Here is a 57,671-nt window from a genome sequence, read left to right on the forward strand (position 1 = left end):
ACCACAACCTACGGTAGTTAATTTAACGACGGACTATTCTGTTTTCCTAGAACCTCGCTCCTTTTCCCTTGCAACTTGTCGCTTACCTCGCACTAACCCCTTTATGCTCAGCTTGCGCGAGTTGTATATATTTACGCTCAACTAGTTGTGATAGCGGCACGAGTTCAAAACCTTGTTGTTCAAGTTCGGGTAGCATGCGCTGTAAAAATTCAATGGTTTCAGGGTAAGGGTGGGCAATCGCGATGGCGAAGTTATAACGTTCGGCTTTATATTTTAATTCGTTGAGGCGAAATTGCAGCTGTTGTTCATTAACTATGTTATCTAAAAACACATGGCGGCCAACATTTTCAACGCCATATAAGTTGGCAACATTTTGCGCTTGGCTTAAGCCAGTCGTGCGGCTATCTAAAAAGTACAGGTTGCGCTTTTTCAGCACTTCCATAGTCCATTTCATGGGCAGGCTTTCTTGAGTAAGTGATGAGCCCATATGATTATTTACACCTTTCACCTGAGGTAAGGTTGCAAGCGCATTGCCGAGAGTGATTTGTAATTGTTCTTTGCTCATATCGCTGGTAAGTGCGCCGGGGCCAAGTGCTTTACTGTTATCCAGTGCTTGCATGGGAATATGTAGCAGTAATTCTTTATTTGATTTACTGGCTAAGCGCGCAAAAACTTGCGAATACGGGGTATGAGGCAAAATAGAGAACGATATTTTACCTGGTAAATTTAGGATTTCGAGGTCGCGTTGATGGTTGCCAATATCATCAATTACAATCGCTATTTGCTTATTTGCGGCAAGCGTTGGCAAGCTAAAAAACAGCCAGAACAACCAAGTTAATTTTTTCACGTTTCTAATTTTTATTATCTTTTTTATAGTGAGCTAAAAGCTTTATTTCATAGTTAATAGCTGCTGTGCTTTTAATAACAGTGGATCAGCTGAGTCTGTGTGTGACCATAGCTGATCGTCATTTCCTTGTTCGTTTTTTATTATAACTACTTTATCAATTTGCGAAAGGGTTGATTGATTAATCGCCACGTCGGGGGTGACTCCAATCCCCTCAATAGATTGACCCGATGGGGTAAAGTATTTTGCAGTGGTTAGTTTTAGGGCTGTATTACCATTGCCTAATGGGATCAAAGATTGCACCGATCCTTTGCCAAATGATTGACTGCCAATTAGTGTGGCACGGTGATTGTCTTTAAGTGCAGCGGCTAAAATCTCTGCTGCTGAGGCTGAGTTTTCATTAATAAGTACGACGATTGGCGCACCATTTAAAATGTCACCTTTTTTGGCGCGAAAGTGCTGGTTTGCATCATAAAAGCGACCTTTGGTGGTGACTATGGTGCCACTTTGTAAAAATAGATCTGATACCGCTACAGCACTTTGTAATGTGCCGCCAGGGTTATCGCGTAAATCGAGCACTAAACCTGTAAGTGGATTACCGTAATGGCTTTGCAGTGCTGTTATCTGCCGCGCAACATCGTGCAAGGTGTGATTGCTGAAGCTATTTATTGCCAAATAGCCAATACCAAACTCTGATAACGAACTGCTGACACTCTCTAGGTTAATCTCTGATCTAGTTAGGGTAAAATAAATGGGTTGTGGTGAATTACTTCGTTTAATCGTTAAGGTCACCGTTGCGGTATCACTATCTTTAATCATTTGCGCAACTTGATTAATGTCTTTATATGCGATTGTTTGCTGATTAACGGCAAGTAGCACATCATTCATTTGTACTCCGGCAATGGCTGCGGGAGAATCTTTAATCGTGTTTACAATAACAATTCTTTGTTGTTGCTGTTTTACTTCAATCCCAAGGCCTGTATAGCGGCCGTTAGTGCTGCTAAATAGCGCTTCTAACTCGTGTTCATCAAGGTACTTAGAGTATGGGTCTAGCTGTGCAAGCAGGGCTTCAAATTGTTGGCTGCTTTCAAAGCTTTGTTGCAAAGCTAAGTCTTCAACATAATAGGCGTGGATATTAAAGAGGATTTCGTTTTTTTGTTGGCTTTTTAAATCGCCCACCGAGGTCACTGCAAAGCTATTAAAACTCAGGCACAAAAAAACACTAACGAATAATAAATAGCTTATTAGAATGCGGTTAAAAGCAGAGTATTGTAACCGCTGTATATGTAATTGTGTATTTAGCATCAGCTGCTCCCAGTGGGGTGCAGCTGTTTAATCAATTAAATGCGTCTGCACCATGTTACAGGATTTACTGCGCGTCCTTTGTGGCGTATTTCAAAGTATAGACCAGAATTTGCTTGTCCGCCGCTTTGTCCAACTAAAGCGATTATATCGCCTTGGCGAACCATATCGCCGACGTCTTTTAACAGGGTTTGGGTATGACCGTATAAGCTCATAAAGCCGTCACCATGATCAAGTACAATCACCCAGCCATAGCCTTTTAACCAATCAGCAAATACAACTTGGCCATTGTGGACGCTATGCACATTATTGCCTTCATTAGCGCCGATTAATACGCCTTTCCAGTCAATGCCGCCGTGTTTTCGCTGTCCGAAGCTGTGTTCTATTTTACCTTTTGTTGGCCAATCTAACTTTCCTTTACTGCTTGCTAAGCCGAGTAGTTCAACCTTTTTACTCTTCTCTTTTTCCAGCTCTTGTAAGGTTGTGACTAAGGTTTTTTCATTCTCTTTTAGGTAATCAATAGAGTTTTTAGTTGAGCTAAGTTTGGTTTTTAGCTCACTAATATTTGCTTTACGTTGCTGCTGTGCAGCTATTAGTGCTTGCTGGCGATTGGCTTGCTCTTTATGTAGAGCAACTAAATGAAGTTTGGTTTTTTCAAGTTCGGCTTGTACACCCGCTATTTCAATCTGGAGTGCTTTTAACTCATCAATTTGCTCAATACGCGCTTTGTTGAGGTAATTATAATAACTTAATGTGCGTTCAACCTGCGCGGTATTTTCTTGATTTAATAGCATTTTAGAGTAGTCATGTCCGCCAGACATATAGGCACTTTTAATTTGTGCGGCAAGGGCATGTTGTTGCTCTAGGCGTTTTTCCTCAAGTGCTTCAGCTTGCTGCTGTTGCTGCTTTTGTTGTTTTTCAGTATCGCGAATTGATTGCTCGGCAATATTCAGTGCCTTGGCATTTTTTGCGATCTCAAGTTCGTGCTGTTGCAGGTTCTTTTGCGATTTTTCGATGTCTTTACGCTGGGCGGCAAGTTCAGCTTGGCTTTGCTTTAATGCTGTTTGGATTTCGCTGAGATCTTTTTTAGTACGGTCTTCATTAGCGACAGCCGAAGCTGTCATCAATGAAGACATAATTAATGTACTAACAACGAATTGTTTAACACATCTACGCATGGTTTATTTCAATGTCATGATTGGTGTGCCAGTCATCTCGCTCGGTTGTTCCATGCCCATTAAGTGCAACATGGTTGGCGCAACATCACTGAGCGCTTTGCCTTCGCTTGGAGTTGCATCACGACCAACATAAATGAAATGAACCGGTTCACTAGTGTGTGCGGTATGCGCTTGGCCAGTTTTAAGATTAGCCATTTGTTCAGCATTACCGTGATCAGCTGTAATTAATGCTTCACCACCAAACTCTTCAAGGGCAGCAACAACACGACCAATACAATGATCAACCGCTTCACAGGCTTTTACTGCGGCTTCAAATACACCTGAGTGACCGACCATATCGCCATTTGGATAGTTACAAATAATTGCATCGTATTTACCGCTTTTAATCGCCTCGACGAGTTTATCAGTGAGCATTTCTGAATTCATTTCAGGTTGTAAATCGTAAGTCGCAACTTGTGGTGATGGGATCAACTCACGGGTTTCACCTTCAAATTCATCTTCACGTCCGCCACTGAAGAAAAACGTAACATGTGCATATTTTTCAGTTTCAGAAATACGTAGCTGTGTTTTATGGTGTTTTTCAAACCATTCACCCAATACATTAGTCAAAGGGACTGTGGCAAAGGCAGCTGGTGCGTCGATGTCTGCTGCATATTCGGTCAACATAACAAAGCCGCTTAGTGCGGGTGCTTTTTTCTTGGCGAAACCGTCAAAGTCTTTATCAACAAATGCGCGGGTCATTTCACGAGCACGGTCGGCTCTAAAGTTTAAGAAAATAACCGTATCACCGTCATTAATTTGTACTGCGTCTTGGCCTTGTGCTGCAATGGTAGTTGCAGCAACAAACTCATCGTTTTCATCACGTTCGTAAGCCGCAGCTAATGCATCAACACCATTTTCGTAGCTATGTTGTGCGATCCCACTGACCATTAGGTCGTAGGCTTGTTCTACTCGGTTCCAACGATTATCGCGGTCCATTGCGTAGTAGCGGCCAATGATCGATGCTAAGCGACCACAGTTTAATTTGCTAAACAGCGCTTCAATACGTTCAATTGACGCTTTTGCGCTGCGTGGTGGAGTATCTCGGCCATCTAAAAATGCATGAAAGTACACTTCTTTAGCGCCGCGCGCTGCAGCTAATTCAATTGCAGCTACAATATGATCTTCATGGCTATGCACACCGCCTGGGCTTAATAAACCCATTAAATGCACCGCTTTATCAGCATTCACTGCTTTATCAATGTTTTCAACTAACGTTGGATTATGTGCAAACTCACCGTCGTTTATCGCTTTAGTGATACGGGTGAAATCTTGATAAACCACACGGCCAGCACCTAAGTTGACATGGCCTACTTCTGAGTTGCCCATTTGCCCACCAGGAAGGCCAACATCTAAACCAGATGCAGAAATTAAGGTATGCGGGCGAGTTGCCCAAAGTTCATCTAAAACAGGGGTGTTAGCCGCTAAAATTGCATTACTTTGGGTATCTTCACGGTATCCCCAACCATCTAAGATCATGAGTACGAGAGGTTTTTTATGCTGTGTCATTTTGATTCCTGAAAATTAGCTCCTGTTTCAGCTAAGCATACCGTGTTTTGTAGTTATGATCAGCAATCAAAGCTGCATATTAAAATATTTCACTCTCTGGTAATTTCTAATCAAGCACGTATACTTGCGTGGCGAGGGCATTGCCCTTACGTTTAACCCCAGTGCTACAGGCGCGGGACAATTTTCATAGTGGAAGACGCATGGATCAATATATTGAATTTGTCGGTAATCATCCGATATTAAGTTTAGCTTGGGTTGCTTTAGTTGCACTCATCGTGGGCGGCTGGTTTAAAAGTAAGTTTTCAGCAATTCGTCAAATAAATCCGCAACAATTAACGTTATTAATTAACCGTGAAGACGGTGTCGTTGTAGATATACGCACACAAAAAGAATTTAATAATGGTCGTATTGCTGGCGCTGAGCATATTAGCCCTGAAAAAGCGAAACAATCTGACTTCTCAAGCCTTGAAAAGTCTAAGAGTAAACCCATTATATTGGTATGTACCACAGGCATGACAGCCTCAGGTATCGCAACTGCTATGCATAAAGCTGGTTTTGAATCAGTTTATGTTTTATCTGGTGGTATGGGTGCATGGCAAAGTGCTGGTCTACCAACGACAACAGGTCGCTAATTTAGTTAGGCCGATAGAGGAATTGTTATGAGTAATGTTGTTCTTTACACCAAAGCGTATTGCCCTTTTTGCCAACGAGCATTGGCATTGCTAACCAGTAAAGGTGTGCAATTTACAAATATAGACATTGGTGTGCAACCTGAATTACGCGATGAAATGATTGCCAAAGCAGGTGGCGCGAGCACAGTACCGCAAATTTTTATTAATGATGAGCATATCGGCGGTTGTGACGACATGATGGCGATTGAAGCCCAAGGTAAACTTGACGCTAAGTTGAACGCTTAAGCATTTATTATAAAAACGATTAAAAGTTAGGAATTATCATGAACGAAGAAAATCAGAACGTAGCAGCACAAGAAGAAACTGGCGCACAATTTACGATTCAACGTATTTACACAAAAGACGTGTCTTTTGAAACGCCTAATTCACCTGCTATTTTCCAAAAAGAATGGACACCAGAAGTTAAGCTTGACCTTGATACACGTTCAAACAAATTAGACGAAGGCGTGTTTGAAGTCGTATTGGCATTGACTGTTACTGCTTCTATCGGTGAAGAAACGGCTTTTTTATGTGAAATTCAACAAGCTGGTATCTTCACTATCGCTGAAGTTGAAGAAGTACAACTTGCGCATATGCTTGGCGCATTCTGCCCGAACGTATTGTTCCCGTACGCACGTGAAGCGGTATCTAACTTAGTTAACCGTGGTACATTCCCACAGCTTAACCTTGCACCTGTGAACTTTGATGCGTTATTCGCTCAATATATGCAGCAACGTGCAGCGCAAGCTGAACAGGCAACTGCAGACGCATAATTGATGAATACAGCCAATTCAGCTGTTACTGTTTTAGGGGCGGGGTCTTATGGCACCGCCCTTGCTATTTGTTTAGCCCGAAACGGTCACCAAGTGACACTTTGGGGTCGTAATAGCGATGACGTTGCCACGCTTGCAGCTGAGCGGAAAAATCAACGTTACCTACCTGATGTCACTTTTCCTGACACTTTACACCTTGAAGCCGACTTACACACCGCAGTAACTGCAAGCCAAGTGATCTTGGTTGTTGTACCAAGTCATGCATTTGGCGATACGCTACAGCAAATTAAGCCTTCATTACTTGAAGGGGCACAAGTTGCATGGGCAACCAAAGGGCTTGAACCAGATACAGGCCGACTTTTGCAAGAAGTTGCCCAGCAAGAATTAGGTGATGCTGTGCCACTTGCGGTTGTATCAGGCCCTACATTTGCTAAAGAAATGGCAATGGGTTTACCTACGGCTATTTCAGTGTCGTCAACATCAACTGGCTTTGCAAAACAATTAGCTGAGCTATTGCATTGTGGTCGCTCATTTAGGGTCTATAACAATAATGATTTTATTGGTATTCAGCTCGGTGGCGCGGTTAAAAATGTGATTGCGATTGGTGCGGGCATGTCGGATGGTTTTGGTTTTGGTGCTAATGCGCGGACAGCTTTGATCACCCGAGGTTTGGCTGAACTATGCCGGTTAGGCTGTGCGCTGGGTGCTAAGTCAGAAACCTTTATGGGCATGGCAGGGTTGGGAGATTTGATCCTAACGTGCACCGATAATCAGTCTCGTAACCGTCGTTTTGGTTTAGCGCTTGGCAAAGGTGAAGGTGTTGAGCAAGCGATTGAATCAATTGGTCAAGTGGTCGAAGGTTACCGCAACACCAAAGAGGTTTATTTACTGGCGCAACGCACCGGCATTGAAATGCCAATCACTGAGCAAATCTATCAGGTACTTTATGAAAATAAAGACGTGAAAGAAGCTGCGATGGCGTTGTTAGGTCGCGAGCAAAAATCTGAGTAACAGTGCCTTGTAGCTGTCAGTGTTTATGAATTTGTATAAACACTGGCAGCTAACGGAGTAACTAAAGCGGAATTTAATCATTACTCGAGCTAGATTGTTTTTTCTGGTTATTTTTTTCAATAAAAGCAGCTACTTTATCAGCATGAAGCGGGCGGCTATAGTAATAACCTTGCATGGTATTACATCCCATTACATGCAGCATATAAGCCTGCTCCTTCGTTTCAACGCCTTCTGCAACGACATCTATTTTTAAGTATTTTGCCAGACGAATAATGGTCGCGGTGATATTACGGTCCTGTTCACTATCAATAATATCTTTAATAAAAGAGCGATCTATTTTTAATGTATCTATTGGAAAACGCTTTAAATAACCAAGTGATGAATGCCCAGTGCCAAAGTCATCCAGTGCAATGGTAAAGCCAAGTGCTTTTAAGCGATTCATTTGCTGCTGGGCAAATTCAGGGTTATCCATCATGGCACTTTCGGTGATTTCTAACTCAACACAGCGTGCTGGCACATCATAGTTTGTTAAACACTCGGTGAGAGTTTCGACTAAACTACTTTGCTGAAAGTGCAAGGCCGAAATGTTAATCGCCACTTTACCAAAACTTACTCCTTCATTACGCCATAATTCGAGCTGTTTAAATAACAGCTTCATTAGTAATAACGTCAGCGGAATAATCGCGCCATTTTGCTCCGCCAGCGGTATAAATTCATCCGGGCTAATAATACTGCCATCAGCTTGCGGCCAGCGTACTAATGCCTCAAAACCATGAATTTGATCTTTATCTGCATTATATTTTACTTGGTAAAATAATTCGAAGTCTTGGTTTTCGATTGCCCTGAATAATGCACTTTCTTTGCTGAGTTCATTAGAGTCTATGGTGTGTTTAGACTTATCAAAAAACTGATAATTATTGTGGCCCATCTTTTTAGCGTGGTTAAGCGCACTATTAGCACTGCGCATCAGTGCCTCGCTGTTATAACCGTTTTCTGGGTATCCGGCGATGCCACAGCAGGCAGAAATAAAGCTCTCAACACTATCAAGCATAAATGGTGTTTGGAATTGTTTGAGGATATTACCGGCCAGTTTTTTAGCGAAAAAAACGGTCTTACCTGAATATAAATAGGGCGGTACGAGTATAGCAAATTCATCACCTCCTAAGCGGGCCAAGGTATAACCAGAATCAAGATTACGAGTGAGTCTGCCTGCAACTTCTTTTAATAGTTCATCACCGATTGCGTGACCAAGGGATTCGTTAATTTTATTAAAATTGTCTAAATCTATAAAAATAATTAATAATTTAGGGAAGTTGTTATTGCAGCTGGCAATTGCCATATTAACAGATTCAATAAAAATAGTGCGATTGGATAGCCCTGTGACAGAATCTCGCGTGGTTAATTTTAGCATCGCACGTTCATTATTCTTACGTGCAGTTACATCTGAAAATAAGCCAATATAATGCGCGCTACTAGTACGTAGGTTAGGGGTTTCTACTTTGGTTATCGATAAATCTAAGGCATAGGGCTGCCCATCTTTACGCAAATTCCAAATTTCGCCAGACCAATAACCATCAACTTCTAGGTCATTATAAATGAGGCTTTCTAATTTTTTATCGCGACCGTTTACAGTAAATGCTTTTGGCTTTTTACCCGCAACATCAGCAAGCCTAAAACCACAGATTGTTGTAAATGCTTGATTTATTTTTGTTATTTGGAAGTGCTCATTGGCGATCCAAATGGCATCTTTTGATTGTATCATTAGCGCATTGACTAAATTATGCTTAGCACTATTTTTTAATCTATAAACGATTAACAGCAGTAAAATAGCAAAAACAGCCACTAAAACGAGGTAATTGATCCAGTTAGGGAAGGTAAAAACCGTTTGTTTAATCATTAACACTAACGGTTCGGTATTTACTTGATTAAGATTTTTAACTTCAAGGTAAATATTCTGTTTATTACTTGTCAGTGACAGCATGGTTTGAGTCGTCGGCAGTGCTAGCCAATCGCCATTGGGATCGAGTCGGTAATTGAGCCGCATAGGTAAGAGGCTATTACTGCTAAACCAAACAGAGATGCCTTTTAGCGGTTGGCTGGTATTTACTGCGTTGGTTGCTAAATGGTAATAGTCTTGGTCTTGCTCTTGATAGTGTAAAGTCAGATGACTGATTAAAAAAGAGCTGTTTTGAGGTGGTACTTGTGTTGAATGCACTTCTAATAAAGTATTACCCGTTGGCGCAAACAACATTATTTTATCACGGTAGCTAACGCTAAAGAGTGATTTTGGAAGTTGCTCATAACTAATAGAATCATCAATATAAGCGGCAATACTATGAGTGGCATTTTCAACCCATAGGTTAGTGCTGGGTTTGTAGAGTTTTATCGCTTGAGAATCAACTATCCACAAAGCATTTTGTGGTGCTTCGTAAATGGCTGTGGTGTTAAATGTACTTACTTTATCAAAATTTATCTCAAGTGTTATTTGCTGAGAATTTTCAGGTGCTTGCCATTGGCTCTGCCATAAGCCGTTACTTGTCGCAAGCCAAAGCCTTGCAGAGTTACGTTGATAATACATAGCGTTGATCTTCCCGAGGGCTTCAGTTTCAAGCTCAAGGGCGGTGAGCTGTTGTTTAGCAATATAAAATAATTGCTCACCATTACTTGCTAAATATTGCTCGTCATTAAGGGATGTTAAAGCATTAATGTTACTAATTGGTAGTGTTTGGCTTTGTTGCTGCGTCGCAAAATCATATTTTATTAATTGTTTTTTGGTTGCTACCCACAGTGTTGTTGGGGCAGTTGAATGCAGCGCAGCAACTTGATCCTTTATTAATAAATCAAAAGTGAGGTTGCGGGCACTGTATAAATATAAACCAGTGTCGGTTGCAACAGCCCATTTGTCTTCGCGCAGATAAGCGATGGTAATAATTTTTTTATGTTGTGTAAAATTACCTAACTGCTCCAACATGTCAAAGTATTGCTGCATACGCGGAGCTGGATTATCGGTGATAGGGGTTGTGATAATTTGCATTTCAGGAAGCTTTAGCCAGCTTTTAGTGGCAGTTTGCAGCCACAGTTGTTGGTTGTTTTGTTTAATTGATACAAAGCGTGTTGGATCACTATAAAACAAAGGATTTGTGTTTTTGGTCGTTAAATGATGTTTATAAGCGCGATTTTTATGTAAATAATAGAGCTGATCATCAAAGTAATTTAGTTGTTGAACATGCGCATGCTGGAGTTTTATTTCTTGCATAGAGTGCGCGTTGTTAAACAGGTAATGTTGGTCGTTATTGGTGTTGATAAGGATCGCTGCTGAGGTTTGACTAGGACTCAACTGCGCGATAGGCGCGGGGACGATGAGCTGAGCTGTAATCGCATTACTTGCTAAATCAAAGTGACTAACTAAATTACTACCTGAATGTAGCCATAGGCTGTTGTTAAATCCCAATGCGAGTTCGACGATCTGCTCTGAAAAGGCGAATGGGGAATGGAGTTTTTCGTCTTTTATAGTGTGGATCTGACCTTGGTACAGAAAGTAAAAGCCGAGCTCGGTGGTTAATATCGGCTGTTTTAGCGGTGTTGCTGTTAGTTGAATTAACTGGTTGTTAATTAAGTTGATTAAACTCAGCCCTTGCTCAGTGTTAATTAATAACCAGGATTTATAAGTCGCTACTTGTAAAATGACTTGATTCGCGAATGATGAAAAAGGCGGTGCTTGGCCACTAAAAAGATGCACCGAGTCGTAGTTAAACAGCCCTTTATTGGTTGCGAGCCAAAACGCATTACTCGGGTCTTGAGTAAAGTCATTAATGGTGGGTAGTGAAAGCTCATTAGCATTTAATTCAGCTACATTCGCGTTTACATTTACAATAGATAACATGCTAACAAAACAGCATATCTTTAGGGCGGAACGCATTACAATCCATTGAATAAGTTTAAAAAGAACGTATTTAGAATAGTGTAGGAATTGATAAAATGCGAATCGATGAAAGTTAAATTTATCGCATTGCGCACAATTGAATTTGTAAAGCAACTAGCGGCTAAAGCGCCTAATAATTATAGACGCATTTTTTGTGTGCTTTACTGCGCGTTAGGAAAGCCTAACTGACGCCATGATTCATAAACAAAAACAGCCACAGCGTTAGATAAGTTCATGCTTCTACTGTTCGCTTGCATAGGAATACGCACGCGCTGTTCATTAGGTAGTGATTGAATTAAATCATCTGGTAAGCCACGTGTTTCAGGGCCAAACACTAAACAATCACCCGCTTCATAACTTGCTTGATGGTGAAATTGACTGCCTTTGGTGGTACATGCATATACTTTTTTTGGTTGGCATTTTTCTAAGTAAGCTGCAAATGAAGCATGGCGTTGCACATGGCTAAATTCATGGTAATCAAGGCCAGCTCTTTTTACGCGCTTATCGTCCCACTCAAAGCCCAAGGGTTCGATTAAATGCAAAGCATAGCCCGTATTTGCACACAGGCGAATAATATTCCCTGTGTTAGGTGGTATTTCAGGTTGGTATAAAACGATATCAAGCATAACGAGCCTTATTGGTGATCTACATTTTGACGTTCGAGAGTATACACGAAACAGATAAAAAAAATGATATACTCATTTTAAGCAAACACTTTAAGCATAGGCAAAAACGTGCATCAGCGCAGTTATGAGTTTTGGGTAAAAACAGCAAGTGTAGTCACTATGATTATGGTGAGCTTGATGATTGGGGCTAAATGTTGGGCATGGCTTGCGTCTGGCTCTGCGTCTATGCTTGGCTCACTTACTGACTCTTTGATGGATATTACCGCTTCAGCAATGAGTTTTATGGTGCTCTTTTATGCACTGCGCCCAGCTGATGACGACCATCGCTTTGGCCATGGTAAAGCCGAAGCCTTGGCGGGTTTAGGGCAAGCGGCATTTATTGCCGGCTCTGGCTGTTTACTGGCGTTTCATGGTATAGAGCGATTATTTAATCCGGTGGTGTTAAATCATTCAATGCTCGGGGTATGGGTTAGTCTATTTGCGATTGCCTGTACTTTGGTGGTGGTTTACGTACAAACTAAAGTGATAAGGCATACCGAATCTATCGCGATCAAAGCAGACTCAGTACATTACAAAGGTGACTTAATTTTAAATGCCGCAGTATTGATTGCGATATTACTGGCACAAAGTGGCATGCTTTACGCCGATCCTATTTTTGCCATTGGCGTTGCGGGTTACTTACTTTATAACAGTTGGGATATTGCTAGACAAAGCGCTGATCACTTAATGGATAAAGAGCTACCAGAGGAAGAAAAAGCCAGCATTATAGCAATCGCTAACAGCCATAACGATGTATTTGGCGTGCATGATGTACGCACTCGACAAGGTGGTAAAATTAAGTTTATTCAAATGCATTTAGAGCTTGAAGATCAATTGCCTTTGATCCGAGCTCACTATGTAGCGGATGAAGTGGTGGCGATGATCCAACAAGAATTTAATTGTGAAATGGATATTTTGATCCACCAAGATCCCATGTCACTGAGTCAAACAAATGCTCAACTCAGTGAATCACAAAACTGATAAAAACGGCTAAGTACAGCTTGGCGAATAGGGTCTTGTTCAAACAACAACTCGTGCTTAGCATTCGCAAATGTTTGTAAAATAGCATTACTTTGACGGTGAACTAAGGCTAGTTGGGCTTGGTTATCAACCACAGTATCGTGCTCTGCACTGGCTACAAAAAGTGGTATCGATAACTGTTGTTGCTCAAGAGTTGTCATAAAGGCAAAAGCTTCATTCAACCAGCCGTAAGTCACCCCCCCTAATTGTAGCGCGCTATTCGTTTGGTAGGTTTGTCTAAATAAATCATAGCGAATTTCGCTGCTGGTAAGGTCGTTCTGTGTAAAAGCAATAGGCAGGTAATCTGCTTGGCCAAACGCATAGTGTTTCTTAAAGCCAAATAAGCAGGCAGCACGGGCGGCAAATTTAGCCAGTGATTTGGGAGTGCTTTTGGTGAAAATATCAAACATGGGCGAAGACAAAAATACCCCACTGTAGTTATGTTCAAACCGGGTTAGGAAATCAAAGGCAATCGCGCCGCCCATTGAATGCCCTAGGATGATCTTTTTGCCTTGGTAGAGTTTACTGACAATTAAACGGTCAAACAGGGCTAAATCATCAGCATAATCACTAAATTTATTAACAAAACCTTTATGAGGATTGGCTAAAGCGCGATAAGAACGGCCTTGGCCTTGATGATCAATAATAAACACCGCATAGTTATTTTTGTATAACTCCCAGATTAGTTCTTGATATTTATCTAATCCTTCAATGCGTCCAGAGCAAATAACAATAGCGGCCTTGGCATGCTCAGGTATCACATAGCCATAATATAAATCGCCATTATCGGTAGTCAGCTGCGCTTTGTGCAACTGCTGCTGAAAGAACTGTGTGATCTCAGGCTGTTGGGTAAGTAGGTTTTGTTCTGTGCTGTAAAACATAATGGCCATGATTATTGTTGTTTACCCAGTGGTAAGGCGATACGCACACATAACCCACTTGGTTGTTTATTATGCAGCGTTAAACTGCCAGAATGGGCGACAATGGCATTTTTAGCAATCGCTAAGCCAAGTCCTGTACCGCCGCTAGTTCTGTCTCGTGCATCAGATTGGCGGAAAAAAGGCTCACATAGCTTGGCTAAATTTTGCGGCTCGACACCCGGTCCATCATCGCTGATCTCTATATAAATAGCATCACTTAAACTCAATGTTAGGGTAATTGTTTGCTCCGCATACTTTATTGCGTTGCGTAAAACATTCTCTAGCGCACTGGCAATGAGACTTTCGTCACAATAAATATCAACATTGAGTTGACCATTTATAATTAATTGTTTATTGGTCTGTTTAGCTTCAAATTGCGCATCATTCAAAACATGATCAATAATGATCTGTAAAGATTGTTGATGCAGCGATAGCGCCTGACTTTTCGCCTCTAAGCGCGATACTTGCAGTACATCAGCGATCATTTTATCGAGCTGATTTGCTTCTTTTTCAATGCGTAATAAATAGGTTTGGTTTTCTTCTGGGGTCTGCATTTGCGCAAGACCCGTAGCCATTTTAAGGCGAGTTAAGGGGGAACGCAACTCGTGAGATATATCAGCCAATAAGCGCTTTTGTGCAGAAATCAGTTGCTCTAACTGAGTTGCCATACTATTAAAATCGCGGCCAAGTACGCCCAGTTCATCTTGCCTATTTGGATCAATTTCAGCGCGTGCGGTTAAATCGCCGTCAGAGAGCTTAATTGCAGCTTGCTTTAAGTGATTAATAGGAGCAATTAGGTTACGACTAAATATAAAACTTAAAGTTAATGAAGCCAGTAAAGCAATGATCACTTTTAGCCAAACCGGCATCAGCTTTAACCGTATAAAAAAAGGTGGTTGATGATTCTCATCAATCTCGTATAGGTAAAATTTCCCCTCGGGAAGATTTATTTTTATCGGTCCGAATGCTTGATAATACTCGGTAAAAATAATTTGTGGTGGCATATTTTTAGTGAAATTAAGTAAACTTAAATCAATTTCACTTGATGGTACTCTGCTACTGAGCGAGTGATCTGGCTGATCTGAATTCAAATATAGTAACTTTTGTTTTGCAAGCCGAGGGTGAGTTAAAATTTCGGCAATCGATTTATTATGTTTTAATACCATACGTTCGATGCCTTTCGCCGTGTATTGCAAGTTTTTCTGCATGGGCCCATGTAATTTTTCATAACTGACTTGGTTAGTCGCAATGTTACTTAAAAACACCAAAGCAGTAATGGTGCCTATAATTGTGAGCCAAAACCAAGCAAAAATTTTAAAAAACAAAAAATGCTGAGGGTGCTTTAGCCAGGAAAATAGAGTTTTATTACTCACCTTGGATAAAGACATAGCCCGTTCCTCGCATGGTTTTTATTCTTTCTGCATTGTTGAACTCGGCAATTTTTTTACGAATATTACTCACATGCATATCAATTGAGCGATCAAAAGAGGCTAGGCGCCTACCGAGCACTTCTTCACTTATTTGTTCTTTACTGACCACTTCACCTGCATGTTTGACCAGTAAAGCAAGTACTTCATATTCAGTACCAGTCAGGCTTAGTGGGTGTTCATCTACATACGCTTCGCGGGCAGCTAAATTTATAACAATATTATTAACGGTTAACTTATTGCTGCTGGTATTTGCTAGGCTAGTAATATGTTCTATACGACGAGTAATCGCTTTAACCCGTGCGAGTAATTCACGATGATTAAATGGTTTAGGAATGTAATCATCAGCGCCTAGTTCAAGACCAAAAATACGGTCAAAGTCTTCACCTTTGGCGGTTAGCATAATTACCGGCGTTAACTTTTTTTGTCTAAGCTGTTTTAATACTTCAAAGCCATCTAGTTTCGGTAACATAACATCGAGTAAAATGAGTGCATAATCATGTTCAAAAGCTTGCTTTAAACCTTGCTCGCCATCGTGTACACATTCAATTTGAAACCCTTGCGCAGTTAAATACTCTGAGAGTAACTCACATAAACCGGTATCATCATCAATCATTAATAGCTTCATTATTTGCTCACCTTAACTACGCTGGAATAACTTCATTTTACGCCTTAACGCACTTAAAAGTGAACCTTTACACAACCTTTACATTGCTTTGCGTTGCTTTGCACTTGGTTAGTTATAGTGAATATAACAACTGAACAGACACTAAGTTACAAGCAACTCAAAGGTAATGATTATGACTATTTCAAGTAAAGTTTCTAAACTAGTATTAATTTGTGGATTAGCGACAGCAACATTAGGCACTGGCGCCGTAATAGCAAAAGAGGGCATGGATCATAAACCAGGCCATTCTCAACAGCATAAACAAGCGCGCTTTTTACTCTCTGAGCGTGGCATTAAAAAGCTTGATTTAACTGAGCAACAACAAACTCAGTTAAAAAGCATTTTTGATGCGCAAAAAGCACAGTTTAAAGCGCTACGTGGCAACGATAAACAGGTCATGAAGCAAGAGCGTGCTGCACATAAAGCACAAATGCAAGCATTGTTAGATATGCCAACTTTTGATGAAGCCGCAGCAAAAGAGTTATTAGCGCAGCGCCAAACCAAAGGCGAGCAATTTGGCTTAATTAACCTAAAAGCGCAGCATCAAGTATGGCAAGTATTAAATGCTGAACAACGTGAAAAGTACCAAGAAATTAAAAAACATATGCGTAAAAAAGGCCACAAAAAAGGTGACAAAAAACGCAGCCGTGACGAACAAACGGCAGGCTAAGTAATTATCAAAATTATTAAAGCAAAAAATGAAGTGCGGGAGAGATCCTGCGCTTTTCTTTTTTAACGACCCATGTAGCAGCGATTTTATATCGCGACAGGGTTTGCTCCGCAGCTGAGTTTTATCCAACGTTTAAATTATATATTTGCGCGGGGTAAACCCGCGCCTACGAAATATCACCCATCTCGTAGCAGCGATTTTATATCGCGACAGGGTTTGCTCCGCAGCTGAGTTTTATCCAACGTCTAAATTATATATTTGCGCGGGGTAAACCCGCGCCTACGAAATATCACCCACCTCGTAGCAGCGATTTTATATCGCGACAGAGTTTGCTCAGCAGCTGAGTTTTATCCAACGTCTAAATTATATATTTGCGCGGGATAAACCCGCGCCTACGAAATATCACCCACCTCGTAGCAGCGATTTTATATCGCGACAGAGTTTGCTCAGCAGCTGAGTTTTATCCAACGTCTAAATTATATATTTGCGCGGGGTAAACCCGCGCCTACGAAATATCACCCACCTCGTAGCCGCGATTTTATATCGCGACAGGGTTTGCTCCGCAGCTGAGTTTTATCCAACGTCTAAATTATATATTTGCGCGGGGTAAACCCGGGCCTACGAAATATCACCCACCTCGTAGCAGCGATTTTATATCGCGTCATAGTGTCGATAGATAGCAAGGTTGCTTGATAAGTGTACGTTATTTGCGTATATTTAATGGCATGAAATCTATCTTTATAGAATCGGTTATTTTTGAAAAATACCGACAACAGTATTTAAGTGATGAAGAGTATCGGCTTTTTCAAGCTGACCTAATGCGCAGTCCTAAACAAGGTGATGTAATTCAGGGAACTGGCGGTTTACGTAAAATACGAGTTGCAGGTAAAGGGCGAGGAAAACGTGGTGGTTCAAGGGTTATCTATTACCATTTAGATGAATTTCAGCGTTTTTACCTACTGACCATTTACAGTAAAAATGAAATGACAGATTTAACAGCAGATCAAAAGAAACAGTTAAAAGACTTTATGGAGGCGTGGCACAATGAGCAATCGTGATTTATTTTCAGAGCTAAGTACAGCGCTTGTAGATGCTAAAGCACATTCGCAAGGTAAGCTAACCTTACGCACGCATGCTGTGAGTGACGCAAGTGATCTCGCTATTTCACCCGATGAAATAATCAATATTCGCGAAGCATTTAATATGTCACGCGGGGTATTTGCAAACCTATTACATACCTCAGCAAGAACCCTTGAAAACTGGGAGCAAGGCCGCAGCGCACCTAATGGTCAAGCAATTACTTTACTAAAACTAGTGCAGCGTTATCCTGAGACTTTAAATCATATAGCTGAGTTGTAGAGTTAGTTTTCCTAGCCCCTATAACCTAGCTCCTATGTTAGCTCTTTTATCGCATTACTGATCCCATCTAAGCTTAGCGGGTACATGCGGTTGTTCATGAGCTGCTTGATAAAATCAATTGATTGATAGTAACGCCAGTGTTCAACCGGTTGTGGGTTGAGCCAGGCTACTTTATCAAAGTGATTGGTAATGCGGGCCAACCATGCGCTGCCGGGCTCTTCGTTGTAGTGTTCAACTGAGCCGCCGGCATAGGTAATTTCATACGGCCCCATGGTGGCATCGCCAACAAAGATCACTTTATAGTCACTGGTGAACTTGTTGATCAGCGTCATGGTGTCGATGACGTTGGAATGGCGGCGTTGGTTGTCTTGCCAAACATGTTCGTATAAGCAGTTATGAAAGTAGTAAAATTCTAAGTGTTTAAACTCGCTATGCGCGGCGCTAAATAATTCTTCACAGGTGTGAATGTAATCATCCATTGAGCCGCCAATATCAAACAGCATCAATACTTTTACCGCGTTGTGGCGCTCTGGGGCCATTTTTACATCCAGCATGCCGCCTTGTTTGGCGGTAGCACGAATGGTCTCGTTTAAGTCGAGGGTGTCACTGGCGCCAGTGCGAGCAAACTTGCGCAGTTTTTTAAGGGCGAGCTTAATAGTACGTGAGCCAATTTCACGGTCAGAGTCCAGATTACGATATTCGCGTTTATCCCATACTTTTACTACTTGGCGATTGCGGTTGCCGTCTTGACCAATGCGCACGCCTTCTGGATTGTAGCCATACGCGCCAAATGGCGATGTACCACCTGTGCCTACCCATTTATTGCCGCCAGCGTGGCGTTTTTGTTGTTCTTCTAGGCGCTCTTTGAGGGTTTTCATTAGCTCATCAAGGCCGCCCATGGCTTTAAGCTGGGCTTTTTCTTCATCGCTTAGGTGTTTTTCAAACTCTTTGCGCAGCCAATCTTCAGGTAAGTTGTGCTGCTGTTTTAAGCTCTCGAGTAAGTCGAGATCGGCAATGCCGCTAAAGTAATCAGCAAAGGCTTTATCAAAACGGTCAAAGTGGGTTTCGTCTTTAACCATAATGGTACGGGCTAAATAGTAAAAACCGTCAACATCGGCAAATACCGCGCCTTTTTTTAGCGCGTTGATCAAATCAAGCAGCTCGCGCAAACTAACAGGTAAACGGTATTCACGCAGTTTGAAAAAAAACGCAACCAACATCTTAACGGCGACTCATAAAGGCAAGTTTTTCAATTAAGCTGATATCTTGCTCATTTTTAAGTAGCGCGCCAAACATGGGCATTAAACCGCCTTTTTGAGTTTTGTCATGCAGAGTTTTTGCATCGATGTCTTCAGCCATTAAAAGTTTAAGCCAATCGAGTAGCTCACTGGTAGATGGTTTTTTCTTAATGCCGTTGACCTCACGTAGGCCAAAAAACACTTCGAGTGCTTGGCGTACTAAATCTTGTTTTACATCAGGGTGATGCACATCAACAATTTGCTGCATTTCGTCGCTCGATGGAAAGTCAATATAATGGAAAAAGCAGCGGCGTAAGAATGCGTCAGGTAATTCTTTTTCGTTATTTGAGGTGATGATCACAATAGGGCGCTGTTTAGCAACTACGCGCTCGCCGGTTTCATAAACATGAAACTCCATTTTATCAAGTTCAAGTAATAGGTCGTTTGGAAACTCGATGTCGGCTTTGTCTATTTCATCAATCAATAATACTGGGCGTTTGTTATGCTCTTCGCCGTAGGTAAAGGCTTGCCAAAGTTTGCCTTTAACAATGTAATTACCGATGTCGTGCACGCGCTCATCACCCAATTGGCTGTCACGTAAGCGTGAAACAGCGTCGTACTCGTATAAGCCTTGCTGGGCTTTAGTGGTTGATTTGATATGCCATTGAATAAGCGTGGTATCTAAACTTTTCGCCAGCTCTTCGGCCAGCATAGTCTTACCTGTGCCAGGTTCGCCTTTTATTAGTAATGGCTTTTCTAGCAATATGGCGGCATTAACCGCTTGTTTTAACGAGTTACTGGCGATGTAGTTATCTGTAGAGTTAAATTGCACGTAAATACCTATCTGGTCTGAGCAGTGTTATTTTAAACATGATGCCATAACTATTCGGCATCGCCAAGGTAAGCAAAGCGGGGAATAATCTGGCCGTCTTTTTCTACGGTTTCTAAAAACATACTCAATGGACGTGCCCAAATACCAAACTCGCCATAGAGGGCTTGGTAAATTACCAGCTGTTCTTGTGTCTCGCTGTGGGTGGCAACATAGAGCACTTTATATTGTGGACCTTTGTAGTGTTGGTATATGCCTGATTTGAGGGGATGTGGTTTTATTGCTGTAGTCATGTTTTGATCTCTTGTATAATTTATCTTTGCACTTTTAATGCTAACTAATTTGCTAATACTATGAACTATATTTCGTTAGATGATTACAAAAAAGCGTGGGTTTTTCGCCATCAAGATGCGCCAGTAACAGACCAAGACCTTGCTTTAATTAAACCTATGAGCCATGAGCGTGCCGCAGTTTTATGGAGCACCATGGTGAGCCGAGAGCATGACCACCCTGATTTTTTTGAAAAAACAGACTGGTGTGGCAATGACGACAATTTCTCGCAAACTATTGCGTGGGAAGCTGCCTGGGAAGAAGGTGCTGAGCAATTGCCAGCGGAGATCCTTGCGCACTTAGGTTGGCAAGCTAATACTACAGTGTATTTTTGTATCGCCCGCGATAATATTATCGAAACCAGCTTTGATGTGTTTAAACGCAATTGGCAAAATTTTATGTTTTTAGCTGATGGTAGTCTGTTATTAGGTAAGAAACGTGATGAAGTAGTGCAGTTTTTAGAAACTGGCGATGCTAAATTAGGTATAAAGTCACAAGTTAAGTAACCTGAGCTTTGCTTTTGTAAATAGCAGAGCTTAAAAAGCAGTCAATACTGTGCTATAAAACAAGCAACTAGATGTTTTAGAGTATGATCGTTGGCTGCAAGCGACCCCTTTCAACAAGTCGATATTTGGCAATCAGATACACAACGTGTGCTATATGCACAGTTGTGCAATGCTTTTTATGCGCGGGAAATAGGTCAATTAGTTGTTGAAGTGAATGAACAGCGTTTACGCAAGCGATTAAAAAGTCTTCCTTATTATATAGAACGCGCAGCAACGGCCGTGGTAAATGGTCAAGTTCCTTTTCAGTTAGATCCGCACAATGGCTGTTGGCTTGATAAGCAAAAAGCTCAGCCTCCCAACGCAAAAAATAATGATGATTTTTATCAAACACATAAAAATGTAGGTTTAATTGTTCCGCTTTTACTCAATAGCGCAAATCAAACCCGTGTTGCAATAGACAGCATCGACCAAGTAAGCGACAATAAACTTCATTGTAATGAGCATGGTTGGTTTGACTGCCAAGGTCAGCCGCTTGAAGGGCAGTTGGTGGTGTTATTAAAGCCCACAAAGGCAACAATGGCCGCTGCTTGTTGTGGCCATCAGTGGTCTTTTGATAAACGCACAACACCGCGAACGTTATCACTGAGAGAAATGCTGCTAGCAGGCAATATCAATTGGCGTAATTTAAAACGTCCTCATGTTCGAGTTAAAAAAATATAATACCAGTAGCCTTAATCGCATTATAAATTTGTACTGGTAGAGTAAAATCAAGGAGTATTTAATGCGACTGTTTCAATTCACGCTGCTGTGTTTAGCGTTATTTGTACAATATCGATTATGGTTTGGCCACAACGGTGTACAAGATTATAGTCGTTTAAAAGCTGCGGTTACTTCACATCACGATACTAATGCTCAATTGATCAAACGTAATAAAGTGCTTAAAGCCGATATTGAAGATTTAAAGCTTGGTCAAGAAGGGGTGGAAGAGCGCGCCCGAAATGAATTAGGGATGATCAAACCTGGCGAAACATTTATTCGTGTTTTACCTGGGCAGCAACAAAATGACAACTAATTATACCCTTGCAGCCATAGTCCCTGCCGCTGGTGTGGGCAGCCGAATGCAACATAGCGCACCAAAGCAATATATACGCTTGGCTGGTAAAACAATTCTTGAACATACACTTGCTAAACTAGCGCAACTCAAACAGTTAACGACTATTGTAGTAGCCGTCAGCGATGATGATCCTTATTTTGCTGCGCTGGAGTTTATTGATCAGCGCATTGTCCGTGCAAGTGGCGGCAAAGAGCGAGCAGACTCGGTACTTAATGGCTTATTAGCGCTTGCAGATAACCCGCCTGATTGGGTGTTAGTGCATGATGCGGCAAGGCCACTGGTTACGCTGGCTGATATTGAGTGCTTACTTAGTGAATGTATTAACGCTGATGAGGGCGGTATATTAGCAAGCAAAGTGAAAGATACCATTAAGCGCGGTGCAACTCATAGCCAACAAACAGTGCCACGGGATGACTTATGGCAGGCGTTGACCCCGCAATTATTTAAGTACCAAGATTTATTGCAGGCATTGCAAACTGCGCTCGCTCAGCAGGTAACAATTACCGATGAAGCCTCAGCAATTGAATGGGCGAATAAGCCCGTAAAGCTTGTGGCTGGGCGCAGTGATAATATTAAAATAACCACCCCAGAAGATTTAGATTTAGCCAACTTTTTACTCCAAAAACAACACAGTGAGAATGCATCATGATTCGTATAGGCCATGGCTTCGATGTCCATAAATTTGCTGGCGAAGGCCCGTTAACTATTTGTGGTGAAAAAATTGCTTACCCACAAGGCTTTTTAGCGCACTCTGATGGTGATGTTGCGATCCACGCACTATGCGATGCTATTTTAGGCTCATTAGCAATGGGTGATATTGGCAAGCACTTCCCTGATACCGCCAGTGAATATGAAAATATAGATAGCCGTATTTTATTACGCCATGTTGTTGATTTAGCTAAGCAGCAAGGCTATGTACTGGGTAATGCGGATGTAACGATAGTAGCGCAAGCGCCAAAAATGCTGCCGCATATTCAAGCCATGCGTGCAAATTTAGCCGCCGATTTAAACGCTGACCTAGATCAGGTAAATGTCAAAGCAACAACCACTGAAAAGCTCGGTTTTGAAGGGCGAAAAGAAGGTATTTCAAGTCATGCAGTGGTTATCATGAGCAAGCAATCACTATGAGCGAGTTAAATTATTTATACGGTGCACCACTATCTAAAGCAGATTTTAAAACCACTGCTGAAGATTTTATGGTGGACGAAGACTTAGGCATCGAATTTACCGGCAGTGGTGAACACGTCTGTTTACAGGTTGTTAAAAAAGGCGAAAATACCCAATACGTTGCTAAATTACTTGCCCAAAAAGCGGGGATTTCGCCACGTGATGTCAGCTTCGCTGGTATGAAAGATCGCCACGGAGTGTGTAGTCAGTGGTTTAGTGTGCCAGTACCCATTAAAAAAGACATTGATTTTACTGAACTAAACAGTGAATCACTGTTTATCATTGCTCAGCAACGGCATAATCGTAAGCTGCGGACTGGCTGCCACAAAGGTAATAAATTCAGTATTATTCTACGTAATGTAACCCAGCCGTTAGACATTCTTTGTCGTATCAACGCGGTACGCGCCGGGGTGCCTAACTATTTTGGCGAACAACGCTTTGGTCACGATGGCCATAATTTAGTGATGGCTAAAAAGATGTTTGCCGGTGAGCGCATTCGTGACAAAAAACTACGTGGTTTAATTATCTCTGCTGCACGTTCTTATGTGTTTAATCAAATAGTGAATTTGCGTGTTGCTGAGCACGGCTTAGCTAAAACCATGCACCGTGAAGTGTTTATGCTCAGTGGTAGCAATGCATTTTTTGAAGATGCCATTAGCGATGAAAACATCGCTCGTCTTGCCTCTGGCGATATTATGATGTCTGCGCCATTGGTCGGCACTAGCGAAAAAGGCCTCACCGAACAAGAAAAAATATGGCTAGAGCCGTATCAAGATTGGTGTGAAGGGCTTGGTAAGTTAGGGCTGAAAAATGAGCGCAGAATGTTGCGTTTGATCCCACAAGATTTAACCGTTGCAACGATTGATGAAACTACCATTAAATTGAGCTTTGGTTTACCCAAAGGCACCTTTGCCACGGCATTGTTACGTGAGCTGGTGGATTACACAGATGCAAGCCCACGAGTACATAAAGAACAGGACGCTGAAAATGAAAATTCTCCTAAGTAACGATGATGGTGTTAATGCAAAAGGCATTGCAGTTTTGTATCAGGCATTGACGCAAATTGCAGACGTAACCTTAGTTGCACCTGATCGCAATTGCAGTGGCGCAAGTAACTCACTGACGCTACTTAATCCACTGCGTGCTACTACGCTCGATAACGGGTTCATTTCGGTCAATGGTACGCCCACTGATTGTGTACATTTGGGCGTGAATGAGTTACTGAATGAAAAGCCCGATTTAGTTGTAGCTGGCATTAATCATGGCGCGAATTTGGGTGACGATACTTTGTACTCAGGGACTGTTGCAGCAGCAACCGAAGGACGTCATTTAGGCTTGCCCGCAGTGGCGGTGTCTTTGTGTTCAAAAGAAGGCAATCATTTTGAAACGGCAGCTGCGGTGACTGTCAGCATAATTAAAGGGTTAGCGTCACATCCATTGCCAAAAGATCAAATCATCAACATTAATGTGCCAGATATTCCGTTATCTGAGCTAAAAGGCGTGCAAGTAACGCGTTTAGGTGCGCGTCATAAAGCAGAAACCATGACTAAACAACAAGATCCATGGGGACGCGACATTTATTGGTATGGGGTTTTAGGTGCTGAGAGTGATGCCGGAGAAGGTACAGACTTTTATGCTATTAATAATGGCTATGCATCGGTTACGCCACTAAGTGTTGATATGACAGCGAAAGATAGCTTGGCAGCGGTTGGTGAGTGGCTTAAAACGATGGAGATCAACGGTGCTGGCTAATTATACTCGAAGTGCCCGTGCGCTCGCTGACCTATTACAGCGTGAAGGTGTTGAAGATAAATTGGTACTCAGCGCTATTGCTGATATTCCACGTCATGCCTTTGTTGATGATGTACTCAAGCATAAAGCGTATCAAAATACGGCGTTGCCAATAGGTCAAGGACAAACAATTTCACAGCCATATATTGTTGCCCGTATGACCGAGTTACTGCGTTTGGCTGGCGTGCGCGATAAGGTACTTGAGATAGGCACGGGTTCAGGCTATCAAACAGCGGTGCTGGCGAAAACCTTTTCAAAAGTATTTTCGGTAGAACGAATTAAAGCGTTACAATGGCAGGCTAAGCGCCGTTTACATAACCTAGACTTATACAACGTTTCCATGAAACATGGCGATGGCTGGCAAGGCTGGCAGTCACAAGCGCCGTTTGATGGCATCATTGTAACCGCCGCTGCATCGCAAGTCCCGCAGGCATTACTTGATCAACTCATTGATGGTGGGGTGATGATTGCGCCAATCGGTAATGAAGATCAACAACTGGTTATGGTTGTGCGCGAAGGCGAAAAATTTACTCAACATGTTATTGCGCCAGTTAGATTTGTACCTTTAGTCCCTGGCGACATTGAATAGGAAGTCACTTTGAAATTGTTTACTAAGTTATACGATATGGCATTAGTGTGGGCAAAACATCGCCACGCAGAGCGTTATTTAGCAGGGATGAGTTTTGCTGAATCGGTTATTTTTCCTATTCCACCGGATGTAATGCTCGCGCCGATGTCGCTTGCACAACCGAGCAAAGCATGGCGCTATGCTACTTTTGCTACAGTTGCTTCGGTGCTTGGCGGTATTTTAGGTTATTTGCTCGGATTTTGGTTATTTGAACCTGTAGTAGAGCCATTAATAGCGCAAATGGGTTGGCAAGAAAAGTTTAATACCGCTTTAAGCTGGTTTAAAGATTATGGCGTATGGGTGGTGTTTTTAGCCGGTTTTTCGCCAATACCCTATAAAGTATTTACTATTGGTGCAGGGCTTTTGCACATGGCGTTTTTACCTTTTTTATTAGCTTCTGCTGTCGGGCGTGGTGCGCGGTTCTTTTTAGTTTCAGCGCTAATGAAGTGGGGCGGAGTAAAAATGGAGCAAAAATTACGTCAATATGTTGAAGTACTTGGCTGGGGGGTAGTGATTTTAGTGGTGGTTGCATACTTTTTACTACGTTAAGCATCTAAATAACTACTTTTAGCACAAGGAGCAAAACACCATGAATAAACTGTACGTCTTCTATGTTACTTTATTTACAAGTGTTTTGCTCAGTGCCTGCTCATCTCGACATGCCCCAGCTCCGGTCAGTAGTTTAAATACCAGTGTTAAACCTTATACTAGTAAAGTAAATATTAACGGTGACCGCTACACGGTTAAAAAAGGCGATACGTTATACTCAATAGCCTTTAGCGCCCAGCAAGATTTCCGCACGTTAGCAAAAAATAATGCCATACCAGCCCCTTACATAATCCTCCCTGGGCAAATAATTTCTTTTAAAGGTGTACCTAAAAAAACAAAAAAGCGTAAAAAGTATACGAAATTGATAGAAAAGTCTACAAGTAAAATACAAAAAAATAACAAAAAATTAAAGAAAGAGCTTGATCAGCCAAAACAACGAGAGTATGTTCAAAAACAAGCCAATAGGAAAATTAGTAATAATAACAGTTTGTCCTCGACCCAAGTTAAGTGGTCGTGGCCAGCTAAAGGAACAGTAACTCAACGTTTTTCAACCAAGGAAAGCGGTTATAAAGGGTTACAAATTACTAATAAAAAAGGTGTCGCTGTTTTTGCCGCAGCACAAGGGACGGTCGTTTATGCGGGTAACGCACTTAGAGGATACGGTAATTTAATTATTTTGAAACATAATGATGATTATCTTAGTGCCTATGCACATAACTCAAAGTTGTTAGTTAAAGAAAAGCAGGATGTGAAAGCTGGGCAAAAAATAGCCGAGATTGGCAGTTCAGACTCTGACGTGACGGCATTGCGTTTTGAAATCCGTTATCGAGGACAAGCTGTTAATCCTGAGAAGTATTTGCCTTAGCTATCGGTCGGGTATTGATCATAGTGATATAAGTTCACTTGTTTGCTTGAGGGTACGCTCATGGGTAACACAGCAAAAATAGAGAAAACGAAAGATGCGATTGATGATAAATTTGATGATATAGCTGTAGCTGATACAGACTCCGAATTATTAGATGACGTCGATAAAGATGATGACAAAGAAGATGAAATATTTGCCAAAGAGGAAATCACTAAGAATTTAGATGCGACTCAGCTGTATTTAGGTGAAATTGGTTTTTCGCCATTATTAAGTGCTGAAGAAGAAGTCTTTTTTGCTCGCAAAGCATTGAAAGGCTGTAGCGCTTCTCGTAAACGAATGATTGAAAGTAATTTACGTTTAGTTGTTAAAATCGCCCGCCGTTATAATAATCGTGGCCTTGCGTTACTTGATTTAATTGAAGAAGGTAATCTTGGTTTGATCCGCGCCGTTGAAAAATTTGATCCTGAACGTGGTTTTAGATTTTCGACCTATGCGACTTGGTGGATCCGCCAAACAATTGAACGCGCCATCATGAATCAAACCCGCACAATTCGCTTACCAATCCATGTAGTGAAAGAACTTAACGTTTATTTACGCACCGCACGTGAACTAACGCAAAAGCTGGACCATGAGCCCACTGCCGAAGAAATTGCAGCGTGTTTAGACCGACCAGTTGAAGACGTAACTAAAATGCTGCGTTTAAACGAGAAAATCACCTCTGTAGATACACCTATTGGTGGTGAAAACGATAAAGCATTGTTAGATATTATTGCCGATGAAAAAGGCTTTGGCCCGGAAGGCGAAGTACAAAATAATGATATCAATAAGCACATTGTAGACTGGTTAGGTGAGCTTAATCCTAAGCAACGTGAAGTGCTTGCACGTCGTTTTGGTTTGTTAGGTTATGAGCCATCAACGCTTGAAGATGTGGGTCGTGAAATCGGTTTAACCCGTGAACGAGTAAGGCAAATTCAAGTAGAAGCACTGCGCCGCTTAAAAGATATTTTGCAGCATGAAGGATTAAGTACTGATAGCTTGTTTGATCAGTTTTCATAACACTGACTAATACAGCAATAGACGCAGCAAAAAGAAATACACACAGAAAATAATTATTAAAAAGCTGAAGAGCTAACTCTTCAGCTTTTTTTGTGGTTAGCTTTGAGCTCAAAGCAAGGCTTTTAACTTATAAAGTAGCGCGTGTGCTTGGCGCGGACTTAAGTCATCAATATCAATATCAGCAAGCTGGGTTTCCACTTGCGATGGTTCAGCTGCAAACAATGAGGGCTGTACTGCATTAATATCAGCAGTGACTGGCTGATGATTCTCCAGCATTTTAAGCTTTTGTTTTGCCTGCTTTATAACTGCTTTTGGCACCCCAGCTAAGGCCGCTACTTGCAAGCCAAAACTTTTACTTGCGGCACCATCAAGCACTGTATGCATAAAGGCAATAGTGTCGTTATGCTCTATTGCATCTAAATGAACATTTACCAATCCAGCTTGCTGCTCGGCTAGTTCGGTAAGTTCAAAATAATGGGTTGCGAATAAAGTTTTAGCGGATATTTTTGATGCTAAATGATCGGCTGTCGCATAAGCCAGTGATAGACCATCGTAGGTACTCGTCCCTCGGCCAATTTCATCCATTAACACCAGTGACTGCGCGGTAGCATTGTTTAAAATGGTGGCTGTTTCGGTCATTTCGACCATGAAGGTTGAGCGACCTGATGCTAAGTCATCACTGGCGCCAATACGTGTAAATATACGGTCGATATTACCAATTTTAGCGCTGTCTGCTGGCACAAAGCTACCAATGTGTGCCATTAACACAATCAGTGCAGTTTGGCGCATATAGGTTGATTTACCGCCCATATTTGGCCCTGTGATGATCAGCATTTTACGCTGAGCATTAAGTTCTACCGGGTTGGCGATGAATGGGTCTTTCATGACTTGTTCAACAACTGGGTGGCGGCCTTGCTTGATGCTAATATTGTCATTATCGCACAGTTCAGGTTTAGCATAATTAAGCGCAATAGCTCGCTCAGCTAAGTTATTTAGCACATCTAAATCTGCCAGTGCTGCCGCCATTATTTGTAGCTGTTCAATGTGCGGGGCAATAAATTCAAACAGTTGTTCGTAAAGTTGCTTTTCAAGCGCCAGAGCTTTTGATTGGCTACCTAACACTTTATCTTCATGCTCTTTAAGCTCTGGAATTATATAACGTTCGTTATTTTTAAGCGTTTGGCGACGAATATAATCAGCAGGCACTAAATGTGCGTTGGCACGACTTACTTCAATAAAAAAGCCATGCACACGGTTATAACCGATTTTAAGGGTGCTAATACCGGTGCGTTCACGCTCGCGCTGTTCGAGTTGTTCAAGAATGTCGGTAGCGCCTTGGCTGAGTGAACGCCATTCATCGAGTTCACTGTTGTAACCCGGTGCAATTACGCCACCATCACGAATAAGTACCGGTGGGTTTTCAATCACTGCTTGCTCAAGTAATTGCTGTAAATCAGGTAATTCAGGAGATTGCGCGATGATCTGACTAATGCGAGGATCGCTGGCATCAGTTAATAGCTCGTGCAGTGGAGCTAGGGCTTGCAGTGCGCTGCGCAGACGGGTTAAATCGCGCGGACGAGCGGTCCACAATGCTAAACGAGCAATAACACGCTCAATATCACCTATTTGTTTTAACGACTCATGTAGCTCACCACACAGCTGTACATCGATAATAGCACTTATCGCATTAAGGCGAGCGTTAAGCTCAGGTTTAGAACGTATTGGTGTATGAATACGACGCTTTAATAGTCGTGAACCCATCGCGGTTGCTGTTTTATCAAGTACTTGCGCTAAGGTGTTTTCAAAGCCACCAGAGAGGTTAACGGTCAACTCTAAATTTTTACGGGTAGCAGCATCTAAGATTACGGCATGTTCGTTATGTTCTAATGTGATGGCGCGAATATGGGGTAGAGCAATACGCTGCGTGTCTTTCACATATTGCATAAGGCAACCGGCAGCAACTAATGCAGCAGTTGCTTTATCAACCCCAAAACCGACTAAATCTTTGGTGCCAAACTGCTCGCATAATAAATGTTGTGCAGTGTCTAAGTCAAACTCCCATTCAGGGCGACGGCGAATACCTTTAATATGTTCAATCAAATGAAAGTTGGCAAAGTCTTCGCTATAGAGTAACTCTGCTGGTGCTAAGCGTTGTAAAGTTGAACTAAATGCTTCTTTAGTATTTACTTCAACAATATTAAAACGGCCTGAGTTAATATCTAAGTAAGCAATGCCATACACGCCTTTTTTACTTTGCCAAACGCTGGTCAGTAAATTATCTTGGCGCTCTTGTAATAGTGCTTCATCAGAAATGGTGCCAGGGGTAACAATGCGTACAACTTTGCGCTCAACAGGTCCTTTGCTGGTTGCAGGGTCGCCCACCTGTTCACAAATAGCGACGGATTCACCCATTTGTACCAAACGAGCTAAATAGTTCTCTACCGCATGATAAGGGACGCCTGCCATAGGAATAGGATCGCCGCCGGCTTTACCACGGTGAGTTTGTGAAATATCAAGCAGTTGTGCTGCACGTTTTGCATCATCAAAAAATAGCTCGTAAAAATCGCCCATGCGATAAAACAGTAAAATATCACGATGCTCAGATTTTATTTTTAGATACTGCTGCATCATCGGAGTTTGTTGACTTATATTGTGCGGTGCATAAAGATCGAACGACATGTATTTACCCAAAGGCTGAATATGGAATTACATCAAGAGATTAAAACACTTGCTGCGCAGTTAGGCGCTATTTTAACGGATAAACGCTTATGGATCACTAGTGCTGAATCATGTACTGGTGGTGGAGTGAGTTATGCGTTAACAGATACCCCTGGCAGCTCGGCTTATATTGACCGTGCATTTGTAACATACAGTAATCAAGCTAAGCAGGATTTACTAGGGGTTACAGAGCAAACCTTAACTTTATACGGCGCAGTGAGTGAGCAAACTGTTTTGCAAATGGCCGCGGGTGCGTGTAAGGCCGCAGGGGCCGATATTTCGGTTGCGGTATCGGGTATTGCAGGTCCAGGTGGTGGCAGTACAGAAAAACCAGTAGGTTTAGTATGGTTTTGTATTCAAATTGGCGAGAAACAGTATCCGAGCCAACAGATATTCGCAGGCGATAGAGCGCAAGTTAGGTTGCAAGCTATTGTTTACTCATTAAAAACCATTATAGAAAAGATAAATTAATAAAATTAGCTTGATACTGTGATTTCATACAGTATACTTGTCTGCATTAGCCGGATTTGGAGAGTAAAATGAACGATAACAAACAAAAAGCGTTGGACGCTGCTTTATCTCAAATTGAACGTCAATTTGGTAAAGGCTCAATCATGAAATTGGGTGACAATAAAGCGTTAGATATTGATGCTATATCAACAGGCTCTCTGGGCATTGATATCGCTTTAGGCATAGGTGGTTTACCTATGGGACGTATTGTTGAAATATATGGTCCTGAATCATCAGGTAAAACTACGCTAACTTTACAAGTTATCGCTGAAGCACAAAAAGAAGGTAAAACTTGTGCATTCGTTGATGCTGAGCATGCACTTGATCCAATTTATGCCCAAAAATTGGGTGTAAATATTGATGAGTTATTAGTTTCACAACCTGATACAGGTGAACAAGCACTTGAAATTTGCGACATGTTAGTTCGCTCAAGCGCGGTTGACGTGGTTGTTGTCGATTCGGTTGCTGCACTTACACCGAAAGCTGAAATTGAAGGCGACATGGGTGATTCACACATGGGCCTACAAGCACGTTTAATGTCACAAGCATTACGTAAGCTAACCGGTAATATCAAACGTTCAAACACTTTATGTATTTTCATTAACCAAATCCGTATGAAAATTGGTGTTATGTTTGGTAACCCAGAAACCACTACTGGTGGTAACGCACTTAAATTTTACGCGTCAGTACGTTTAGATATTCGTCGTATCGGTTCTGTTAAAGAGGGCGACGAAGTGGTGGGTAACGAAACCCGCGTTAAAGTGGTGAAAAACAAAGTGGCTCCGCCGTTTAAACAAGCTGAATTTATTATCATGTATGGTGAAGGCATCTCTAAACATGGTGAGCTGATTGACTTAGGTGTTAAGCATAAGATTGTTGAAAAAGCGGGGGCTTGGTATAGCTACAATGGCAGTAAAGTTGGCCAGGGTAAGTCTAATTCAATAAAGTTCTTAAAAGAGAACCCTGAAATTTCAGATGAGATCGAAGGCAAGTTACGTGATATGTTGTTATTAAAAACGACAATCAAGCCAGATGATATTGAAGATGCTTTACTAGCTGATGATGCTGAGCTTTAAAAGTATTGAATAAGCGCGATTTGACCCGCACTTAACATTAAAAAAGCCGCTAAATAATATTTAGCGGCTTTTATGTTTGCTCAACGAAACCTGTTTCGGTGGTATTGGTGGATCAGCGTGCAAAATAGCGCAACACTTAGTCATCCTATGCTGTGTTTGGGGGGAACAGGGAGCCTGTTTTTGTGCATGGGGAAGCCTGACACTTAAATTTGGTGTAATACTGATGGAATAGAATAAAACAGGAGCCGTATACGAAGCCCGCATGTACGATTATGTGAAAAAGGAGGGGAAAAGCCTCACCCTACTCGATAGTTTTCACTAGTCAGCTTTCACCTTTTCCTTACTTTACTTTAGAAGTATAGCCGTCCATTGACTTTTGTGCTTAAAATAATCACAATAGCGGCTTATTTTCAAGGTGCTTGTGGTTACTTTTCAAGGTTGTTGATTAAGTAAAGCAAGATAATCGGGAAGTTGGTGGCGTTTATAGGATATAAACGAAGTCCAACACTGCCCCCGCAACGGTGATACATATTTTTAGCTAAATTTATTAGCGAGTTATGTTAAGTCCGGAGACCGGCCTTGAAGTCAATTTACTATCACTTGTGCGGTGGGCGCGGGTCAGGGGATATCATGTTAAACAAATCTACTCTAGGCGTAGCAATTGCCGCTGCGTTGTCTTTTTCTGTGTCTGCAGAGCAATCAATTGAACGCCTGACGGTAACCGCTAATAAATTTGAGCAATCAATTACTGATGTACTTGCCAGTGTAACTGTTATTGAGCGCAGTGATATTGAAAAAAATAACTATCGAGACTTACCATCAATACTAAGCAACATTGCAGGTGTTGATATTGTACGCAACGGTGGCTTTGGTCAAAAGGCTGATGTATTTGTTCGTGGCGCTACGGCAAAGTATACCTTGGTGCTAGTTGATGGTGTGCGTGTCAGTGATGCAAGTTCTGGTAGCGTATCATTAACCAATATACCGGTTAACAGCATTGAGCGAGTTGAGATTGTAAAAGGTGCAAGGGCTGCAATTTATGGTTCTGATGCTGTCGCTGGTGTTATCAATATAATTACTCGTCAAGCAACTAATAATACACTATCTGCTACGTTGGGTACTGATAGCTATGAAAACTACCAGTTAGCAGGTGGGATTGTAAAAGATGCCGTTACCTTTAACTATAACTTAGGCTATGAAAATACTGACGGCTATGATGTAACAGGTAAAGATCCATCGCTAGCAGTAACAAAAGATCATGATGACGACGGTTATACCAATAAAAATATTGGTTTTAACTTAGCATATAAAACTGAAAATTCCGGTGTATTTAGTTTGCTAAGCCAGTATAGCGAAGGCCAAGGTGAGTATGATAACGCTTCTAGTAATGACGCATATGACTTTGAAAACTACACCGCTAAATTAGGCTGGGAAAAAAGCTCTGAGATTTATACACAAAGTACCTCTGTGAGTATTTCTCAAGAAGAAAATATTCAAACAGGTACCGATGAGCAGCAGGTTTACAGTACAGAGCGGGTTGAATTTGAATACAGTGGTTTATATACACTAACTAATACGGTTGATATTACCGGTGGTGTTAATTTTTTAAATGAAGACTTGTCAGGCTCTTCGGCGAAATCATCTGAAGAACAGCGTGATAACACAGCACTATTCGTTGGCGTATTTTATGATGATGATACTTGGTTAGGAAATGCAGTAGTAAGAACCGATGATTATGACTTTCATGGTCGTGCAAATACTTACACAACAGGTTTAGGCTATCGAGCAAATAAATACGTAACGCTACGGTTAAGTCATGGTACAGCCTTTAGAGCACCATCATTGATCAATGCATTTGTCACTGATAGCCAATGGTATGCCCCTAATAGTGATATTAAACCGGAAGAGTCAGTTAATAATGAATTTGGCGTTACTATAGATACGCAATGGGGTCGTTATGATATTGCCATTTTTGACAACAAGATCGATAACTTAATTACTAACGAATATGATGCAGACACAGGTAAATGGGTAGCAACTAATATTGATAAAGTGTCTATGCAGGGGATTGAATTATCAGCCGAGTTTGAAGGGTTTGGCTTTCAACATAATGTTAATTTGAGCTTATTAGATGCCAAAGATGAAACAACCAATACTGATTTACCGCGCAGACCCTCTGAAATGTTCAATTATACGCTTGGCAAAAGCTGGGGCGATTTTGATGCCAACTTAGTAATGCAATATCGTTCCTCGCGCCCATCAATCGCTTATTATGATACTGAATTAGCCGCTTACACAGTATTTAATTTATCAGCTAATTATCAAGTGATCGATGACCTCTCATTCCAAGCTCGCATCGAGAATATTACAGATAAAGACTACTTTACGGCAGGTACTGGGGTTACCGCTAATGGTGAATTACTTGGTTACAATGCAGCAGGACGACAGTTCTTTGTTGGCGCAAGCTACCTGTTCTGATCTCGTTCTAGCTTAAATAAAAAAGCCCGACACCTTTGCGTGTCGGGCTTTTTTATATTTAGATGAAAATGCTTATTTAGCACTTTGCTTAGTTTACTAAAAACTGTTTATAGTCTTTCTCAAACTTTTGCAGCTTAGGTGCAATCAATAAACTGCAATAGCGTTGATCAGGGTTTTCGTTGTAATAGTCTTGATGATACTGCTCTGCTGGGTAATATGTGGTTGCAGGGCTTACTTCGGTGACAATGCCTTCGCGTATTTGGCTTTGTAATTTTGCAATATATTGATTAGTTTGCGCTTGCTGCTCTGCACTGTGATAGTAAACAACACTGCGGTACTGTGTGCCTACATCATTGCCTTGGCGATTCAGCTGTGTAGCGTCGTGCAAAGTAAAAAACATTGCCAACAAGGTCTCAAAACTTATCTGTTTGCTATCAAATTCGATATTAACGACTTCAGCATGGCCTGTAAGCCCCGTACATATTTGTTTATAGGTTGGATCCGTTGTTTCGCCACCAGTGTAACCAGAGCTTACTTGTAAAACGCCTTTTATGCGTCTAAATGCTGCATCGATACACCAAAAACAGCCGCCACCAAAGGTTGCAGTTTGAATGTCTGTACTCATATATGTACTCCTAAAAACGTTAAGTTACGCAGATGTTCTAGCCTAGCAGAAGAACGACAAAGACGGTGTTTTATTTCATGAGTTAGAGCGAGGAAAGAGTAGAAGCGTTGCTGCACGGTGCAGCAACGCTATAAGTCAGTTAAAGCTCTTTTAGCGGTCTTTCAGCTTCTTGTTGGTTGAGCTTTTGTTGTAAAAACTCAGGAGACTGAGTATTGCGAGCCAGCGCATAGTACGCCGCAGGAACAACAAATAGCGTAAGTATGGTTGCTACAATAACGCCAGTAAACACCACTACACCAATTACCATACGGCTTTCTGCACCAGGGCCTGAGGCTAGCACTAATGGCACCGCACTCATTACCGTAGTCAAAGAGGTCATAATAATTGGTCGCAATCTTTGGGTTGCTGCTTGTAAAATAGCTTCACTAAACTCTACGCCTTTATCGCGCAATTGATTGGTAAATTCGACAATCAATATACCGTTTTTAGCACTAAGGCCAATCAGCATTACAATGCCTATTTGGCTATAAATATTTATGGTTAGTCCTGTAGCCCATAAACCAAACATTGCGCCCATCATACCAAGTGGCACAGTGAGCATGATCACAAAGGGGTGCATAAAACTTTCAAATTGCGCCGCTAGCACTAAGAAAGTAACGGTAAGCGCCAAAATAAACACGTAGGTCATTGCCGAAGCGCCTTCGTAGAATAATTGTGATTCACCTTTATAATCAATGGCGCCATCAATATCGTTTTCTTCCATTGCCACTTTATTTAAAAAGTTAAGCGCTTCTTCAAGGGTGTAACCATCGGCGAGGTTAGCGCTCAAAGTAATAGCACGCATTCGGTTGTAACGATTTAGCCTTGATGCAGTGGCTTCTTCTTTTAAGCTAATTAAGCTATCAAGGGGAACTAGTTCATCACTGCGTGATTTTAAGTAAATATTTGATATATCAGTAGGATCAGCAAAGTCAGCTTTGGTGCCCTTTAATATCACATCGTATTCTTCACCACGGTCAATAAAGGTGGTAACACGGCGTTGCCCTAACATGGTTTCAAGGGTGCGGCCAACATCCGAAACTGAAATCCCTAAATCCGCCGCTTTGTTTTTATCAATACTGATCAAAAATTGCGGAAAGGTTTCTTTGTAGTCATGGTCAATACGTACCAGCCCTGGATTTTTCTCTGCACGTTCAATGATCCGGTCTCGCCAATCAGCTAATTGTGCATAATCATTTCCTTGCAGGACAAACTCAATGGGCCGTGATGAGCCACCGCCACCAATACCACGACGCATAATAGCAAAAGCGCGCACATCGGTGACTTCAGTCATTTTTGCGCTGATCTCATCCATTACTTGCCAAGTTGAACGTTTACGTTCATCCCAGTCTGCCATACCAACAATTGCCACACCACCGCTGCCACCCCAGCCAGGTACGCGTACCAGCACTCGACTTAGTTCGCCCGCTTCGGAATAAGGCATTAAACGTTCTTCAATTTTTGCCATGTTAGCGGCGTTATTTTCATAACTTGCCCCTTCAGGGCCACTCATCATGATAAAGAAAGTACCACGGTCTTCTTTTGGCGTAAGTTCTGAAGGAATTTGTTGGAACAATAAATAACTAACAAAACCAGCCAGCAGTAAGGTGATCGTTAAACCACCAGAACGGGTTATATTTGAGCGTAATGTATTTTTATAGCTTTGTTCAATCTTGTCAAAAATACGATCCATCCATTGGCTGAATTTACTCTCTTTTGAGGAGGGCTTAAGGATTAATGAACACAACGCTGGCGAGAGTGTTAATGCGGTAATGCTTGAGAAGAATACCGCAGCGCTGACGGCCATCGCAAACTCGGTAAATAATGCGCCGATACGGCCATCCATAAATACCAAGGGCACGAACACCGAGATCAGCACTAAGGTGGTGGCAATAATTGCAAAGCCAACCTCTCGGGCGCCACGATAAGCGGCTAGTAGGGCAGGTTCGCCTAGCTCGATACGCCGGTGAATGTTTTCTAGCATTACAATCGCGTCATCAACAACCAAGCCAATTGCTAGTACCAGCGCCAGTAGTGTCAATAAGTTAATTGAATAACCCATCGCCAGTAAGAACATAAAGCTACCAACTAACGCCACTGGGACTGTTACCGCTGGGATCAAGGTAGCGCGAATGTTCCCTAAAAATAAGAAGATAATTAATACCACCAAAGCCATTGAAATAGCCAAGGTACTGTAAACCTCGTTAATCGATTCTTTAATAAATATTGACGAGTCATAGCTGTCTTGAATAGTGGTGCCTTCTGGCAGATTACGTTTGATTTTTTCAAGTTCAGCACGGGCATTATCGACCACAGTAAGTGTATTGGCCTTAGCTTGTTTAACAATACCAAGGCCAACCATGTTGCGGCCATTACCACGGAATAAGCTTTCATCGTCAGCGGCTTCTAAGTTTACATCAGCAACTTCACCAAGACGAACTAAGTAACCATCGTCACCACGTTTAATTACCAAGTTTTTAAAGTCACGCTGCTCTTTATAACTACGCGCTGTTCGTACTGTAAAATCACGGTCGATAGATTCAATTTCACCAGCTGGTAGCTCAACATTTTCAGTTCGTAGGGTGTTTTCTATGTCGCTACTGGTTATGCCACGAGCAGCCATTGCTTGGCGGTTGAGCCAAATTTTCATGGCATATTTACGTTCACCACCAACACGCACATTGGAAACACCATCTACCACAGCTAAACGGTCGACAATAAAGCGCTGTGCATAATCAGATAGTTGCAATGAATCCATGGTGTCACTATTGAGTAAAAACCATGCAATAGGGCTTTCATCACTGTTAGATTTAGATACTTCTGGCGGGCGTACTTGCTCGGGTAGACTATCAAGTGCGCGTGCTACACGTTCACGGACATCGTTTGATGCGGCATCAATATCACGGCTGATATTAAATTCAATGGTAATATTTGAGCGACCATTTCTACTTGATGAATTAATGCTTTTAATGCCTTCAATACCGGAAATACGGTTTTCCAGCACTTGGGTAATTTTTGTTTCAATGATCTCGGCTGACGCTCCCGTATATTCAGTGCTTACACTGACTATGGGTGATTCAATATCAGGATATTCGCGCAGCGGTAACATCGAAAAAGCCACTAAACCAAAGGTTAGTAACAATAGGTTAATTACAATCGCAAAAACGGGGCGTTTGACACTGGTATCAGTAATTTTCACGGTTTACCCCTTCACAGACACTTTGCTACCAGAACGAATTTTAATAATTCCTTCTGTAACAATTTGCTGCCCATTACTAATACCTTCATCAATGGCAACCCAGCCATTGTGACGACCTGCAACGTGAACCTCTACTTTGGTGGCTATTCCGTCTTCAATTTGAAAAACATAATGTTTATCTTGTTGTGGGATCACCGCTTTTTCTGGCACCATCATGGCTTGGTTAGAGCTCAATTGCAGGGCCGTATTAAGCAACATGCCAGGGCGTAATAAGCCACTTTTATTCGCGAAGCTGGCTGTGACTTCAACACTACGAGTAATTGCATCAATACGCGTACTAACGTGGGTTACTTTACCGGTGAATGTTTGTTCTGGGTAAGCATCATTTTGAGTCATAACTTTCATGCCAACGTTTAATTGCGCTAGGTATTTTTCCGGAACTTTAAAATCGACTTTAATTATGCTGATATCATCTAAACTGGTAATTGTGGTGCTGTTATTTACATAGGCACCAATTGAAATTTGACGCTTACCTAAAATGCCTGAAAAAGGTGCTGTAATGGTCATTTCAGATAGTTTTGTTTTGGCATTTTCTAACTGTGCTTCGGTGGCATCAACACGAGAAAGTTGTTCTTCTAATAATGATTTTGCGGTTGCCTGTGAGCGGGAGAGCTCAGTTAAGCGCTCAAGTTGACGTTTTTCTTCGCGTAAGTTAATTGCCAGCTCTTTTACTGTCAGCTCTTCTTGTAACGATTGTAATTGTACGAGCTTTTGACCTTTACTGACTAAGTCACCATCTTTAAAATAAATGTTAGTTACGTAATCATTTTGTGCGCTTTGTATATAAATTGCTTGATTTGCGCGTGCACTGCCGATAGCCTCTATGAGGACGGCATTTTCTTCACTTACAACAGTGTGAGCGGTTACTTGCGTTGTTTTTTTTGTGAAGTTAGATTGCTCACCTTGGCTGCTTGGGAAATAAAGATAAACACATAGCCCCAGAAGTAGAGTAATAATAAATGGAAATAGCGCTTTGCCAGATTGCTTTGCATACATTGTTAAAAATACCGGAAAATTAATTGCCTCTAGTGTACAAAATTACAGCGTGAATTGGCGGCCGCGTATCTCATAAATCTGTTGGTTAGGCGTAAAAGTTAAGTTTTTTTCAGTTAGTTCCTATTTTATGTTTGTGTATGAGAGAGTTATGAAGTTAGCAACTAAATGTCCGCGTTGTATGAAAGTACGTAAATTGATAATTTGGACTATAATTATGTACGTTTTTTATATTGTTTTTTATCGTTATGGTTAAACGCAAAAACACAGTTTTGAAATTGCGTGCACAAGGAGCGCGCAATGGTATCGAAATTCTCACCGTTGGTGCGGTGGGGCTTATATTCACTATGTTATTTAATTTGTTACGGCCCGGAGAAATTAGCATTTTCGAAATTTTTTTAGTGAGTTTATGCGTGGTTGCCATTTTTATTGGTTTTTTAAAAACGCAAGAACCATTTTATAGTTTAGTTATTACAGAACAAGAACTTACTTATCAGCACAAATATGGCTATTGGTGTATTAAACATGCAAACATCCACCACAGTGGGATTCCTAAAGTAGAACAACAGCTTGAACAACTTGAGTTAAATGCAGTAGGTATTAAACTTAACGACACTGATGAATTTTTATTACAATTAGCACCAAGAATTGCTGGTAAATTATTGATCGAACAACGACATTTATTTATACAAGTGGTTCAAAAACATTGCAAAAATGGCAATTGCCCATCAGAATGGTTAATTGAGGATAATTATTATACTTCAGTGAATGGTCGCAGTTTTAATGGCTTGATAGCCATGTTTGCCAATAGGATGCGACATCTTCGGCAATTAACAGGATATGATTTACTGTTACCCGCAAGTGTATTAGATAGAAGTATTTGGGATTTTAGTCATAGCTTAAATGCATGGCGGAATAACCCAGTCGTATTTATAGAATCTCAATTAGAGAGTAAAACGCCTGAAAATAGGCGTTAGTTAGTAGGATGAAGCGATGAGTCAAGATAGATCTTTTATAAAAAGTGGTCGAAATACCATAATCCATAAAGATAAAAAACTCGATTTAGTGATCGTGAATTCTGAAGTGCACCCAAGAATCAAGGTAACTCCACATGGTTTAGAGCCATTTAAAGAAGAGCTACCAAAAAATCGTCGCGAAGCTAAAGAGCGCTACCTCGATATGGTTTACATAGGTAGTGCTGATGTATTTGGTGAAGAGAAACGCTTGCTGTTTATTCAGGCGCTGGATGGTCGCGAGTATAAGGTCGATTATAGTAAAATAGGCACAAAGTTATTTGTCCGCATTCACCAAGATAGCTATTTATAACACTGTTTTTTTCATCTGGTATTGTTGTTGCCAAATTTATTGATTGGCGTGGCTATTATTAAAGCTACGTAATTTCAGTTTTAAATGAGGAACTAGTGCATGAAACCCCTTTTCATGGTTTTACCGTTGTTTGCTGTATTAACAGCATGCGGAGGTGGAGGCGGCAACGATAATCCTGTGGTTGCAGCATCTGTATTTGCTGGCGATGATCAGCGTATTATTGAAAAAAGTGAATTTACTATTGAAGCTAAAGGGTCGCCCACAGATGGTAGCTTTACCTGGCAGCGAGTAAGTGGACCAATTATTGCTGATTTCCCCCTTGTTGGTGCGCAACAAACAATTACGGCTCCAGATATAAAAGCAAACAGCGAGCTATTACTGCGCGTTAGTTATCAAACTATCGATGGTCAATTAGTCAGTGATGACTTGCTGATTGAAATTGAGTCAAATAATCAACTTCCGCAAGTGATTGTTACTCAAACAGCACCAGAAACATTACCTTCTGATTATAAAGATATAATTACTCTTAGCGCAGCAAGCTCGATAGATCCAGATGAAAATGGACAAATTAATAGCTACAACTGGCAACAGATTGTAGGGCCAACGCTTGCAGTAGATAATAATAGCAACGCGACAATTAGTTTCTCGCATCCGTTACTCGATACTAATACCTTGATCACTTGGTTAATAACAGTGGTGGACGATGAGGGGGGGGAGTCTAACACGCAGTATTCTCATACCCTAAACAAAACCAGCGAAGTGATCATCGCTAATGCAGGTGTCGATCAGAGTGTTGTTGAGCTGGATAAAGTCACCTTAGATGCCACAGCATCAGAAACTGTGACCGAAACATTTAAGTGTTTTTGGCAGCAAACCGCTGGCACAGTGGTGCTTGATAACCAGCAGCAATGTATTACTTCTTTCACAGCACCGGCAACAGAGGCAGTCAACACCCATACTTTTGAAGTAACCGTGACTGATAGCAAAGGGCGCACAGCTAAAGATAGTGTTGATATTGTCGTTAACTCAAAGGCATTGGGTCTAATCAATGATACAGGGATGAGCAAGTGTTATAACAATACCCAAGAAATAGCCTGTACAAGCACCGATTTTCCTCGTCAAGATGCCTCTGTTGGTCGCGATAGTGGCGTTGGATCACATATCGAAAAAGTGGGTCGAGGTGAGCAGGCTTTTGACTTGACAAAACTTAATCAGTTTGCCGATGAGTTGTTAGATAGCGCCGCTAATTTTAGCTGTATTCGCGATAACGTTACGGGTCTGATTTGGGAAGTAAAAAGTCCTAATACAGGCACTTTGCCAAATACGGCTTTGCGTGAAGGACAAAATCATTATACTTGGTATTTAACCAATGAAGATGGTGTGCAAACGGGGAGTAGTCCAGGTACGCCTAACAGTACCTGCCCAAGTAATAGTAACTGTAATTTGCAAGTGTACGTTAATGCAGTAAATGCTCTTGATTACTGTGGCGGTACTAATTGGCGAGTGCCTAGCTATACTGAGCTGTTAACGCTACTTAATTATGGTAAGCATGGACAATCAATATTACTTGATGAAAACTACTTTCCCAATACACCTAATAGTAACTTACTCGCGGATGGACTCATTTATTGGACCTCACAAACCGCAGTCGATGGGACTAGCTTATCGCAAGCGTATATTTTTGATATGAGCGACGGGAACGATTTGGCTTATCCAAAGAGTAATACCGCGTTTGTTCGGTTAGTAAGAACGGCAGGAGCAACACAATGAAATCATTATTAATTGGCTTATTGTTGGTGACTCCTACAGTAATGGCTGTGTGCTATGAAGGCGTAGCGCAAACGACACCTAGTACACGCTTCACTGTAAATTCAGATGGAACTGTCAGTGACAGTGTTACAGGACTTATGTGGCAAACCTGTAGTTATGGACAAGGTTATGATGCCACAACCACTGGCTGTATTAATAGTGCTGTAAAAGTAAACTGGCAAGAGGCGCTAAGAGCCGCAGTGAATGACCGAACCGGTGCATATACAGATTGGCAAGTACCTAATAATAAAGAGCTTGCTAGTATTTTAGAGCACAGCTGTGTTACCCCAAGTATTAATCAATCTGTATTTTTAGGTAATAAAAGTGAAAACTATTGGACAAATACTTCAGGTATTGCCGATAAAACTTCAGCGTGGGTATACACCTTTGACAGAGGCCTTAACAGTTTGCACGATAAAACCTCGTTTGTGTACCTACGCTTGGTTCGTTATGAAAAGTAGCGAGCTTAGTTAATTTAAATACTGCTGAAATACCTCTAACCGCGCTTGTTCTAGCGCGGTTTTTATTTCAGCACCTTTTATACCTTGGATAATAAATTGCTGTGGGTTAATTGCTCTTGCCGTTTTGGTTGCTGTTAATAATTGTTGTTGGTTGGTCAGAGGGACTGCTTGATTAACCTCAATAGCTCTAAGTACTTCGTCAAATCGTTCAGGGCGGCGCCATAAATCGAGTTGATTGCAGCAATCGAGTAATTGCTCTGCGGTAATTGTTTGGCTAGTTAAGGTTGCTTGGTGGGCATTGAGTTGTAATGCGAGGTCGCGTACGTCATTGGGAAGGCGAATCGTTTGGCTAACTGCTTTTATGTCATCGGCGGTTAACGAGCTGGTGGCTTGTGCAAATAATAGTGGCTGATCGGTGATATTTTGGCTTTGTGCGTAAGCGTAACGGGTTTTTAGTTGTTGATATAACTCATCGCTCCACTTACCTGCTAAGGCTGGGCTGATAGCACTAAGCGCACCTAACTGGGCTAAAATATTCAAAAACTCAGCAAATGCGCTATCCGTTAATGACTTTTCACATTCAAGCCAAATTCGTTCTGCGGTGAGTGTTTGTAACTCACCTTGGTTGATCATCTGTGTTAGCAATTGCCGGGTTTCTTCGGCAATGGTAAAACCAAGATAATGATAACGAGCTGCAAAACGGGCAACGCGTAATATACGTAGAGGATCTTCGCTAAATGCGTCAGATACATGGCGCAAAATGCGGTTGTCTAAATCTTGCTTGCCGCCATAAGGATCAATTAAGTTGCCATCGTGTGCTTTTGCAATGGCGTTAACGGTTAAATCGCGGCGGCGCAAATCGTCTTCTAAGGTGACATCTGCTGAAAACTCGCAGACAAAGCCGCTGTAACCTTGACCTTGTTTTCGCTCAGTACGAGCTAGTGCGTATTCCTCTTTAGTTTTTGGGTGCAAAAATACCGGAAAGTCTTTACCGACTTGTTGATAGCCTTGCTTGAGTAGTTGCTCAGGAGTTGCCCCTACTACCACATAATCGCGCTCTTTAATAACTCGTCCAAGTAGTTCATCGCGAACCGCGCCACCGACCAAATAAACTTGCATAACTTCCCCTGAATATTAACTGTGCAAACTATTTTACGTTATTTAGCCAATAAAACGCTAACAAGGTTTTCACTTACGCTGTTTTTTTGCCATTATAGGCCGTGATTTAATCAGTAAGGGAATTTAGGGTGTATTTAAGCTATTTTGGCTTGTCAGAGAAGCCGTTTTCAATCGCGCCAAATCCACAGTACTTATTTTTAAGCGAACGCCATAAAGAAGCGTTGGCGCATTTAACTTATGGCTTAGGTGAAGCCGGTGGGTTTGTATTGTTAACTGGAGAGGTGGGAACAGGGAAAACGACCTTAACCCGCAGTTTGCAAGAGCAGCTACCTGAAAACACACAAGTGGCGTTGATCCATAATCCAGCACTGTCACAATTGGAACTGTTAGCGAGTATTTGCGATGAATTTCATATTGTTTATGACGAGCAAAATGCGACGTTAAAAACCTTAACAGATGCAATTAAAAAGCATCTTGAAGCGAATCATCAAGCTGGTGGCCACACTATTTTGATCATTGATGAAGCTCAGCTTTTAGCCCCTGACGTGCTAGAACAGCTTCGTTTATTAACTAACATAGAAACAAACCATAAAAAATTACTACAAATAGTATTGGTTGGTCAGCCAGAATTACAGGCTTTATTAAAGCGTAATGAGTTGCGTCAGTTAGCGCAGCGTATCACTGCCCGTTATCATTTACTACCATTAACCGAGGGGCAAACCTTTGCTTACGTTAAACACCGTTTATATGTGGCAGGTTGTGATCGAGGGCTGTTTTCAAATGATGCGTTAAAAACAATTCACTTAGTTACGGCAGGTATTCCGCGTTTAGTAAATTTATTATGTGAACGCTGTTTAATGGGCGCTTTTTCTAAGCAGCTAACCATGATTGATAGTGATATAGTAATGCGCTCTGCACAAGAGGCGTTACCGCCGAGTGCATTGAATGCTGTTAGTGTAGCGCAGCAGTCGTCGTTTAATTGGCTCTATCCATTGGCATTTTTAACTGTGTTCAGTATGGGTATTGGTTTGTCGTTTATTCTTTAATTAATGGTCATATATGTCGTATTTATTAGAAGCCTTAAAACAATCAGAACAACATGACGAAGCGTCAGTACATGACAGAAACGCTGAACAATTAAAACAGCAGCAAGAGTTACAACGCTATCGTGTTATTGCAATTTCGCTTGGCTTGTTGGTTGCTTTTTTATTGACCTTGATGGCAGGATTTTCAATTGGTAAATGGTTACAAAAAAATCATTTAAATACCCCTGAACAAGTGGTAACGACTGTTCAGGATCAATCAGTGGAGCCTGCTGATGACGAAACACCTGTACCTGCCACAGTGAAGTCTGAGCAATCGATACCTGTGCAAACAAATCCAGTACAAACTAGCCCAGCGCAAGTTGCTAGCTCGCAGCCGATGTCTCAGCCGCAATTTGTTCACCCTCAGCAATACCAACAAGCAGCGCAATATCAGTGGGTGCAAGTGCCAGTAAATACTGCACCAGCTTATTCACAAGGTCAGCCAATGCTGGTACAAACACCTAATGGTTATCAGCAAGTATATGCAGCGCCTCAGCAGCAATATAATCCTAATGCAGTGCAAATGCAGCCAATGATTAACAATAGCGCTAGCAATATCGATATGAGTAAATACAAAGTATTGGGGAAGCCTATTGGCGAACCGACTAGTGATAAATCAAAGCCGTTGGCAGCAGGAAATGATGAAGAGCTTGAAACTGTACCAACGGCGCTTAAAAATGCCTTTGCTCGCGCTATCGAAGATACTCAAAGCACCCAATCTCATCAAGTAACGCAAGGCACTAGAAATTCATCTTATGCTGAGCCGATTGAGTTACTACCAGATGCTTTGCTGGCATTGATGCCAGAAATTAAATACCAAGCGCATATTTACTCATCATCACCTGATAAACGATGGGTTAAGCTCAATAATCGGGAGTTATACGAGGGCGATAGTATTGGGGACTTAAGAGTATTAGAGATCACTCCTGAGCAAACGGTGTTGAGTTTTGATGATTATGAATTTAGCTTAAAGGCACTGCAAGATTGGCCGAGCAAATGAATTAACACGATTTTTTCGTATGCGATTATGGAAGAAACTACTTAATTTAAAGGCTTTAATAGCAAAAAGGGCGCTAATTAGCGCCCTTTTTTAATATCAACTTAAACTCTACTCGTCGTCTTCAACTAAAGTCATTAATGATGTATTTCCGCCTGAAGCTGTGGTATCAATACTAATGGTCTTTTCGGTCACTAAGCGTTTGATGAGCGTGTCGTAGTACTCAGCACTGATCACTGGCAAGATTGCCCCTTTACGTTGTGCTAGCTGTTGACTGAAATAGCCTAAGCGTGATGAACGCGCTGCAACAACTGCACCGGCCAAATGAGCATGCGCTAAAATAGCTTGTAATTGATTCGGTCTAGCTACTTGGAATACACCTTCAGCAATACCTGTTGAGATAAACTTATCTTTAAAAGCTACGGCTTCGTCATAGAATAACTCAGACGCTACGGTGATCACCGTATTACCAGCTGCAAGAGCAGTGATGATCGAAATAGCCCAGAAGTTAAACGAGGTACTCTTATCGGCATAACATACAACGCAGCCACGCGCTTCAAGGTGAAGGGTGTTTGATTCACCTGTAGGCCCTGGCAATGTTGTAAACTTACGCATGTGCTTTTCAAGACGATTAAGCTGTGCGCGTGCATCGGCAAGTGTCAGTGCTAAATCGTCTGCTAACTCATCGATAATATCAACCGTTGCTACTTTAGCAAGCAGCTGACGTACTGCAGAAACACGATCATTTAATGGTGTAGCGCGCCAAATTTTTTCATCACGCATTGAGTTTGCCATTAACTTCTCGACTTGCTCAGCAGCACCTGAATAGTGGTGAGTGTCAAGCTCGTCTGGTGTTAAGTTTGTCATTTGCACGTTTTCAGGCGATGCTTTTTCTTTAACTAAACGAGTTAAATAGTTAGGGCCACCTGCTTTAGGACCTGTGCCAGATAAACCACGACCACCAAACGGTTGTACGCCAACAATTGCACCAATCATGTTACGGTTAACGTACACATTACCCGCGCGCGACATTTTTGCTAGGTACTCGCAACGCTCTTCAATACGTGAATGGATACCCATGGTTAAACCAAAGCCAGTGTTATTAATTTGGTCAATCACGTTATCAAGCTCTGTGCCTTTAAAGCGGATGATATGCACACATGGGCCAAATACTTCACGTTTAAGTACAGATAAATCATTGATCTCATATAAACGTGGCGCAAAGAAATACGCTCCGTTTTCGCTGTTATCTGGAATGTCACATTCATAATGCAGTGTTGCGTTGCCCTTTAAGTACTCAACGTGTTCGTTTAAGTTCTTTAAAGCTTTTTCATCAATTACAGGGCCGATATCGGTTGATAGTAATGATGGATCGCCAATGTGTAGCTCTTTTAGTGCGCCTTTGATCATATCAATTACACCATCAGCGATGTCTTCTTGTAAGAATAATACGCGAAGCGCTGAACAGCGTTGACCGGCACTTTGGAAGCCAGAGCTGATCACATCGTCAACAACCTGCTCAGGCAGTGCTGTTGAATCAACGATCATACAGTTTTGACCACCTGTTTCGGCAATTAATGGCACTTGAATATCATTACGAGCAGCCAATGTTTGCGAAATAAGTGTGCCAGTTTCTGTTGAACCAGTGAACATAACCGCTTGAATACGCTCATCAGGAACAATGGTTTTACCTACTTCACTACCACGAGCGATAACAGGCTGTACCACATGTTCTGGTAAGCCGACTGATAGCATAAGCTCAATAGTGCGCAGCGCGATGTAGCTCGTTTGCTCAGCAGGTTTTGCGATAACTGTATTACCGGTTACAATTGCAGCAGCAACTTGACCCAAGAAGATTGCCAGAGGGAAGTTCCACGGGCTGATACATAAGATCACACCACGGGCTTCAAAACGCTCATCTTCACTCAGTTCTTCCGCACGGGCTGCGTAGTAACGACAGAAATCTACTGCTTCACGTACTTCATCAATACCGTCTTGGGCTACTTTACCGGCTTCTTTGATACAGATAGCCACAAGCTCATCGTGATGACGCTCTAAAATGTCAGCGATACGGCGAAGTAAGTTAGCACGTTCTTTAACTGGCGTTTGCGACCAAGATTCAAACGCAGTTTCTGCGTTAGCAAGCAAGGTAAGCATTTCATCGCTATTTTGTAGCTTCACATGGCTGATGATTTCTTTATGGTTTGCAGGGTTTTTAACTGCAATTGAACCTTCAGGAATATCGCTTTCACTAATACGGTGCTCTGCAAACCAGCTATCAAGATTTTCTTTGAATGGAGTGATGGCATTGATATCAGTTAAATCCATGCCTTTTGAATTAGCACGCTCTGCGCCGTATAAATCAATTGGCATCTTAATTTGGGTGTTGTACTTATTACGTAATCCTTGCAGTGTTTCTACTGGATCAGGTAATAATGATTCAACCGGCTTAGTAGTATCTACAATGGCATTTACAAACGATGAATTTGCACCGTTTTCAAGTAAACGACGTACTAAATAAGCCAATAAGTCTTCGTGTTGACCAACTGGGGCATATACACGGCACTGAATTTTTTCTTCAGTGACGATTTGGTCGAATAATGATTCACCCATACCGTGCAGACGTTGGAATTCAAAACCTTGGTTATCACCTTTAGCCACTTCTAAAATTGTTGCGGCAGTGTAGGCATTGTGCGTTGCAAATTGTGGATAAAGCACATCTCGCGCTTCTAGCATTTTGATTGCACAGGCTTTGTACGATACATCGGTAGTCGCTTTACGGGTAAATACTGGAAAGTGCTCTAAACCATCTTGTTGAGTAGTTTTTATTTCAGTATCCCAGTATGCGCCTTTAACTAAACGCACCATCATTTTACGGCCAACACGCCCTGCAAGCTCTGTTAACCATTCAATGACGAAAATAGCACGTTTTTGATAGGCTTGAACCGCCAAACCAAATCCATGCCAACCAGCTAGGTCATCATCACTAAATACCGCTTCGATTACGTCAAGTGAGATATCTAAACGGTCTGCTTCTTCTGCATCAACGGTAAAACCAATATCGTAGCTTTTAGCAACCAGCGCCAACTCTTTTAGCTTAGGCACAATTTCGCTCATTACACGTTCTTTATGTGTGAACTCATAACGAGGATGAATAGCTGATAGCTTAACTGAAATACCAGGACTCTTAATTGGACCACGGCCATTTGCTGCTTTACCAATTGCATGAATCGCATTCATGTAGCTATTAAAGTAACGCTCAGCATCCTTCATGGTGCGTGCGCCTTCGCCTAGCATATCGTATGAATATACATAGCCTTTTTGTTCTTTCTCAGCAGCGCGCTCGATAGCTTCATCAATGGTGCGACCCATTACAAACTGCTTACCCATGATCTTCATAGCAAAGTTTACTGACTTACGAATAACCGGCTCGCCTAGACGGCCAATGGTTTTTTTCAGTACACCAAACTGCTGTTCTTTGGTTTTATCAGTGTAGTTAACCATTTTACCGGTCACTAATAGGCCCCAAGATGACGCATTAACGAATAGTGAGTCGCTGCTGCCTAAATGAGAGCTCCAGTCGCCTTTAGCTAACTTATCGCGAATTAGGGTATCTTGAGTTGCTTTATCTGGTACACGAAGCAGGGCTTCTGCTAAGCACATTAATACCACACCTTCTTCACTTGAAAGCGAAAACTCATTTAAAAGTGCATCAACACCGCTTTGACCATCTTGGTCACGACGAATATTGTGAACTATTTGGCGAGCACGTTCCCAAGCACGGCTGCGGGCTTTTACGCCTACTTCAGCAAGCGGTAAAATATGATCAATTACGGCATTTTCATCGATGCGGTAAAAGTCACGGATTTTTTGTCGAATTGGACACGTTGTTGTCAAATCGCCGTCGAATAACATAAGCAACCCTCTGGTGTGTGGAGTCTTGCAGCGAAAAAATTTTGCTGCCTGATTTTCATCTGTGTAATGCGTGCATTCTAATTAAATTCCAGCAGAATATGCTGGTTAAATTTGGCGTTTTACGATAATTTACAGGGCATACCTTAAACTTATCCGCATAAAATTCTGTTATGACAAGTCCGAATAGATTACGCATGCTAGATCGTATCGATTTAGCAATTTTAGACGTTCTGCAAAAAAACGGCAGAATATCTAATGTTAACCTCGCAAAGCAGGTTAACTTAAGCCCTAGCCCGTGTCTTGACCGAGTGAAACGGCTTGAACAAGAAGGTTATATTGAGGGCTACTTTGCTAAGTTGAGCGAAGCAAAACTTAATCAAAGTTTAGTCGCGCATGTGCAAGTGTCATTAGTGACCTCAAATACTGCGGTGTTTAAAGTGTTCCGAGAGCATATTTTAAGAATTAAACAAGTGGTTGAATGTGACATGGTGGCAGGAGGATACGATTATTTATTAAAAATTCGGGTTTCGGATATGGATGAATATCGCCAAGTGCTTGGAGACTTAGTTGATATACCGGGTGTCGGTACGCACCATACTTATATGGTGATCGAAAAAATTAAACAAGATACAGGGCTCAGACTCGATACTTAAATGTAAACTCGCAGCTACCAATACGTAGGCGCGGGTTTACCCCGCGCACTAAAAAAGCACCCTAGGGTGCTTTTTTAGTATTAAATATAGTGGTTATCGATTATGCCCAGCCGTCGTAGCGCTTACGACGTGATAATACGATAGTCAAAATAATACCTAAGAACAAGCCAATAAATGCAATCGCGCCACCATAGGTTAATAGCTGACGTTTTTCTTTTGCACCGGCTTGTTGTTTTTCAGTGCGCTCAACTTCTAAGGTACTTTTTAACTTAGCAATCTGCTCTGATAGAGCTGTGTTTTGATCAGTTAAAGTTTGGCGTTGCTCTTGCAGCTGTGGCAATTCAATTTGTGCTTGGCGCAGTTGTTCTTGCACTGATGCCATTTCTTCGCTCAAAGTACGGTACTGTTGATGGATCCCTGCTGTTTTTGACACAAACTTAGCTTCAACCCAGCCTTCACGGCCTTTATCATCAACAACTTTAATAAAGTCATTTTCTTCAGTAGATAATTGCGTCAATTTAGTGCCTGCATCAACAGAGCCAATAATACGGTAATTTTTACTCGCGCCTGAATGCATAAATGTATAAAGGTTATCGACTATATATGCGGTGTTTGCGTCGCTAGCTGAATCAGTTTCTTCAGCGTGACTCATAAATGCGGCCGCCGCGAATAGCAAAGCTAAAAAAGAATGTTTAAACATCAATCTACCCTGTTAATGTAACCGTCCGTGGGACAGCAATCGTATTATTCATAGTTAAGTATTGAGATAGTATGGATTTAGCGCCTTAATAGCAAGGCTGATATTGTAATCATAGCTGCTGTTTGCTGATTCAAATAAGCTAAAAAATTTGCAATGTTGGGCTGCTTTGTTTATTTTGAGCTCTTATTTATTTTAAAGGTAATCCTCAAGCCAAATGGATACTGAGATAGAACTGAAGTTTTTGGTGTCAGACGCCGTAATTCCCCTGATCCCCGCGTTAATTACTCAATTTGCAAAAACGGTTACTAATAAACCTTCGCGTAGTTTACAAAATGCTTATTTTGACACACCGAGCCGTGAATTAAGAGCGCTCGATATCGGTTTTCGTACCCGGTGTGCTGATCATCAATGTGAGCAAACCATTAAACTTGCTGGAGACGTTATAGGCGGGTTGCATCAACGACCTGAATATAATTTACCACTAGAAAGTAGCCGACCAAATATAACTGCATTTGATGCCAGTATTTGGCCGCATGGTATGCAAATAAGTGCAATTGCCGCTAATCTTTACCCTATTTTTAGTACTAATTTTATTCGTCGTACTTGGCTAATTGAAACCGACAGCGGCGCTAAAATTGAGGTGGTGTTAGATAAAGGTGAAGTATCTGCATCGGGTTTGATGGAGCCAATTTGTGAGCTTGAAATTGAACTAGTTGAAGGTAGCCGCGATGAATTATTTACTTTAGCCGATAAGTTAGTGAGTCAAAGTAATATTCGATTAGGGCTTTATTCAAAAGCCGCTCGAGGTTATCGCCTTGCGGATGAAAAACCACTTAAGCCAAGTAAATCAATTGGCTTTGTATCATTGCCTAACAATGCAACGCAAGAGCAAGCACTTATAGCCGCAATTGGCTTTGGTATTCGTTTCGTACAAAAACACGAACAGTGTTATTTCGACAAGCCGAGTTTAAAAACGCTTAAGCGTGTAACTGATGGTATTAGTCTAATCCGCCATACGTTTTGGTTATTTGATGATATTGTTGATAAAAGCACCACCGAGCTATTACGCACCGAGCTAAAATGGCTATTAAGTGAATTGGCGTGGGTTGAAAACGCTATCCAACTTAAAACCTATACCTCCAAGCGCCATGCCTACTATAAAAAAATTAACAGTGCGCCAGAGTTGACTCAAGTCATCAACGACTTAAAAGAGCTACAGCCGAGTATTGATGATATTAATCGACTATTTCATAGTGCCCGTTATAACCGCCTATTGTTGTCTTTAACCACCTGGCTGGTGGATAAACAATGGCGTAGAAGTTGGGGACAAGTACAGTTTCAAGCAGCGGAACAACCAGTCGCTGAGATTGCTAATCGATTATTTGAAAAAGATTGGCAAGATCTTCATCAGTTACTTCCAGAACAAAAAACACTGACTGTTAAGGATTACTTGGATTTACGCATGCGTTTAGAAAACAGCTTACTCAGTGGTAACTGTTTAGGTTCGTTATTTGAAAAAGATGAACGCAGTGAATTTCGTATACCATGGTTAGATATTTCACATGGCATGTACGAGCTCAGTACGCTTGAGTATTTAAAGCAGTTATGTGCAGGACAAGATGATGAAGAGCTGGCAAAAATTCAAAGCTGGCTTGAAAGAAAGTCCGAATTCTTGGTCGACGCAATGGAACAAAGCCGCTTAGCTTCATATAAAATATCGCCTTACTGGCAGTAGCTAGTACATAGAGAATACACCTGGTACGGCGGGTATTATTACCAATGTTATTATTTAGTGCCAATGCGCTCAGTGGTGTTCAGCATTGGCAACTCTGAAAACAGCGTGATGGTGCAAGTATGTACTACAAAAAACATGACAATGGTATTTTTGAAGTGCAGGCTGAGAACACTGTAGAAGGCGTCACGGCCAATGATTTTTATGATATTGCTAAGTGATAGCGGCAGCGCACCGTTGTGGATAAAAATGTTACCCATGCGGAAGTGTTAGAGTAATTAAGTTCCTCTGAAACTATTGTACACACGAGTTTGACTCGCCGTGGCCGATTGCTGAACGCTAATAATCGGTAACCCTCCCGCGCTAGGAATATACGAAGTTAAGCATTGTATAGTGCCTTTACTTAGATAACGTTTTACCTACAACTATAACATCATAAATTCGTTACCCTGTATTTTATTCGGGCCCCTAATGCTGGCGTGAATCTCGATTTAGACAAATATAACTAGCCTAATAAGTCGGCCGCAGATTGTCCGACAGAGGTGAATACATTAGAAGCGTAGTTAATAGATTTAATTGTGACAGAAAATACTCAGTTTTATAGCATGGAGCAGTCATTATTTAATGCGACGCAAGAGCGAAGGGGATTTGGTTTTCAAATAATACAACGCATGAGCAGCATGGCGTGGTGATTTATCGGCACTTTATGGGTATTATAGGGTCAATGAGTAGGATATAACTGACAACATCACTGCAATTTGTCGAAATTGATGCACGGACTGTCGCCATATACCCAGTATATAGCGACAGTCTGGTATTTATAAACTCAAGGTATGGATTAAAGTAATATGCTTGGTTCATCACTAGATAAGCAAACAAAACTTACACGCGAAAGATTATACAATGACTAAACCAGAGATTAATTTAGTAAACAAACCCAATGGCACAGGGGTTGGGCGTATTTTAAAAGCAACCCAATGCTCTATTAAGGGGTTTAAAGCTGCATTTAAGGAAGAGTCAGCATTTCGTACTGAACTTGCGCTAGGGCTAGTATTACTGCCGCTGTCTTTTTGGCTAGCGCAATCATTACAGCATTGGGCATTATTGATTGTGAGCTTTTTAATATTATTGATAGTTGAACTGCTCAACTCTGCCATTGAAGCCTTAACCGACAGAGTTGGTGTGGAATATCATGTGCTATCTGGGCGTGCGAAAGATATCGCTTCAGCGGCTGTGACATTAGCACTGATAGTGTTATTTATTGTATGGGTTGTGGCTGGGTATGAAAAGATACTTACATTGATAGGTTAGGGAGTTAGGCAAAACGTCACTGGCTTTAATTGCGCGGGGTAAACCTGAGCCTACGTCTGGTAGCAGCGAGTTTACCTCGCGACAATAACCTAGGCATTTACAGCAACATAATCAGCAGGTATAAAAAAAGCGCCAATTGGCGCTTTTTTTACATTCACATAAGGCTGAGATTATAGGCCAGCTGCTGCGCGAAGTGCATCCGCTTTATCTGTGCGTTCCCATGGGAATTCGTCACGGCCAAAGTGGCCGTAAGCCGCTGTTGGTAGATAAATTGGGCGCTCAAGATCAAGCATTTGAATTAGGCCGTATGGGCGTAAATCAAAGTGTTCACGGATTAATTCGATTAAACGTGACTCTTCAAGCTTACTTGTACCAAACGTTTCAACACTGATTGACGTAGGCTCTGCAACACCGATTGCGTAAGATACTTGTAGCTCACACTTGTCAGCAAGGCCAGCAGCAACGATGTTTTTAGCAACGTAACGTGCAGCGTATGCAGCTGAACGGTCAACTTTTGATGGATCTTTACCAGAGAATGCGCCGCCACCGTGACGAGCCATGCCGCCGTAAGTATCAACGATGATTTTACGACCTGTTAAACCACAGTCACCCATTGGGCCACCGATAACAAAACGGCCAGTTGGGTTGATAAAGAACTTAGTAGCACTAGTGATAAGCTCAGCTGGAAGTACCGGCTTGATGATAGTTTCCATCACAGCTTCTACTAAATCTTTTTGTGAAATGTCTTCACTGTGTTGAGTAGAAAGTACTACAGCGTCAATGCCTACTGGCTTGCCGTTTTCATATGCAAAAGTAACTTGTGATTTTGCATCAGGACGTAACCAGTTTAACTCACCGCTTTTACGTACTTGCGCTTGACGCTGTACTAAACGGTGTGAGTAAGTGATTGGTGCAGGCATTAGCACTTCTGTTTCATTACATGCGTAACCAAACATTAGGCCTTGGTCGCCAGCGCCTTGTTCTTCTGGGCTTGTACGGTCAACACCTTGGTTGATGTCAGGAGATTGCTTACCAATCGTGTTTAAAATTGCACACGAATCAGCATCAAAACCCATATCAGAATGAGTGTAGCCAATTTCACGTACAGTTTTACGTGTGATTTCTTCGATATCAACCCATGCGCTAGTAGTGATTTCACCACCAACCATAACCATACCAGTCTTTACGTAAGTTTCACACGCAACACGGGCATGAGAATCTTGTTCTAAGATGGCATCTAGTACCGCGTCAGAGATTTGGTCCGCGATTTTATCCGGATGACCTTCAGAAACAGATTCAGAAGTAAATAAATGTTTTGCCATTGTCTTTGCTCACAAATATTGCGCTTCACAAACGTCGGTAAGAGCGCTAAAAAAATTTAGGGGCGTATTTTATCTAAAACAACCATAGTTGCATAGTGTTTTTACGCCTAGACGTCTAAATAAAGTTACTAATAACTTTTTGTTCTTAAAAAATTTTCATAATAGCCAATTTAATCAAGGTTTTTAATTGCACATAGCCCCTACAATAAGTAAGAATGGGTGTTCTTGAAAAACACATAACAACCAGCGCAAATACAGTTAAAGGTAGGAGAATTCATGCCGTCTCGCAAAGAACTTGCAAATGCTATTCGCGTCTTATCAATGGACGCAGTACAAAAGGCCAAATCAGGCCACCCTGGAGCCCCTATGGGCATGGCTGATATCGCAGAAGTACTATGGCGCGATTATCTAAACCATAATCCAACAAATCCAGAGTGGGTAGACAGAGATCGATTTATACTTTCCAATGGCCACGGTTCAATGCTTATTTATTCTCTATTGCACTTAAGTGGTTATGATTTGCCAATTGAGGAAATTAAAAACTTCCGTCAAATGCATTCAAAAACACCAGGACACCCAGAATATGGATATGCGCCAGGTATTGAAACCACTACGGGCCCACTAGGTCAAGGGATCACAAATGCAGTGGGTATGGCGATTGCTGAAAAAGCATTAGCCGCGCAATTTAACCGCGAAGGTCACGATATTGTTGATCACCACACATATACTTTCTTAGGCGATGGCTGCTTAATGGAAGGTATTTCTCATGAAGCATGTTCACTTGCCGGCACATTAGGCCTTGGTAAGTTAGTGGCGTTTTGGGATGACAATGGTATTTCGATCGATGGGGAAGTGGAAGGCTGGTTTAGCGACGATACACCTGCACGCTTTAAAGCCTACGGTTGGCATGTAGTAAGTGACGTTGATGGCCATGATTCAGACGCAATTCGTGCAGCCATCGAAGAAGCACGCAGCATCACGGATAAACCAACCCTGATTTGCTGTAAAACAGTGATTGGTTATGGCTCACCGAATAAATCAGGTAGCCACGATTGTCACGGTGCACCACTAGGTGAAGACGAAATTAAAGCTGCTCGTGAGTTCCTTGGTTGGACTGGCGAGGCATTTGAAATCCCAGCTGATATTTACAGTCAGTGGGATGGTAAAGAAAAAGGTAAGCAACTTGAAGCAAATTGGAATGAGAAATTTGCCGCATACGCTGCTGCACACCCAGAATTAGCCGCCGAATTTAAACGCCGCACACGCTCAGAGCTACCAGCTGATTGGGCTGAAAAGTCTCAAGCGTATATTGAGCAACTTGATGCAAACCCTGCCAACCCAGCATCGCGTAAAGCGTCGCAAGATGCATTAAATGCATTTGGTCCATTGTTACCAGAGTTTATGGGCGGATCTGCGGATTTAGCAGGTTCTAACCTAACAATTTGGAAAGGTTCTAAAGGCCTTGAAGCGAATGACGCAAGCGGTAACTACAT

52 protein-coding genes and 1 riboswitch (1 of these 53 running past the window's edge) are annotated in these 57,671 nt (G+C 41.7%); of the genes, 32 read left to right on the forward strand and 20 right to left on the reverse strand.

The genetic code is table 11. From position 1 onward, the window contains the following. Positions 1-82 precede the first annotated feature (82 nt). The 4 genes from J7338_RS17550 to gpmM are packed head-to-tail and all read right to left on the reverse strand — an operon-like array spanning position 83 to position 4,872. Positions 83-847 carry a divergent polysaccharide deacetylase family protein gene (locus J7338_RS17550; protein WP_210798260.1) on the reverse strand — a complete coding sequence of 255 codons (765 nt, stop codon included), beginning with the start codon at positions 845-847 and terminating at the stop codon, positions 83-85. A 42-nt stretch (positions 848-889) separates the two neighbouring features. Further along, positions 890-2,149, reverse strand: a complete 1,260-nt coding sequence (locus J7338_RS17555; RefSeq protein ID WP_210798261.1) for a S41 family peptidase — start codon at positions 2,147-2,149, stop codon at positions 890-892. A gap of 35 nt (positions 2,150-2,184) precedes the next feature. Beyond that, positions 2,185-3,324 carry a murein hydrolase activator EnvC family protein gene (locus tag J7338_RS17560; RefSeq protein WP_210798262.1) on the reverse strand — a complete coding sequence of 380 codons (1,140 nt, stop codon included), beginning with the start codon at positions 3,322-3,324 and terminating at the stop codon, positions 2,185-2,187. A 3-nt stretch (positions 3,325-3,327) separates the two neighbouring features. Continuing rightward, positions 3,328-4,872 (reverse strand): 2,3-bisphosphoglycerate-independent phosphoglycerate mutase, encoded by a 1,545-nt coding sequence (gene gpmM / locus J7338_RS17565; RefSeq protein ID WP_210798263.1) that lies wholly within the window; start codon positions 4,870-4,872, stop codon positions 3,328-3,330. Between the two features lie 200 nt (positions 4,873-5,072). Between gpmM and J7338_RS17570 the strand changes: the two genes are divergently transcribed. From J7338_RS17570 to gpsA, 4 genes are read left to right on the forward strand one after another with little or no spacing between them, the layout of a single operon-like run. After that, a complete protein-coding gene (locus J7338_RS17570; protein ID WP_210798264.1) occupies positions 5,073-5,504 on the forward strand; it encodes a rhodanese-like domain-containing protein in 432 nt (143 codons plus the stop codon). Between the two features lie 27 nt (positions 5,505-5,531). Continuing rightward, entirely contained in the window at positions 5,532-5,789 is a 258-nt protein-coding gene (gene grxC, locus J7338_RS17575; protein ID WP_210798265.1) for a glutaredoxin 3, read from the forward strand. A gap of 38 nt (positions 5,790-5,827) precedes the next feature. Then, complete coding sequence (gene secB / locus J7338_RS17580; protein WP_145235236.1) at positions 5,828-6,316, forward strand: protein-export chaperone SecB; 489 nt, start codon at positions 5,828-5,830, stop codon at positions 6,314-6,316. 3 nt (positions 6,317-6,319) lie between these two features. After that, positions 6,320-7,327, forward strand: coding sequence for an NAD(P)H-dependent glycerol-3-phosphate dehydrogenase (gene gpsA / locus J7338_RS17585; RefSeq protein ID WP_210798266.1), 1,008 nt, complete (start codon positions 6,320-6,322; stop codon positions 7,325-7,327). Between the two features lie 73 nt (positions 7,328-7,400). Here gpsA and J7338_RS17590 read toward each other — a convergent pair whose 3' ends face one another. Next, positions 7,401-11,210: an EAL domain-containing protein gene (locus tag J7338_RS17590; RefSeq protein WP_210798267.1), complete on the reverse strand. Its 3,810-nt coding sequence runs from the start codon at positions 11,208-11,210 to the stop codon at positions 7,401-7,403. 200 nt (positions 11,211-11,410) lie between these two features. Beyond that, positions 11,411-11,875, reverse strand: coding sequence for a tRNA (uridine(34)/cytosine(34)/5-carboxymethylaminomethyluridine(34)-2'-O)-methyltransferase TrmL (gene trmL, locus J7338_RS17595; RefSeq protein WP_169021215.1), 465 nt, complete (start codon positions 11,873-11,875; stop codon positions 11,411-11,413). A 108-nt stretch (positions 11,876-11,983) separates the two neighbouring features. Here trmL and J7338_RS17600 point away from each other — a divergent pair, with 108 nt between their 5' ends. Then, positions 11,984-12,895, forward strand: a complete 912-nt coding sequence (locus J7338_RS17600; protein WP_275074497.1) for a cation diffusion facilitator family transporter — start codon at positions 11,984-11,986, stop codon at positions 12,893-12,895. Here J7338_RS17600 and J7338_RS17605 read toward each other — a convergent pair. From J7338_RS17605 to J7338_RS17615, 3 genes are read right to left on the reverse strand one after another with little or no spacing between them, the layout of a single operon-like run. Continuing rightward, complete coding sequence (locus J7338_RS17605; protein ID WP_210798302.1) at positions 12,871-13,815, reverse strand: alpha/beta fold hydrolase; 945 nt, start codon at positions 13,813-13,815, stop codon at positions 12,871-12,873. The genes J7338_RS17600 and J7338_RS17605 overlap by 25 nt on opposite strands. Positions 13,816-13,826: 11 nt before the next feature. After that, positions 13,827-15,242, reverse strand: a complete 1,416-nt coding sequence (locus tag J7338_RS17610) for an ATP-binding protein (protein WP_210798268.1) — start codon at positions 15,240-15,242, stop codon at positions 13,827-13,829. Continuing rightward, positions 15,220-15,909: a response regulator transcription factor gene (locus J7338_RS17615; protein WP_210798269.1), complete on the reverse strand. Its 690-nt coding sequence runs from the start codon at positions 15,907-15,909 to the stop codon at positions 15,220-15,222. The genes J7338_RS17610 and J7338_RS17615 overlap by 23 nt, the downstream gene beginning before the upstream one ends. A gap of 172 nt (positions 15,910-16,081) precedes the next feature. On the opposite strand from J7338_RS17615, the gene J7338_RS17620 reads away from it, so the two are divergent. The 3 genes from J7338_RS17620 (at position 16,082) to J7338_RS17630 (ending at position 17,977) form a co-directional block, all read left to right on the forward strand. Then, complete coding sequence (locus tag J7338_RS17620) at positions 16,082-16,618, forward strand: Spy/CpxP family protein refolding chaperone (protein WP_210798270.1); 537 nt, start codon at positions 16,082-16,084, stop codon at positions 16,616-16,618. A 707-nt stretch (positions 16,619-17,325) separates the two neighbouring features. Next, complete coding sequence (locus J7338_RS17625; RefSeq protein WP_228733023.1) at positions 17,326-17,676, forward strand: type II toxin-antitoxin system RelE/ParE family toxin; 351 nt, start codon at positions 17,326-17,328, stop codon at positions 17,674-17,676. After that, on the forward strand, positions 17,663-17,977 hold the full coding sequence (locus J7338_RS17630) for a helix-turn-helix domain-containing protein (RefSeq protein WP_210798271.1): 315 nt from the start codon (positions 17,663-17,665) through the stop codon (positions 17,975-17,977). The genes J7338_RS17625 and J7338_RS17630 overlap by 14 nt, the downstream gene beginning before the upstream one ends. Positions 17,978-18,009: 32 nt before the next feature. Here J7338_RS17630 and J7338_RS17635 read toward each other — a convergent pair whose 3' ends face one another. From J7338_RS17635 to J7338_RS17645, 3 genes are read right to left on the reverse strand one after another with little or no spacing between them, the layout of a single operon-like run. Next, a complete protein-coding gene (locus J7338_RS17635) occupies positions 18,010-19,197 on the reverse strand; it encodes a vWA domain-containing protein (RefSeq protein WP_210798272.1) in 1,188 nt (395 codons plus the stop codon). A 1-nt stretch (position 19,198) separates the two neighbouring features. Next, positions 19,199-20,047 (reverse strand): AAA family ATPase, encoded by an 849-nt coding sequence (locus J7338_RS17640; protein ID WP_210798273.1) that lies wholly within the window; start codon positions 20,045-20,047, stop codon positions 19,199-19,201. A 50-nt stretch (positions 20,048-20,097) separates the two neighbouring features. Further along, a complete protein-coding gene (locus tag J7338_RS17645) occupies positions 20,098-20,337 on the reverse strand; it encodes a DUF1653 domain-containing protein (protein ID WP_210798274.1) in 240 nt (79 codons plus the stop codon). Positions 20,338-20,397: 60 nt separating this feature from the next. Here J7338_RS17645 and J7338_RS17650 point away from each other — a divergent pair, with 60 nt between their 5' ends. The 11 genes from J7338_RS17650 (at position 20,398) to rpoS (ending at position 28,050) form a co-directional block, all read left to right on the forward strand. Then, a complete protein-coding gene (locus tag J7338_RS17650) occupies positions 20,398-20,880 on the forward strand; it encodes a DUF2947 domain-containing protein (RefSeq protein WP_210798275.1) in 483 nt (160 codons plus the stop codon). 90 nt (positions 20,881-20,970) lie between these two features. Further along, complete coding sequence (locus J7338_RS17655; protein ID WP_210798276.1) at positions 20,971-21,600, forward strand: hypothetical protein; 630 nt, start codon at positions 20,971-20,973, stop codon at positions 21,598-21,600. Positions 21,601-21,661: 61 nt separating this feature from the next. Then, positions 21,662-21,952 (forward strand): cell division protein FtsB, encoded by a 291-nt coding sequence (gene ftsB, locus J7338_RS17660; protein ID WP_145235264.1) that lies wholly within the window; start codon positions 21,662-21,664, stop codon positions 21,950-21,952. Continuing rightward, positions 21,942-22,643, forward strand: coding sequence for a 2-C-methyl-D-erythritol 4-phosphate cytidylyltransferase (gene ispD, locus J7338_RS17665; RefSeq protein WP_210798277.1), 702 nt, complete (start codon positions 21,942-21,944; stop codon positions 22,641-22,643). The genes ftsB and ispD overlap by 11 nt, the downstream gene beginning before the upstream one ends. Next, entirely contained in the window at positions 22,640-23,122 is a 483-nt protein-coding gene (gene ispF / locus J7338_RS17670) for a 2-C-methyl-D-erythritol 2,4-cyclodiphosphate synthase (protein WP_210798278.1), read from the forward strand. Before ispD ends, ispF begins: the two co-directional genes overlap by 4 nt. Then, complete coding sequence (gene truD, locus J7338_RS17675; protein ID WP_210798279.1) at positions 23,119-24,168, forward strand: tRNA pseudouridine(13) synthase TruD; 1,050 nt, start codon at positions 23,119-23,121, stop codon at positions 24,166-24,168. The genes ispF and truD overlap by 4 nt, the downstream gene beginning before the upstream one ends. Continuing rightward, a complete protein-coding gene (gene surE, locus J7338_RS17680; protein ID WP_210798280.1) occupies positions 24,149-24,913 on the forward strand; it encodes a 5'/3'-nucleotidase SurE in 765 nt (254 codons plus the stop codon). The genes truD and surE overlap by 20 nt, the downstream gene beginning before the upstream one ends. Continuing rightward, positions 24,903-25,541, forward strand: a complete 639-nt coding sequence (locus J7338_RS17685; RefSeq protein ID WP_210798281.1) for a protein-L-isoaspartate(D-aspartate) O-methyltransferase — start codon at positions 24,903-24,905, stop codon at positions 25,539-25,541. Before surE ends, J7338_RS17685 begins: the two co-directional genes overlap by 11 nt. Before the next feature lie 9 nt (positions 25,542-25,550). After that, entirely contained in the window at positions 25,551-26,129 is a 579-nt protein-coding gene (locus J7338_RS17690; protein ID WP_145235276.1) for a YqaA family protein, read from the forward strand. Between the two features lie 40 nt (positions 26,130-26,169). Further along, on the forward strand, positions 26,170-26,994 hold the full coding sequence (locus tag J7338_RS17695) for a peptidoglycan DD-metalloendopeptidase family protein (RefSeq protein ID WP_210798282.1): 825 nt from the start codon (positions 26,170-26,172) through the stop codon (positions 26,992-26,994). Positions 26,995-27,054: 60 nt separating this feature from the next. After that, on the forward strand, positions 27,055-28,050 hold the full coding sequence (gene rpoS / locus J7338_RS17700; protein ID WP_145235280.1) for an RNA polymerase sigma factor RpoS: 996 nt from the start codon (positions 27,055-27,057) through the stop codon (positions 28,048-28,050). Positions 28,051-28,158: 108 nt separating this feature from the next. Here rpoS and mutS read toward each other — a convergent pair whose 3' ends face one another. Continuing rightward, positions 28,159-30,729 carry a DNA mismatch repair protein MutS gene (gene mutS / locus J7338_RS17705; RefSeq protein ID WP_210798283.1) on the reverse strand — a complete coding sequence of 857 codons (2,571 nt, stop codon included), beginning with the start codon at positions 30,727-30,729 and terminating at the stop codon, positions 28,159-28,161. Positions 30,730-30,750: 21 nt separating this feature from the next. Here mutS and J7338_RS17710 point away from each other — a divergent pair, with 21 nt between their 5' ends. The 3 genes from J7338_RS17710 (at position 30,751) to J7338_RS17720 (ending at position 34,832) form a co-directional block, all read left to right on the forward strand. Further along, positions 30,751-31,239, forward strand: coding sequence for a CinA family protein (locus tag J7338_RS17710; protein ID WP_145235284.1), 489 nt, complete (start codon positions 30,751-30,753; stop codon positions 31,237-31,239). 68 nt (positions 31,240-31,307) lie between these two features. Continuing rightward, positions 31,308-32,354 (forward strand): recombinase RecA, encoded by a 1,047-nt coding sequence (gene recA, locus J7338_RS17715; RefSeq protein WP_210798284.1) that lies wholly within the window; start codon positions 31,308-31,310, stop codon positions 32,352-32,354. Positions 32,355-32,772: 418 nt separating this feature from the next. Beyond that, a riboswitch (cobalamin riboswitch) is annotated at positions 32,773-32,950 on the forward strand. A 34-nt stretch (positions 32,951-32,984) separates the two neighbouring features. Continuing rightward, positions 32,985-34,832: a TonB-dependent receptor domain-containing protein gene (locus tag J7338_RS17720; RefSeq protein ID WP_210798285.1), complete on the forward strand. Its 1,848-nt coding sequence runs from the start codon at positions 32,985-32,987 to the stop codon at positions 34,830-34,832. An 88-nt stretch (positions 34,833-34,920) separates the two neighbouring features. On the opposite strand, the gene msrA is transcribed toward J7338_RS17720, so the two are convergent. From msrA to J7338_RS17735, 3 genes are all read right to left on the reverse strand, one after another. Further along, positions 34,921-35,457: a peptide-methionine (S)-S-oxide reductase MsrA gene (msrA, locus tag J7338_RS17725; protein ID WP_210798286.1), complete on the reverse strand. Its 537-nt coding sequence runs from the start codon at positions 35,455-35,457 to the stop codon at positions 34,921-34,923. Positions 35,458-35,596: 139 nt separating this feature from the next. Continuing rightward, positions 35,597-38,695: an efflux RND transporter permease subunit gene (locus J7338_RS17730; protein ID WP_210798287.1), complete on the reverse strand. Its 3,099-nt coding sequence runs from the start codon at positions 38,693-38,695 to the stop codon at positions 35,597-35,599. Positions 38,696-38,698: 3 nt separating this feature from the next. Then, positions 38,699-39,751: an efflux RND transporter periplasmic adaptor subunit gene (locus J7338_RS17735; protein ID WP_210798288.1), complete on the reverse strand. Its 1,053-nt coding sequence runs from the start codon at positions 39,749-39,751 to the stop codon at positions 38,699-38,701. Between the two features lie 245 nt (positions 39,752-39,996). Between J7338_RS17735 and J7338_RS17740 the strand changes: the two genes are divergently transcribed. The 4 genes from J7338_RS17740 (at position 39,997) to J7338_RS17755 (ending at position 43,344) form a co-directional block, all read left to right on the forward strand. Further along, entirely contained in the window at positions 39,997-40,725 is a 729-nt protein-coding gene (locus J7338_RS17740; RefSeq protein ID WP_210798289.1) for a DUF2982 domain-containing protein, read from the forward strand. Between the two features lie 16 nt (positions 40,726-40,741). Next, positions 40,742-41,074 carry a hypothetical protein gene (locus J7338_RS17745; RefSeq protein WP_210798290.1) on the forward strand — a complete coding sequence of 111 codons (333 nt, stop codon included), beginning with the start codon at positions 40,742-40,744 and terminating at the stop codon, positions 41,072-41,074. A gap of 99 nt (positions 41,075-41,173) precedes the next feature. Continuing rightward, on the forward strand, positions 41,174-42,844 hold the full coding sequence (locus J7338_RS17750) for an Lcl C-terminal domain-containing protein (RefSeq protein ID WP_210798291.1): 1,671 nt from the start codon (positions 41,174-41,176) through the stop codon (positions 42,842-42,844). After that, on the forward strand, positions 42,841-43,344 hold the full coding sequence (locus tag J7338_RS17755) for an Lcl C-terminal domain-containing protein (RefSeq protein WP_210798292.1): 504 nt from the start codon (positions 42,841-42,843) through the stop codon (positions 43,342-43,344). The genes J7338_RS17750 and J7338_RS17755 overlap by 4 nt, the downstream gene beginning before the upstream one ends. 9 nt (positions 43,345-43,353) lie before the next feature. Here J7338_RS17755 and J7338_RS17760 read toward each other — a convergent pair whose 3' ends face one another. Beyond that, the gene (locus J7338_RS17760; RefSeq protein ID WP_210798293.1) at positions 43,354-44,463 is read right to left on the reverse strand and encodes a tRNA nucleotidyltransferase/poly(A) polymerase-related protein; all 1,110 of its coding nucleotides are present in this window, start codon (positions 44,461-44,463) and stop codon (positions 43,354-43,356) included. A 128-nt stretch (positions 44,464-44,591) separates the two neighbouring features. On the opposite strand from J7338_RS17760, the gene J7338_RS17765 reads away from it, so the two are divergent. Then, a complete protein-coding gene (locus tag J7338_RS17765; RefSeq protein ID WP_210798294.1) occupies positions 44,592-45,509 on the forward strand; it encodes an ExeA family protein in 918 nt (305 codons plus the stop codon). A 13-nt stretch (positions 45,510-45,522) separates the two neighbouring features. Then, positions 45,523-46,548 (forward strand): general secretion pathway protein GspB, encoded by a 1,026-nt coding sequence (locus J7338_RS17770; RefSeq protein ID WP_210798295.1) that lies wholly within the window; start codon positions 45,523-45,525, stop codon positions 46,546-46,548. Positions 46,549-46,656: 108 nt separating this feature from the next. On the opposite strand, the gene putA is transcribed toward J7338_RS17770, so the two are convergent. After that, positions 46,657-50,460 (reverse strand): bifunctional proline dehydrogenase/L-glutamate gamma-semialdehyde dehydrogenase PutA, encoded by a 3,804-nt coding sequence (gene putA, locus J7338_RS17775; RefSeq protein WP_210798296.1) that lies wholly within the window; start codon positions 50,458-50,460, stop codon positions 46,657-46,659. Between the two features lie 170 nt (positions 50,461-50,630). On the opposite strand from putA, the gene J7338_RS17780 reads away from it, so the two are divergent. Next, positions 50,631-51,113, forward strand: coding sequence for a winged helix-turn-helix transcriptional regulator (locus tag J7338_RS17780; protein WP_210798297.1), 483 nt, complete (start codon positions 50,631-50,633; stop codon positions 51,111-51,113). A 100-nt stretch (positions 51,114-51,213) separates the two neighbouring features. On the opposite strand, the gene J7338_RS17785 is transcribed toward J7338_RS17780, so the two are convergent. Next, on the reverse strand, positions 51,214-51,813 hold the full coding sequence (locus J7338_RS17785) for a TIGR04211 family SH3 domain-containing protein (RefSeq protein ID WP_210798298.1): 600 nt from the start codon (positions 51,811-51,813) through the stop codon (positions 51,214-51,216). A 214-nt stretch (positions 51,814-52,027) separates the two neighbouring features. Here J7338_RS17785 and J7338_RS17790 point away from each other — a divergent pair, with 214 nt between their 5' ends. Further along, positions 52,028-53,548 (forward strand): CYTH and CHAD domain-containing protein, encoded by a 1,521-nt coding sequence (locus J7338_RS17790; protein ID WP_210798299.1) that lies wholly within the window; start codon positions 52,028-52,030, stop codon positions 53,546-53,548. 900 nt (positions 53,549-54,448) lie between these two features. Continuing rightward, the gene (locus J7338_RS17795; RefSeq protein WP_210798300.1) at positions 54,449-54,856 is read left to right on the forward strand and encodes a diacylglycerol kinase; all 408 of its coding nucleotides are present in this window, start codon (positions 54,449-54,451) and stop codon (positions 54,854-54,856) included. Positions 54,857-55,026: 170 nt separating this feature from the next. Here the strand turns inward: J7338_RS17795 and metK are convergent, their stop codons facing one another. Beyond that, positions 55,027-56,178 (reverse strand): methionine adenosyltransferase, encoded by a 1,152-nt coding sequence (gene metK, locus J7338_RS17800; RefSeq protein ID WP_054204302.1) that lies wholly within the window; start codon positions 56,176-56,178, stop codon positions 55,027-55,029. A 276-nt stretch (positions 56,179-56,454) separates the two neighbouring features. Between metK and tkt the strand changes: the two genes are divergently transcribed. Beyond that, positions 56,455-57,671, forward strand: partial view of a transketolase gene (gene tkt / locus J7338_RS17805; RefSeq protein ID WP_210798301.1) — the 5' portion only. The gene runs 775 nt beyond the window's last position; 1,217 of the gene's 1,992 nt are visible here — the first part of the coding sequence; it begins with the start codon at positions 56,455-56,457; its stop codon lies beyond the right edge, outside the window.

This window comes from Pseudoalteromonas ostreae (assembly GCF_018069805.1).
GTDB lineage: Bacteria > Pseudomonadota > Gammaproteobacteria > Enterobacterales > Alteromonadaceae > Pseudoalteromonas > Pseudoalteromonas ostreae.

Bases quoted from the DNA above. Each gene is read 5' to 3' on its own strand.
- J7338_RS17555 (WP_210798261.1), bottom strand. From the start codon at position 2,149: ATGCTAAATACACAATTACATATACAGCGGTTACAATACTCTGCTTTT.
- J7338_RS17560 (WP_210798262.1), bottom strand. From the start codon at position 3,324: ATGCGTAGATGTGTTAAACAATTCGTTGTTAGTACATTAATTATGTCT.
- gpmM (WP_210798263.1), bottom strand. From the start codon at position 4,872: ATGACACAGCATAAAAAACCTCTCGTACTCATGATCTTAGATGGTTGG.
- J7338_RS17570 (WP_210798264.1), top strand. From the start codon at position 5,073: ATGGATCAATATATTGAATTTGTCGGTAATCATCCGATATTAAGTTTA.
- grxC (WP_210798265.1), top strand. From the start codon at position 5,532: ATGAGTAATGTTGTTCTTTACACCAAAGCGTATTGCCCTTTTTGCCAA.
- secB (WP_145235236.1), top strand. From the start codon at position 5,828: ATGAACGAAGAAAATCAGAACGTAGCAGCACAAGAAGAAACTGGCGCA.
- gpsA (WP_210798266.1), top strand. From the start codon at position 6,320: ATGAATACAGCCAATTCAGCTGTTACTGTTTTAGGGGCGGGGTCTTAT.
- J7338_RS17590 (WP_210798267.1), bottom strand. From the start codon at position 11,210: ATGTTATCTATTGTAAATGTAAACGCGAATGTAGCTGAATTAAATGCT.
- trmL (WP_169021215.1), bottom strand. From the start codon at position 11,875: ATGCTTGATATCGTTTTATACCAACCTGAAATACCACCTAACACAGGG.
- J7338_RS17605 (WP_210798302.1), bottom strand. From the start codon at position 13,815: ATGTTTTACAGCACAGAACAAAACCTACTTACCCAACAGCCTGAGATC.
- J7338_RS17610 (WP_210798268.1), bottom strand. From the start codon at position 15,242: ATGTCTTTATCCAAGGTGAGTAATAAAACTCTATTTTCCTGGCTAAAG.
- J7338_RS17615 (WP_210798269.1), bottom strand. From the start codon at position 15,909: ATGAAGCTATTAATGATTGATGATGATACCGGTTTATGTGAGTTACTC.
- J7338_RS17620 (WP_210798270.1), top strand. From the start codon at position 16,082: ATGACTATTTCAAGTAAAGTTTCTAAACTAGTATTAATTTGTGGATTA.
- J7338_RS17630 (WP_210798271.1), top strand. From the start codon at position 17,663: ATGAGCAATCGTGATTTATTTTCAGAGCTAAGTACAGCGCTTGTAGAT.
- J7338_RS17635 (WP_210798272.1), bottom strand. From the start codon at position 19,197: ATGTTGGTTGCGTTTTTTTTCAAACTGCGTGAATACCGTTTACCTGTT.
- J7338_RS17645 (WP_210798274.1), bottom strand. From the start codon at position 20,337: ATGACTACAGCAATAAAACCACATCCCCTCAAATCAGGCATATACCAA.
- J7338_RS17650 (WP_210798275.1), top strand. From the start codon at position 20,398: ATGAACTATATTTCGTTAGATGATTACAAAAAAGCGTGGGTTTTTCGC.
- ftsB (WP_145235264.1), top strand. From the start codon at position 21,662: ATGCGACTGTTTCAATTCACGCTGCTGTGTTTAGCGTTATTTGTACAA.
- ispD (WP_210798277.1), top strand. From the start codon at position 21,942: ATGACAACTAATTATACCCTTGCAGCCATAGTCCCTGCCGCTGGTGTG.
- ispF (WP_210798278.1), top strand. From the start codon at position 22,640: ATGATTCGTATAGGCCATGGCTTCGATGTCCATAAATTTGCTGGCGAA.
- truD (WP_210798279.1), top strand. From the start codon at position 23,119: ATGAGCGAGTTAAATTATTTATACGGTGCACCACTATCTAAAGCAGAT.
- surE (WP_210798280.1), top strand. From the start codon at position 24,149: ATGAAAATTCTCCTAAGTAACGATGATGGTGTTAATGCAAAAGGCATT.
- J7338_RS17695 (WP_210798282.1), top strand. From the start codon at position 26,170: ATGAATAAACTGTACGTCTTCTATGTTACTTTATTTACAAGTGTTTTG.
- rpoS (WP_145235280.1), top strand. From the start codon at position 27,055: ATGGGTAACACAGCAAAAATAGAGAAAACGAAAGATGCGATTGATGAT.
- mutS (WP_210798283.1), bottom strand. From the start codon at position 30,729: ATGTCGTTCGATCTTTATGCACCGCACAATATAAGTCAACAAACTCCG.
- J7338_RS17710 (WP_145235284.1), top strand. From the start codon at position 30,751: ATGGAATTACATCAAGAGATTAAAACACTTGCTGCGCAGTTAGGCGCT.
- recA (WP_210798284.1), top strand. From the start codon at position 31,308: ATGAACGATAACAAACAAAAAGCGTTGGACGCTGCTTTATCTCAAATT.
- J7338_RS17720 (WP_210798285.1), top strand. From the start codon at position 32,985: ATGTTAAACAAATCTACTCTAGGCGTAGCAATTGCCGCTGCGTTGTCT.
- msrA (WP_210798286.1), bottom strand. From the start codon at position 35,457: ATGAGTACAGACATTCAAACTGCAACCTTTGGTGGCGGCTGTTTTTGG.
- J7338_RS17735 (WP_210798288.1), bottom strand. From the start codon at position 39,751: ATGTATGCAAAGCAATCTGGCAAAGCGCTATTTCCATTTATTATTACT.
- J7338_RS17740 (WP_210798289.1), top strand. From the start codon at position 39,997: ATGGTTAAACGCAAAAACACAGTTTTGAAATTGCGTGCACAAGGAGCG.
- J7338_RS17745 (WP_210798290.1), top strand. From the start codon at position 40,742: ATGAGTCAAGATAGATCTTTTATAAAAAGTGGTCGAAATACCATAATC.
- J7338_RS17750 (WP_210798291.1), top strand. From the start codon at position 41,174: ATGAAACCCCTTTTCATGGTTTTACCGTTGTTTGCTGTATTAACAGCA.
- J7338_RS17755 (WP_210798292.1), top strand. From the start codon at position 42,841: ATGAAATCATTATTAATTGGCTTATTGTTGGTGACTCCTACAGTAATG.
- J7338_RS17760 (WP_210798293.1), bottom strand. From the start codon at position 44,463: ATGCAAGTTTATTTGGTCGGTGGCGCGGTTCGCGATGAACTACTTGGA.
- J7338_RS17770 (WP_210798295.1), top strand. From the start codon at position 45,523: ATGTCGTATTTATTAGAAGCCTTAAAACAATCAGAACAACATGACGAA.
- putA (WP_210798296.1), bottom strand. From the start codon at position 50,460: ATGTTATTCGACGGCGATTTGACAACAACGTGTCCAATTCGACAAAAA.
- J7338_RS17780 (WP_210798297.1), top strand. From the start codon at position 50,631: ATGACAAGTCCGAATAGATTACGCATGCTAGATCGTATCGATTTAGCA.
- J7338_RS17785 (WP_210798298.1), bottom strand. From the start codon at position 51,813: ATGTTTAAACATTCTTTTTTAGCTTTGCTATTCGCGGCGGCCGCATTT.
- J7338_RS17790 (WP_210798299.1), top strand. From the start codon at position 52,028: ATGGATACTGAGATAGAACTGAAGTTTTTGGTGTCAGACGCCGTAATT.
- J7338_RS17795 (WP_210798300.1), top strand. From the start codon at position 54,449: ATGACTAAACCAGAGATTAATTTAGTAAACAAACCCAATGGCACAGGG.
- metK (WP_054204302.1), bottom strand. From the start codon at position 56,178: ATGGCAAAACATTTATTTACTTCTGAATCTGTTTCTGAAGGTCATCCG.